This is a genomic window from Dysgonomonas sp. Marseille-P4677 (genome assembly GCF_016652235.1).
In the GTDB taxonomy this organism is placed as follows: Bacteria; Bacteroidota; Bacteroidia; order Bacteroidales; family Dysgonomonadaceae; genus Dysgonomonas.
The window spans coordinates 1-51,682 of sequence record NZ_JAEPKU010000014.1; the positions used below are offsets into that span (position 1 = coordinate 1).

The window sequence follows — 51,682 nt, forward strand, 5'->3', positions numbered from 1 at the left end:
TCTCTAAAATTCTATTTTAGAGAGTTTTTTTATTTTCTACCGGAAATCTGTCTGTTCGTTTCCGAGTTTTCAGTGATCCGAGCGGGAACGCTACTTTATGCTTTAAATGACTAGTTGTCAGTATTTTATTTTTCCTTGATGTGACAATGGTAACGATTTGGCAACTCGTAATTAATACGGCACTTTCATTCGCTCAATAAGCTGTCTAACAAAGAATTATGTACAAATATAATCAATACTTCTGAATAAACACTCTTGTTTTTTATTTTTTATTACTACAGATTTGTTTTTGTTAATATTTTGAGTAAATTTACTTGTAATATTGAGTAAATTAAATATTATGTTTAAAAGGTCACATATAGAAACACTTACCAATCGGGTAAAAGAAGAAAGAAAGTTTATTCAGGTGGTAATGGGACCACGTCAGGTGGGAAAAACGACATTAGTGTCACAGATGCTAGAAAACATATCCATTGAACACCACTTTGAATCCGCTGATGCTATTCCCAATTCAAATGCTACATGGCTGCAACAGATTTGGGAAAGTGTGCGTCTGCGAATGAAAGCAGGTAATATTGCTGAATATCTATTGGTAATAGATGAGATTCAAAAGATAGATAATTGGAGCGAGGTCGTAAAGCAACAATGGGACAGAGATACACGAGAAAAGATAAACATAAAGGTAGTCATACTCGGTTCATCACGTTTGATGATTCAGAGAGGGTTAACAGAATCGCTTGCAGGACGTTTTGAAACCTTATATCTAGGTCATTGGTCGTATGCTGAAATGGAGAGTGCTTTTGGTTGGTCTAAAGAACAATATATCTATTTTGGAGGTTATCCGGGATCTGCATCTTTAATTAAGGATGAGGATCGTTGGAAAAACTATATTAAAGACTCTCTGATTGAAACAAGCATATCCAAAGATATTTTAATGCTCACTCGTGTTGATAAACCTGCTTTACTTAAACGATTGTTTGAGTTGGGCTCACTCTATTCAGGGCAAATCTTATCCTACACCAAGTTGATTGGAGAATTACAGGATGCAGGCAATACAACAACGTTAGCTCACTATCTAAATCTGTTATCTGATTGCGGGCTTTTAGGAGGATTGGAGAAGTATGCAGGAAATGTAATACGAAAACGGTCATCCAGCCCGAAATTTCAGGTATATAACAATGCTTTATTGACATCTCAGGATGATAAGTTATTTGAAGATGTCGTTGTAAATGCTAAAGAATGGGGACGATTGGTTGAATCTGCTGTGGGTACACATCTAATCAATCACTCTATTTCTGAACGCTATAATCTATATTATTGGCGAGAAGGGAATGAAGAAGTTGATTTTATTCTCGAAAGAAATGGTAAAGTGGTGGCTTTGGAGGTTAAGAGTGGACAAAAATCAGATAACACAGGTATGGCTGTATTTGCTAGGAAATTCAATCCTTCACGGATGATGCTTGTTGGTACAGGAGGTATTCCTTATGATGAGTTTTTAAAGATTAATCCAAAAGAATTATTTTGAAATGGTATTATGAAAATTGGTAATCGTTTAATTTAGAATATTTTTAGCTCCATAAAACAAATGAAATACATATATATAACGATATTACTCACACTCATAACTATTTCCTGCAATAAAGGAATAGATATTCTTCCTTTTGACATTGATAAGGCGCAAACACAGATACTACAAAATCCAGATAGCATAGCAAATATCTTGGAAGGACAGATAAACGCGTTTACTTTATCTGGTCAAAATAAAGCTGATTATTGGTTTTTACTCACGAAAACTCACTTGCAACAAGGAAGAAGTCTAATCAATGATTCATTAATACATTTCTCTGCTGAGTATTATAAAACAAATAACTCACCTCATCTATCCACTGCGTATAGATTAGCTGCCTATCAAATAAATTGGCAGGGAAATAAGTATGCAGAGAAAGAGAATCTTTTACTAAAATCATTAGAAGTCGCAAAAAACAACAGAGATACAATTGAGATTGTTAAAACCTATAATGACTTGGCTTATTCTTATTTTAAAGCAAAAGAATATTCAAAAGCAATAAATACTTATGAAAGAATTATAGAACTATCATCCTGTTCGAGAACAATATCCGTATCAACTGCTATGATAGGAGTTGAGTATGCTATGCTTGGACTGAAAGATTCCTGCGTTACTTATTTTGACAAGGCTATTGCACTTGTTAAAAATGAAAATAACCAAGCCTTACTATATGATATGCTTCGCAGCTACGCCGATTGTCTTAACAGTTTTGGAGATAGCAAAAAGGCACTTGATATAATTAACCAAGCCAATCAACTAGATGGGAGTTTCAATAATGAATATTACTCTAATTTTACATCTTTAAATGCCTTCTTAAATCTAAATCAGTTAGATTCCGCAAAGGTTTATCTTGATTACCTGAGAAATAATAATCTCGCTATATCTCCCACCGATGAAAGTTACTTTTATGTCAATGATGTAACCTTAATGTTCCAATCTTTATATAATGAGAAAAAAGGACTACCATTAGAAATACTGAGTATGGCTCATCATGGAGACAATGCAATGAATGTTATTTGGAATAATTCAAGTGCAGATAAGGAACGAATTTTTACACAAAACAAACTCTCTAAGGAAAAAGACAAACTTGAAATAGAAAAAGCACAGCAATTACAGACTTATCTTATAATTATAATTATTCTACTATTCATTATCGGCGTTATAATATTTACCTATCAACGAAAAGTCCTGAATAAAGAAAGACTTATTCAAGAAGCAAAAGAGCGTTTACAAGAGAATACTATCAGGTTATATGAAAATGAAAATCAGATAAAAGAGAACGAGGATCTAATTGGGGATTTGACAAGTCAGATTGAAGAGAATAATAGGACTGAAGAGGACTTAGCCAATATTGAACAGATTGTCGAATCAAATAGAGTATTACAAAAACAGAACAAAATTCTGAATGAGGAAATAGATAAATTCTCTGAGTTATTGAATAAAAAAGGTACTGAGAAGATAAGTAATCAAAATATAGCTTTACAAGAAAGAGAGAAATTTCTTCTTGACCAATTGATTATAAATCATGATGTGTTGAAGAAGCTTAAATATTCTCCTCAGTTTGTTAAAGATGAACAATGGCCTTCAATAATAAATACCATTAATGTTTTGTATAATAACTATGCTGTACGTTTACAAACAGAATATCCAACTCTTACAGAAGAGGATATTCGTTATTGTTGTTTGATAGAATTACGTTTAAGCATATCGATAATCGGTACACTTATGGCGGTGTCTGCAACATCGGTATCCAAACGTAAGCAACGTATAAAAGAGAAAATGACCAAAATAAATAGCAAATTATTCAGCGAGCAATCCCTTGAAAATTACCTTTGGAATTACTAAGGTCATTCTTTGTCCATATTCTAGGATGTATCTTCAATAGCAAACTGCTGTAATATAATCGTTTATCAGTTTCTATTTGTCCATATGATGCCAATACCAAAATAGTCTAATCAATATATGGTTAGTCTAACTTTGTCATGAAATAAAATTATTTTCATGATGAAATCAAATCGACTTCCCACGGCGTTGTTTATATTTAGCTTTTTGCTATTATCTTGTACACTTTGCTATTCTCAGAATTTCAACGTCAAAGGGAGAGTTTTAGACGTAACAGGAAAGCCTATTGAATATATTAATATTGTTTTCCTAAATATGCCTGATAGTTTATATTGCGGTGGGACAGTAACAGATAGTTTGGGCAATTTTAATTTTTCAGCAAAAGAGGCTCACTTTTTAGTAGAATTCTCACTGATAGGCTATAATACTGTCCAACGCTCTTTCTCGTTGGAAAACGATATTGATCTGGGAAATATAACTATCACTGAAAATGTATATGACTTAAGTGAAATTACTGTTACAGCTGTACGACCTCAATTTAGAATGACAAACGGCAATCTTGTTACCAATGTAGATAATACCCTATTAAGTACGGTAGGAACAGCTAATGACATTTTGGAACACATACCGGGAATTTCAACTAAAGGAAGTTCGGGAATTACAGTATTCGGAAAAGGGGTTCCAGTCATATATATAAATAATCGGAAGCTATATAATTCTCAAGAATTAGACCAGTTGCAATCCTCCGACATATTAAGTATAGAACTATTAAACAATCCCGGCTCTAAATATGATTCAGAGAACAAGGCAGTAATTATTATAAAAACAAAGCCCAAATCTTTAGGCTTTTCCGCTAATATTTCCGAAAGAATTAGGGTTGGAAATTATATTGGAAATACAGAAAACATCAATTTAACCTATACGAATAACAAGTTCAGTGCATATTTTTCGTATTATCATCATTATTTGAAGAACAAAACGCAGGAGAAATCATCTTATCAGATTTATACTGATACGCTTTGGGGACAGTATATAAATCAACCATATATTTATATGGATAATACACATGATCTTTCGGCAAGTTTTGACTACTCCTTTACAATGGGGCACATTGCCGGAATGAAATATCAAGGGACATTTTCTTCAAGCAAAAATACACTTAATGGAGATGAAAGTTTCTATGCTAATGACAATCTAGAAGAAAGCATTATTAGTCGCACCTTGCAAACACAAAAACCAAATACACATTTGCTTAATGCTTTTTATGATGGACAGCTTAATGATAAATTCAGACTTCATTTCGATATGGATTATATACAAAAGAAATCTCCATCTAATCAAGTAACCGAAGAGAAATCTAGTATAGCGACAAATAGCAGAAAAGTTACGATAAACAGCGAATCAGATTTCAAATTGATTGCAGGGAAAATGACGGCAGCATATGCTTTCAAGGAAAATTCCCAAATCGAACTTGGCACTGAATACAATATTATTAAAGGCAAAGGTTTCTATACAAATAATGCTGATTTGAGTAAGAGCAACATATACACCAACGATGAAGAAAAAATTGCTGGATTTATTAGCTATAAAACAGTTATAAAAGATTATCAAATCGGTCTTGGATTACGCTATGAATATGCACACGAAAAAGCAACCGAAGATTCTATAAAGATAGTGAGAGTAAATAAACACTATAGTAACATATATCCGAATATAACCTTATCCAAAAACTTTAGGAAGGTAAACATGAGCCTAAATACCAATGGAAGAACAAGGCGACCTACTTTTTCTGAATTAAATAGTAATGACTTATATCTGAATCCATATTTGACCCAAAAGGGGAATCCGTATTTGAAAAAAGAAGATTACTATGAAGTGAACTACAACCTTATGTATAAAATCCTAAACGTCAGTATGGGATATTCGTATGTGAAAAATCCGATAGGAATAGACTTCCTTCAAGATGAAAATTCTTCTGCCAATACGATTCTTACCTATAAGAATTACGACAAATATCAAAACTTTAATATACTCGCTACTATTAATTACTCTTTGGAGTTCTGGCGACCACAATTAACAGTAGGCATGACAAAACCTTTCTTTACAACAATGTATAGGGATGAGAAAAGTGTACGAAATAAAACCAGTTATAATATTGAGTTTTATAACCATTTTGTTCTACCTAAAGATTATACTATTTCAGTTTATTTCACTCATCAGAGCGATTATGATTCATACATGACACGTTGGAATGGTTATACTGAAATGGATTTGAGGATTCGTAAATCTCTTTTCGACAAAACACTCACTTTGAATCTATATATCAATGATATATTTAACCGGAAGAAAGATGTAAACAATACATATATAGGGAAGCATAATCTTACAATAGATAGAAAGAGAGAAAGCCTATATGCTACTTTTTCTATTCAATACATATTTAATAACAGCAAGAAAAGGTATCAAGGGCAGAATGCATCTTCTGATGATATAGATAGATTATAAGAATTTAAATTCGAATTACTATAATCGTAGTATTGACTGTTCATTGGAACAGCTCAGAATTTTAAATAAGAAAGAGAAAAATAGGCATAAAAATTTTTGTATATGTCTATTATTTGGAGATAAATATTTGTTTGTCTACGAATCTATTAAATTGGTCTACATTATACAACTGCAGATGTTTTATCATTATATATTTAGTAGCAATATAGGGATGAATAAGATTAAATCAGTTTAACTCGAAAATAATTTAAAAAGTATAACATTAAAAATAAACAATTATGCAAGCATTAAGAATTTTATTCCTATTTACAATGTGTATTTCATTTTTTAATTGTAGTGATGATGATTTCAAGTTTAGTACAGAATCACTAATTCAAACAAAATGGAAAGGAGATTTAAAGGAGTATCATAAGGGAGAAAACATTCGTAATTCGACAGTAGGAATCATATTTTACAATGAACAAGAGGGAGAGTATGATGTTAAAGCAGAAAATGCTTCTAACCCAACTAATACAGAGTTTAGTTATTCAATAGAAGAGAAAGTCCTCATTATAATGCCTAGTGGCATAACACTTGGAGGTCGATGGATAATTTCTCATTCAGAAAAAAACAAGATGACATTAGAACGAGGAACTGGCTCTGATGATGGATATAATGGAATAATGACTTTGACTAAAGTAAATTGATCAAAATAAGGTCAAATTATATTAAAACGTAAATAAATAATTATGAAATATATACTCATCTTATTTATTACTAGCCTTATCGCTTTTAGTTCCTCTTGTAAGAAAGGCGAAGCTAAATATGAGATGTCAGATTCTATCAAAAAAGAATTAAACTTAATAAATTTCACACCTGATAGTCTACTCAGTGTTGAATTAAGAGATAAAAAGCTGAATCTGCTAAAGATTATTAACGACTGTATTATTGTCAAGAATAATCAGATAATAACTACTGCTACGCCTGAGACATTTAGAGATGTAAATCTTTCTGAAGAATATTATAATCTCCTCTTGAAAAATATTGATGAATTTAACAACTATACGAAAGAGAATAATATTGAAAATGTGGATAAGATGATAGATAAAGCAAAAAATGAGATGTTTCGCTAACTTATAAACTTATAATTATATGGCTAGTATACTTTTACTCCTCAAGTTAGAAATAAACGTTTAGTCCGTTCGTCTACCAATAGCCTACATTTGTCTACATTAAATAATTAGACTTCTCTGATTGCATACATTTACTACTGAAATTAAAATAGGTAATTATGCAATGCAAATCAGTAAAATCAATAATTCAAGTCTTACTGTTACTATTAGTAGGAAGTAATGGGTATGCACAGATATGCCTGAAATCAGAGTATTGAGTAATTAATTCTAAATTAATAGAATTAATTATCTAATTATAAATTATTTACATGTAATTCTAGAGCTGTCGTTAAATTAAAAGGAGACAACTACCTATAGATATCAATGTTATTATGGAGCAATTTATTCAAGATATACGACAAGAATTTAATGAAGAGATTCAGAATATTCAACAATCAGAATATGATATTATAAAAGAATCGACTCAGATTATTTCTGTATTAGAAGAGGTTTTCGAAAAGCTAAAAAAGTTTGTAACCAACCTGACTTTTAAAAATCAATCTGAAGAAATACAGTTTTTTAAAGAGGTAAAACCTCAGATGTTCAGTTTGCTGATTTATTACAATAAGGTTTACAACGTTGAGATGCGAATGCCCAATGGAACTGTAAATGACAAAAAACTATATTTAGAGAATATCCTTGGACGGATAAAATATTTCTTCGAAATGAATTTTGATTTCTATCACTATTATCGTTCAGGAAGTACGCATTTGGACAAATATTATTTTCTCAGGAGTAAGCCTGATATACAATTACTATTAGATAGCTTCTATTTTGAGAGAGATTCTAAATTTTCAACGAGTCATGATTTTAAGGTCTCAAAAATACTAGCTTATGAGATGCTCACAGTGTATCTAAATAATAAGTTGATTCAATTAAACAAAAATGAATTTCCAACTGATACAATCAACTCTATACCAAAGGTAAAACTAACATGGACAGGGAAGAAAGCGGAGCTTGTAGAACTTATATATTCTTGGGATACTGCAAAGTGCTTTAATAACGGAAATACTAATATAAAAGAGTTAGCAGAGTATATTGAATCTGCATTCAATATCAATTTGGGCGATTTTTATCATACATTCCTTGAAATCAGAGAACGTAAAGGTAGTCGGACTCAATTCTTAGACAAGCTTATCAAATTTCTTAATGATAGAATGGATAATTTAGATAATAAATGAATCAGAATAATAAACTATATTTGTATGAATAAAATTGATAATAGCGGAAGTGTCAAGGATACTTCCTGAAATATAACATAACGTTCGCTGAACGTCTCGCTACGAAAACTGGTAATTTTTAGAAGGATGAGACGAGCAGAGTATCGTTCATACTATACGAAAGTATGGTGTGGACGTGCCTGTTTCGTCCTTCGGGTATACCAGTACCTCGTAGCGGAGCGGTGCATGTTCCACACTTCTTTTTTGTATATTGCATTCTAAATACGGAAAACATGAGAAAAATTAAATTATACATTGCATCATCTATTGATGGTTATATTGCTGGCTCAGACGGAAGTTTAGATTGGCTTTCCGGATATCCTATTACTCCCGAACTTAATTATGGATATGACCAGTTCTTTGAGTCTGTAGATACTGTTGTTATGGGAGGAAGGACATATCGTGATATTTTAAATATGGATGTGATATATCCGTATGAAAGTAAAATATCATACATTATAACTAGGAATCAGATAAATCATTCAAACGAGAATATTCATTTTATTACAGATAATATAGTCGAAAGTATTTCGGATTTGAGAAAGGGGCAAGGAAAAGATATTTGGCTTGTTGGAGGTGGAGAACTGATCTCAATACTCCTAAGCCATGATTTGATTGATGAAATGATAATAACATATATTCCAACCTTACTTGGTGATGGAATTCCTCTATTCCCCAAGTCGAAGAAAGAATCTAATTGGAAACTTATTAATAACCAGTCTTACAATAATGGTGTTCTAACTATTGAATATCAACGAATAGTGTAGATAAATACATTTTTAATTTACAATATAAACTCCCAAGCTATCCCCAAGTTTGGGAGTTCTTTTTTCTATATTATTCTTTCAAAATATCTCACTAAACGACCGTTTTATTGAACTTGAATTTCTGAAAAGATCCTTTCCTCTGATTATTTTACTCACACTATAAAAACTACCTCTTACACCTACTAAGCATAAGGCAATTAGGACTTTATTCGAAAATACTTATCCCAACATGGGAGTTTAATCTATCAGTATATCAGACCTTTGTATCAAACGAAATTTGATATGGAAGTTATTACAATAGATTCTGAAGCATATAAAAATATAGTAGAGAAGATAGACACTATTGCTGATTATGTCAAAGGACAGGGAAATCCAAATACTTCTACCAACTTAGACAATGAATGGGTAGACAGTTATGAAGTCTGCACTTTCCTGAAAATAAGCGAACGTACATTACAACGTTTACGCACCAATGGAATAATATCTTATTCTATTATTTCTGGTAAAACTTACTATACTATTGCAGAAATCAAACGTGTACTCAAAGAGCGATTAATAAAATCTACAGATGAGCATCTGCAAGACCTGATAAAAGGTCATCAGGAGTATGCTGAACAAAGGAGGAAGAATAAACCTAAAATGCCATAATTATGCTACGAGTAGATGACGAAATATTTGAAGCAAATATCTCAGCTTTGGCTAAACTCATAAAAAGAGTTGAGGAGAAGATAGATAAATTGATAGTCAGCAGCAATACCGTTATGGATGAGCGTTTACTTGATAATCAGGACTTGTGCCTTTTCTTGAAAGTCACACCTCGTACACTCCAACGGTATCGCAATATGGGATTGCTTCCTTTCAAAACGATCTGTCGTCGGAACTACTATCGGGAATCGGATGTAAAAGAGTTTATAGAAAAGTATTTTGGAGGAAAAGATAATCTTACTGATAAAGATAAATGGGGAAGAAAAAACAAACGTAGAGATGACGATGAAGAGAGTGTACTAGTTTGATTATTTTTTATTGATTTGGATCAGCGAGGGGGGAGAGGAGCCAGAAAAGGCAATGAAGTAGCAAGGTTATATGCCGATAATAAAGTAGATAATATTATGTATGCAAACCATGCATACATAACAGGCACATTATGAGTCTTAAATAATCCTTTGACATTTGCTGCCATCTTTTCATAAACATTTTTTCAAATTGTATACCTTCTAAGACAAAAAGAGAATCTCTAAAATAAAAATAACCATATCCTCTTGATACAAAATCTTTATAATAAGAACGACTAATATAGAAGCTTATCGCATCTGACAGATTCTTTGCCCCTACACTATTTTCTACTCGATATTATTAACACAATATTCATCAATATCACAAGCCCTGCCCAAGAACGTTTAGGCGGGGGCTTATAATATTTGAAGTTTATTTAGAGTAAATCATTTTTTTAGTAACACAAGAGAGACAGAAAAATATAATTGAAATAGTACGTAAGATATCTTTCTCCCATTTTGTGAAAATAACTTCTGATTTTTTAGAATAATATAAAGTTGGTAAGATATTGTCATTAATGTTCTTATAACCCTGTTTCGTCATCCAACTCTTTGGCATTGAAGAGATATGGAGTATTCCACTTGTTGTTACGTTCTTCGATGAACACCTCACCAAACGGAACATACTCGATAAGAAGCTGACTTATTATCTGCTCCTGCATAAGTTCCTGTTGCCGATGCCAGACGATACAAACCATCGTAAGTATAAGTATGCTCCATCTGACCTCCCATACCTGTTGCCGGACGTGATGCTCTAGAGCGAATGATTACTGTTCATCTACCGACAAGCCTGACACAACCCAACAGAAATCGTGCGGTAGTGGAAAAAATAGGGACGACCTAATTATCGTCCCTATCCATTCAAAGGTTTCTTGTAAAAAATATCCAATCACTTATAATAGCAGTACTTAATTCGATGCACTACCACTGTTTAACAATAAATTACTTAATTTTCTTGAGGTACTTTTATCCATTAAATAAGTGAGACCTTCAATACTGAAAAATTCCTTATCTTTATCTATAATTACGGAATTTTGATTCTTTTTTTTAAATATTAAAGTTTCTCTTGAAATAAATACAGCAGGACTTCTTTTTGATAATTTAATCAAATTAATAATGTGATTTATTTTATCCCTATCAGTAATTACGATAGAATCAGTAACTGACGTTTTATAATAAACTTCATCAACCTCAGAAAATAATTCCTTTTCCATCTTTCCATTTGTTGTTATACATCCATACAGAAGACCTAAAAGCGACATCAAATATAAATATTTCATAATCATTTTTCCTTTTCTCCCTTTAATCCCCCTCTAAAAGAATTGTCTATATTACTACCAGGATCGACTAATATCGTACCTGAAATATCCCCATTATCTACTTTTTTAGTAATATCTTTCCATAACTTATTTGGTGTTATGGATCTTATTAAGAATGTAAAGATATTTTCTTTGCCTAATTTTTTCTTAAAGACGGTTTTATGAAGTACCTCGCTAACATATGTCGCACAATTAAAAGATTTTCCTTGATACTTATGCTTATTTGCATTCAAATAACTAGCTTTTTCGTGAGCTTGTTGATCTGTATCATAATCTGTATGCAACTGTAGAACACCTTCTTGCATAATATCTTCTTTAGGAATTCCTGTATCACTTAAAGGGTTATAAGGGTGTAGCTTTGTTAAATTATCACTAGTAAATTCAGATATGTCAGAAATTATAACACCGTCCTTTCCGGCATCATGCGATCTATATCAATCTACAGTCGATAATGCACCTTTTACTCCAGCCAAATTTACTCCTTCTTGAGGCCAATTATCATAGTAGGTAAATGTCCCATTTGGAACCATGACCTCCTTTCCATCTATTGTAGTCTTTTCATAATTAGAAATTGCAACTCCAGCATGACCTACTTGACCATTAGACGTCGTCCATATAATAATAAAAATATCTTTTCCATCTGGATCAATAAACTTGATCGGATTCTGGAAAGTATAAGCATATGTAGATATATTCGGATACTTCTCCTGTAGCGGGTCAGTACTTATCCATAGACTAATTCTTGGATCATAATAGCGTGCTCCATAATAGTATAGTCCTGTTTCTTCATCCAACTCTTTGGCATTGAAGAGATACGGAGTGTTCCAACGGTTATTTCTTTCTTCTATAAAGACTTCTCTAAACGGAACATACTCGATATGCTGAACTACTTCGCCGTCTAAATTAGTAATTAGCGACGAACTATCCAAATGATCGGAGTGATAATAATACTGGAACAGTTCAGGATTGTCATTCTCTTGCGGTACGAATGATTTAGTCATCGGTTTGTCATCACAGCAGAAACCACCTCCATTTTTAAATTCTCATCTTATAAGGCTGTTGCTCCTGCCTATTCTCCTCCGAATCAACTTTTCCAATTAAAATTCTATCCCTATTAGCATCAATAATATCCTTGATGCTCATGGGTTCGCCCGAACGAATAGAATTATCCGTTACACTAACTTTAGGAGTAGAGTCTACAACCTGTGCTTCCTGCACAGGATCATCCTTTGTTTTGAGCGTTTGTAGAATTTGCCTGTCTAAAGTAATAAGTTGTTCTTTTAGGTCTTTCAATTCAGGATCTTTTTTGAATATCGAGTTTATAACCTCTTTGAGTATAGGTAGGTCTTTAGACAAACGCTCGTTATCGGTCTGGTATTTCTCAATCAGTTTCGGAATACGCTCCAAAGCATTGAGAAAATTCATAGATGCCAATTTCGGATCAGTGGCAATATGACCATTATTGTAATTGTATTTGATACCACCTTCTCCCTCAATAAAGAAACGGTTGTCTTTAAAAACAGAGCCTTCTTTTTGACTTTCCTCTGTTTTGACAAGCAACCTAAAGCCATAAAGTTCTCCAATCTTAAAATACTCGCCGTTGGTTCGGGCATTGTCTGAAAGTTGATTCAACTTTTCTCCGACTATTTTAATGTCATTGGAATTAATTCCCTCCAATTGAATTGGATTAAGTTTATTCCCATCTTTATCCACCTGAACACGGGCATTGAAATCATCCCAGTCCTTTTGAATACGGCTAAGCATCTGGGTATTCCCTTCAATAGTGCGTGCACTGTCCTCAAACTTGAAAGTCGCCGAAGATTTACTTTTGATAAAGGCTTTTTTCTCACTCTCCAAAGCGTTGATTTTCTTTTCCAATTTGGCTTTTTCCAACAGATCTGTATTACCCGAAAGAATAGCCACATACTCCGAAAAATTCATACCCGCACTTTCGTCCATACTGCCCTCATCAATGGTACGGCTACCCATGCTGTTGTTCTTTAACTGATTGATAAAGGTCTGTTTGTTCTGCAATAGGTTAAACTTGTAAGAGTCCAAGCTCTTTTCGACTGCATAGATTAATACATCTACCTTGTTATCGGCATATAGTTTGGCTATTTCATTACCTTTTCTGATTGCCCGACCATCACGCTGTTGCAAATCCGAAGGTCGCCACGGCGTATCTAAATGATGAATAGCTATGGCACGTTGTTGTGCGTTTACACCTGTTCCCAACATAGAGGTAGAGCCGAATAAAACACGAATACGTCCCTCATTCATCCCATCTATCATTGCTTTACGAGCCTTGTCCGTTTTAGCCTCCTGAATAAAGCGAACTTCATGGGCAGGAATGTTATGATCTTCCACCAGTTTACGCTTAATCTCCGAATAGGGATTCCATTCATTGGGCTTGTATGTTCCCAAATCAGAAAATACAAATTGTGTCCCTTTATACGAATTGTACTGATTGTAATATTCTGCAATTTTAGCAGCACAATGCGAAGCTTTGTTGTCGATATGATCGCCATAGTGCGGACTAATCATACGCATATCGAGCGACATCTTTCGGGCATAGTCGGTCGCAATCAACATCTTTGCCTTCTCTTCACTATCCGACAATGGGGCTCGTCCGAGTAGGGTGGCATCGCCACTCTTGGCGAACTCCATCAACTTTCCAATAAATATCTCCTGTTGTGGAGTCGGTGGAATATTATACAGAACTTCGTTCTTCTCCGGTCTGTCAATACCAATATCCTTTGCTGTACGAAAATCTGTTATCTCTGCATAAAAATTAGCCAACTCAGGAACTTTGATAAAATACCGGAAGCGTTCTTTCTGCACAATCTGATTGGTAACCGAGAACTCATAATCAGTCGTTTTCTTGGCATAGATTGCTGCCCAAGCATCGAAAGAATTGACACCCTGTTTCTCCAACTCTTTCGGACGTAAATATTTGAAGAGCAAGTAAAGCTCTGTTAAAGAGTTGGAAATAGTTGTACCCGAAAGAAATGTAGCACCTAAGTCTTTGCCTGTACGCTCTTGAATAGTACGCAAAGCAAAAAGCATATTCAAAGCTCGCTGACTGCCTTCAGGATTACCCAATCCCGCCACTCTATCGTGACGAGTGGTAAAGGTCAGATTTTTGAACTGATGCGATTCATCTACAAATAGATGGTCGATGCCCATCATCTTAAAATCGACTACGTCGTCTGTTCGATTTTTAATTTGGTCTGCTAATACACTTAGTTTTACTTCCAGATTATTCTTTCGTATCTCCAAGCCTCTCAGCATACGTTTAGATGCAGCTTTACCCGTCATTGATTGAAGTACCCGAAGGTTCTCCTCTACCGAATCCAATTCTTCTTGGAATATCCGCTGTTGCATTTCAGGTGATTGAGGTATTTTCCCGAACTGGTCGTGTGTTAAAATAATGGCATCCCAAGAATTATTCTTTATCTCGTTAAAAATCTTTACCCGTTTGGATGGTGTAAAGTCTTCTTTGCCGGGATAGAGAATCTTTGCATTCGGATAAGCTGTCTTAAAGGTATGGGCTATTTCGTGTACGTTGGCTTTCAGCCCCAATATCATCGGCTTATTAACCAATCCCAATCGCTTCATTTCATAAGCAGCAACACACATAATAAGTGTTTTTCCTCCACCGACCTCATGGTCTGCAATACCTCCACCCATCAATTTCTGCATCCAAATACAATCCTTTTGACTCGGATAAAGGTCGGGTATTCCCAACCCTTTGAGATCTAAATCAGGAAAGGTTTGATGTGAGCCGTCATACTGTGGACGGACATAACAATTGAACTTCTGATTGTATAAATCAGCTAACTTATTCTGAAAGTCGGACGATTGCTCATTGAGCCAGTTCGTAAAACCATTTCGTATTTCATCTATCTTGGAATTGGCAAGTTGTATGGCTTCCGAGTCGGCAACCTTTACTTTTTTCTGCTCTCCGTTATCATCCAATACCTGAATAGTCTTGGTTATATTCGGAGTAGTGTTCAGTAACGCATTTTTCAATAAATGAATACCCGTGAATAATTGGCTCTCGCTTTGTACGGCAAATTTTTCCCGAATAATCAGATTGTTACTGTTAGTCGATACATTAAAATCATCACGGGATGCGTAATATTCAATGTTTACATCGGCTTCAAATAGCTGTGAGGCATAGTCCCGATAGATTTGCATCGGTATCCATCGTTCCCCAAAGTTAAAATCAAGCTCGGCATACTGTATCGGTTGTGGCATTGCATCCTGTAAAGCTTTAAGTGAGATTTGTGCATGTTTGTCTTCGGGATTATTCAGTACGTATCGCTTTACCTGTGCTTCTTTCTCGACTACATTCCCTGCAATAAACTTATCACGAATCTCATAGTTTTTAATGAGTGGATTGAAATAGATCTGTCCCTCTAAATCTCGGATTATATCATCTCTATTTTGATTGTCCAACAAAGATGACATATAATCCAATCGTATTTCTCCATATTTGTTGAGAGAAGCAACCAAAGCCTCGTGCGAGGTTTCGGCGTGTTTAATTTCATTGGGATTAAAGGCAACAGGTTTGTGAAAAATATCCGCTTTCTGAAATTTCCCATTCACCGAACGTTCCAAAGAAAGTATCTGTACACCTCCTGTATCCATCTTGAAAATATCCAGATTCTTCTTGTCGTTGAGATTTCCGTATCGTTTGATAAAATTATTATAGACGATATTCAGGTTGCTTCGAAGCGAAGCGTGTTCTGTCAGATGTTTGGCTTCGTGATTATATAAAGTGTGATAGATATCCCGAATCTCAATATAACGGCTGATTTTGGCTTTCTGTACAAAATCTATATCCATCGGTTGAAACTTCGCTCCATCCCGATAACGTTCTTTCAAGTAACCGACTTGTCCCAAGTCTTCAACCAGAGAGCCTTGCTTGTGGTATTCTTGTAATTCTCCGCTATAGGATCGAAGCTCCATAGGTAATTTGGGAGCTTCCTCTTTAGGAGAAATTTTCTTTTCTTCTTTGTCTTTGGAAAACAGACTAAGTTGAACAGGCTTTTGATTAGCATTGACTTTTCGTTTCTTACCTCTGCTTGGTTTAATCTGTGTTCGTTCTTCCTGTGAAAAACCGAGCAGATCGTATAAGGACATTGTTGATTGAGAAACATCCAATTCGATAGTTTGCTGTTTTTGGGGGACAGGCTCTAGTTTCGGTACTGAAGGAATACTGATCTTTTGAGCAGCTACAGTATGTGTATTGTACAAATCCAAACTTATATTTTGTTTAAAATCAGCCTGTAACATCTTACTTAAGTCCGTTGCAATTCTCTCTATTCCTCCATCATGTAGAAATACTTGCGCAGGTCTGCCGTAGGGATCTGTATCTATAAGCCCTCTGGTATGGACCACTCGCTCTGTATTATTGAAATAACTATTGGTAGTTACATTTGAAGTAATTTCAGATATTGTCAAAAATTTCTTCTCCGATTCTGTTAATGCCTGTTTGTTTGTGTTCTTTTGAAGAATGATTAAATCGCTACCGACTTCCGTTCCTGCATTATCTACAAACAGATTATTTGGTAAACGAACGGCAGATACAAGGTTGGTATGATCCATCAGCCACTTTCTTACGGTCTGATTATTTGGCGAGTTTAATACCCCTTGCGATGTGATGAATGCCAATACGCCACCATCACGCAAAGTCTCCACTCCTTTGATAAAAAAGTAGTTATGAATAGCTCGTGTAGCATCCCTATGTAGTTTATCGGTTTTCATAAATTCCGCATCAAAGACACTCATTTCTCCAAAGGGGATATTAGAGGTTACGACATCGAAATAGTTGTTGTAGCGACTTTCAATCGTTTCAAAACCTTCAACTAAAACTCTATCATCCGGATTGATACGAGAAAGTATTTTACCTGTGAGCAGATCTTTTTCAAAGTTTGTAATCTCTGCTTTTAAATATCGAGAAGAAAATGCAGAAGAAAATGCTCCCATTCCTGCGGATGGGTCCAATAAACGATTTACTTCGAGTTTGCTTTCTCGAAAAGCATCCGATATGGTTTGTACGACTAAAGGTGGGGTATAAAATGCAGATAGCACAGAATTCTTGATGCTATTAAAATATAGCTTGTATTCCAGTGCTGAATTGGTGTTTTCTCTAATAACCTGATGCAGTTCGGCAACCATCGGGAAAAGGTCCAGTTCCGACTTTGCCCAATGTACTGTGTCTGACAAACTATTTACAGGATTGAGCACACATTTGAGTCCTCCAAAACCTGAATATTGCATCAATACATCCTGTTCATATTCTGTAATAGTCCTTTGTTCTCTTTCAAGGCTAAGGACAATCTTGATAGCATCAATATTGGCTCTAAGATGAGCTTTTTTATTATAGCTCATTTTGTTCCTCCCAAATATCGATTTGACCTGTCAGTTCCGTATAGAGTTGATTGTATTCAGGGGAATTGGCAAACTCATCGTGCAGAGTATATTCGGCAAAGACTTCTTCACAAAAAGGAAGGAGCAACAAGGTCTTTTGATCAACTTCGTTTTCGTGGATATAGGAAAATTCTTCCCAAAGGATATTGCGTATGGTATCAAACTTGGAGAACAGAAGCCCTGTGTACAGACTTTTGGTTGCTATCTCTTCGGCTCGGTCGTGCGAGTATCCATCCTTTTTAGATTTGGAGTAAATTTCTGAGGCGATATCAGCACGTACTTTTATAAACTTGTAGTCGTAAGCTATTTGTGGGTGGCTTTCTTTGAGAAACGAATGGAGCAATAAGCCATAGTAGGATAGCTCCTCTATTTTATTTTTGGATTTCATATTTTAGGAAAATTAGTGGAGGTCTTATCCAGACCGTTTTTTGAAATGGAATTTTGCTTGTTAAAAGCAGAACGGCTCTTGGGTTTTCATCCCAAGAGCCTCCACCAATTCCTCAATTATTACAAGTAACCATTGTACCTCCCGATACCATAGTAACTATAAAGTAATATTGTAGAAATCAGTGGTAAATATACAGAATTATCTCTTAGGAGTTTTCATTTACATTCTTCTTCCTCGTGATTGTTGCTGAGACTCATCCTGCTCTTGTTGGGTGTCCTGCTTTTCTTTCTGCTGCTCAGTCGGAGTTGTCTGTCCCTGCTCTAACGGCTCTTTGACATTCTTGGTGGCTTCGGTGGTTTTCCCTTCGGAATTAACTGCGACCTGTACTTTGTGTCCGTCATCAGGCTTAACAAGTCCCTGTTCCAATGCTTTTTTGTAGTCGGTAGCAAACATAAAGTCTGTTTTACCCTCTTCGGGTTTCCATGTGATATAGCCGTTGTAGTTCTTGCCGTTGCGATCGGTAAGTCCACTCACATAAACAGTTTTTCCTTCCTGTAAGCTGGCTCGCTGATCTTCGGTCAGTTCTTTTTTACGAAAAGTCTTAGGAACTCTGTCTTGCTCCTGCGTTTGTATTTGGCTTTGTCGCTGATTATTTCCAAAGTAGATTTCAAGACCTCTTCGGTCAGCATTGATTTGGATATTGGCACTAAATAAAGTTCCTTTCTTCGATAGCATATCTTTCAAAAACACAGCCTTCCCTTCAGCCAGATCTTTCTTTTGTTCGTCATTTAGCACCACACCTTTAAACTCGGCAGGGAGTTTAATCCGATCGGCACGGAGAGCAACCAATTCATTGGTTAGTTTATCTACTGAAATGAAAGCCTGCATCTTCATACCTTCTCTTGGCTCAATCTCGATCAATCGCCCTGCATTACCTGTTTCACGAAGATTCTTTTTATCTTCATCCGTAAATGTGGCTCCCATAAAAGGATAATTGAGTTCGGGAGCGTTGCGTATGTTATGAATACGCAGTTTCAGATTGCCATCGGCATCCTCCCGAAAGGATAAACGAGCATCAGAATAGATAGATTCGCCTAGTGCATCGGTCTTGATGGTTACCAATACAGGGGATTTTTGCCAATTGAGCATAGGCTCTAAGCTTCCCGACCTTTCCAATTTTTCTTTGGTAATACCCAATTGTCCCAACTGCTCCCAATTGATTCGGGATTCGTCAATAGCCTGATAGGCTTTGGGTGCAAAGGCTTCGGGTAAAACACGATGTTCTCCTAAGAACTTCTCATTGGATGGATTATCCGGATCTTTGAGCATATTTTCCATCACGGAAACCATATTTTCAAAAGCATTGATCGGAACTTTGAAAAAATTGAAGTGTGTAGGATCTTTGTACTGGCTCAGGAAGTTTTTGAAGAAATTCTCCAATACATCTGCATTCTTGTCAATCTTTAAAAAGTCTGGCTCATTTTCTTTGCTAGGCTTGACAGTTTTGGGACTTCCATCTTCATTAATACCACTGACAACATTGAGGTCGTTACTGCCTTCTTCTGTGACCAATAGGATTTCTTGGTCGTTTACTTGTTCATTCATAAATCATAATTTTAGTGATGCATCAATAGTAATGCAGCCTAAAATTAGATTGAGAATAGGTGTATATAGTTGTGTTTTAAATAACTGTCATCTTGTGTCGTGTAAGTGTAGTAGATGTCTAACTAACCAAATTTCACACTACAATATAGAACTAATAATGTTTATCTTTGTAAGGAGGAATTTAATTTAGAATAATATATGGCAACTAATAAACATGCTATGATACGCTATAGAGCACTAGACAAATGCTTTAGTAATTTTGGACGAAAATTTTTCATTAACGACTTGATAGAAGCATGTGATAAAGCTATATATGAATATAGTGGTAGTGATATCGGTATCAGTCGAAGACAAATTTTTGAGGATATAAAATACATGGAAAGTGATGAAGGGTGGAGTATACCTTTGGAAAGATTAAACGAAGGGCGTAAGATATATTATCGATACGAAAATTCCTCCTTTTCAATCAATCAGCAACCATTAAGCCCAATGGAAATGGACCAGCTCAAAGATACAATTTATATGTTAAATCGTTTTAGTGGTATGCCGCACTTCGACTGGATGTACGAGATATTAGCTAGATTCGAAACTTCTTTCAATCTAAAAGGAGACACTTCTAATGTAGTAAGTTTCGAAGAGAATCCGGATTTGAAAGGCTTGTATTTTTTCTCAGACCTATTTAATCATATTATTAATAAACAAGTTATCAGGATTACATATAAACGCTTTTCTAAACCAGCTTATGAAGCTGTATTCCATCCTTATCATCTCAAACAATATAACAATCGTTGGTTCCTTTTTGGTTATAATCCTGAATTTAAAGATAAATATCCAATAACAAGCTTAGCTTTAGACAGAATAGAACAAATAAAAACTATTCAAGAAAAATATATTGAGAATGATAGTATAGACTTTTATGACTACTTCTATGATGTAGTTGGGGTTTCAGTACCTGAGAACCAAGAAAAAGAAAGAATTATACTAAAAGCAAACAACAAAGCTTACCATTATATAGTGACAAAACCTATGCATGCATCTCAAAAAGTCTTAAAATATGATGGAGAGATTGCAACTATTGAACTCAATTTGATTATAAATTACGAATTTGAAACACTGCTACTTGGATATGCAAATGAATTGGAAATTATTGCGCCCTTATATTTACGAGAAAAAATTAGGGAGAGAGCCGACAAAGTAATTTCAAAAAATTCTTAACAATGCAGTTTAGCTGCACAAATAAATCCGATATTTGCACTAGAAATAATTAAAACTAAAATATGACGCCACAAGAATTAGCTCAGATGATATGGAGCATCAAGGAAATAATCAGGGATGACTATAATGATAAAAACGTAGATGAGGTTATCCTTCCCTTTACACTATTACGCAGGCTCGACTGCGTAATGGAAAGCTATGCCGATAAAGTAAAAAAAACTATTGAGCAACTTCCTGAGCAGATGAAGGAAATGAAAGAAACGGATGAGGATAAATACAACTCATTCCTTGCCAGAATACTCAAAACCAAAAATATATCTTTCTATAATATTTCGGGCTTTTCTTTGGCACATATGTTAACTAATCCGAAATCGTTAGGGGATAATTTTAAAACATACCTTGAGGGATTTAGTGAGAATGTGAAAGAAATACTTTACAACTTTACAGGAGGGAAAGAGAAAGGACTAGGTCCAATATACGAAACTCTATTACGAAAAAATCTTCTTTTTAATGTAACTCAAGAATTTGTCACAAAAGCTGACTTACATCCCGAAAAAGTAGATAATCATACGATGGGAACTGTCTTTGAAATTATCATTCGTATGTCGAAAGAGAGTACAAATGAGACCGCAGGTCAGTATTATACCCCACGAGAGATAGTTAACCTATTGGTTAGCCTTGTCTTTACGGGACAAGAAGAATTAATGAAAACCCCTGGGCAACACTTTTCCATCTATGACCCTTGCTGCGGTACGGGTGGTATGCTTACAGTTGCCAAAGAGTATATGCAAAGTCATTCAGGTAGAAATGATGTCAAAGTATTTCAGTATGGTCAAGAAATCAACGAGCAGACTTATGCTATCTGTAAATCAGATATTCTGATGAAAGGGGATGAAGCTGATAACATCAAGCTTGGTAATACAATATCTGACGACAAGTTTCCGGGGAAAACATTCAGTTATATGATTACCAATCCTCCTTTTGGTGTAGATTGGAAAAAAGATAAAGGATATGTAGAAAATGAAGCACAAAACCCAAGGGGTCGATTCTCGGCAGGATTGCCCGATAGCAGTGATGGTTCACTTTTGTTTCTAATGCATATGATAAGTAAAATGGACGAAGGAGGATCACGTATAGGTATCATTCTCAACGGATCGCCTCTTTTCAATGGAGATGCAGGAAGTGGATGGAGTAATATTCGCAAGATGTTGCTTGATAAAGATCTACTTGATACGATTGTTTCACTACCTAAGAATCTATTCTATGGTACTGATATATCTACATACATGTGGATTCTCGATAATAAAAAACCAAAAGACCGAGAAGGTAAAGTATTGCTTATAAATGGGGCTCAATCTCAATATGCGTCCTTGCTTTCCCGTAGTCTCGGTAAAAAACGTTATGAGGTAAATGCTACTGGAATGAAAGAACTTCAACGCTTTTACAGAGAATATAAAGATGCCTATCATGACTTTGGAGATGGAGAATTCATACAAGTAGCCAAACTAATGGATAAAGAAGATTTTCTGTATACCAAAATAACAGTAGATAGACCCCTCAGACTAAAATACGAGAACTTAGAAAATAAGCTTCAAGACTTTTTGGAAAACACAAAAATGTCGGCAACCGAAAAAGATAAAGCAAAACAAATACTTCAACTGGTAAAAAAGGAGAGTCCGAAAACTCCATTGAATGATGAAGAGTTTTTCAATTATTTAGCTAAAAATAAAGTGAAACCAACAGCAGGACTGATCAAGAAACTACGAAGCTCTATTGGCGAAGTAGATGAAACTTTTGCTGAAGTGCTTGAATCTCCATTTGATCAAACATCGCCGTTTATCCCCGATACAGACTTACGAGATACCGAAAGCATACCATACAAACAAGATATAGAGACATACTTTAAGGAAGAAGTATTAAAGTTTGCACCTGATGCTTGGATGGACAGAAGTAAAGATAAAATAGGTTGCGAATTTCCATTTACCAAGCTGTTTTATGTCTATAAACCTTTACGAACTACCCAAGAAATTTGGGAAGAGATAATGACCCTCGAAAAAGATTTGGACAAGTCGCTAATGGATATAATGGAGGGTGAAGTATGAAGCGATATCCTGAATATAAAGACAGTAGTATTGAATGGATCGGAATGATACCGGAACATTGGGAGGTAAGGAAAATAAAAACCTTTAGTCCTGTAAAACGTGGAGCTTCTCCTCGTCCAATAGATAATCCAATATATTTTGATGATAATGGGGAATATGCATGGGTACGTATTGCTGATGTTACAGCAAGTGAAAGATACCTTACAAGTACAACTCAAAATTTATCAGAACTAGGGAGTTCATTAAGTGTAAAAAGAAAGCCTAATGATTTCTTCTTGAGTATTGCAGCAACTGTTGGAAAGCCGATTATAACTAAAATTAAGTGCTGTATCCATGATGGTTTCGTATGGTTTCCTAAATTAAAAATGAACCCAGAGTATTTGTATTATATTTTCACATCGGGGCAACCATATTTAGGGCTAGGAAAGATGGGTACACAGTTGAATCTGAATACTGAAACAGTAGGAGGTATATCAATACCTGTTCCTAATGATGAAGAAGTAAATCAAATTGTCTCTTTCCTCGACAAAGAAACGACCCGAATCGATAATATAATAGCTACACGCAAAAAACAAATCGACCTGCTGAAAGAATTAAAGTCGTCTATCATCAGTCGTGCCGTCACCAAAGGGCTAAACCCCGATGTCGTGATGAAAGACTGCGGTATCGAATGGATTGGAGAAATACCGGAGCATTGGGAAGTGAGAAAAATTAAAAATATTATAACTCTCCTAACGGACTACGATGCTAATGGTTCTTTCTCAGATATAGCAAAAAATACAAATATAAATAATGGAAATCCTTATGCTTGGATGGTTAGGGCTACTGATCTTGTTAATAAAAGGTATGGAATTGTAGAAGGAAATAACTATTGTGATATAGAAACTTATAAATATCTAAAAAAATCATCTTTAAAACCGTTTGACCTTTTAATCGCTAAAAGGGGGGAAATAGGTAATGTTTACTTAGTTCCTGACTATAAATCACCAATGACACTAGCTCCAAATACATATCTATTAAAGCTTAATACATCTATTATATCAAGCTATTATTTGTTTTTTGTTTTAAGTTCTAATATTGGTAAAGAACAATTAAAATTAAACAATAAATCAACAGCTATTGGAGCATTATATAAAGATGACGTAAAGTCAATTTATGTATCTCTTCCATCACTATCCGAACAACAAGAAATAGTCACCTATATCGAAAATAAAACAGCCAAGATAGATACTAGCATTGAAAAATTTCAAAAACAAATAGATTTGTTAACTGAATATCGTTCGTCACTAATTACCGAAGCAGTAACGGGAAAGATAGACGTAAGAAGCTGATAAAAAGTAAAACTTGAAAAATTTAAACTGATATGACTTACACAACCAATAATCTGAATGGGCCTAACGAAGCCTATTTGGAAAACCTTATCACTTCCTATTTAGCAGATAGTCCCTTGTACAATCAGCGTAAGGCGAGCGATTTCGATATTGCTCGCATGTGCGATCTAGACATGTTACAACGCTTTATAGAAAAAGGACAACCCAATGCATGGAATAAATTGATCGGACGCTTTGGCGACAATGCCATGAATGAGGTTGTAAAAGAATATAACAAACGCTTGGATAATGGTATAGGTTTGCTCAAAGTGTTGCGTGAAGGTTTTACCTTGCAAGGCATAAAAATCAAACTTTTGCAATTCAAGCCAGACCAACAAAAGAACCTGCCCTTTGTAGAGTTGTATCAGAAAAACTGTTTCTCAGTAGTTCGCCAGATGCGTTATTCAAATTCAGGGAATGATCGTACCAATGAACTTGATTTAGTAATACTGATCAATGGTATTCCTTTTCTAACTTGCGAGCTTAAAAATGAATTTACAGGACAAAATATTGTGAATGGGATGACTCAGTATCGTACCAGTCGCGATATGAACAATCGATTTTTGCGCAATTGCTTAGTTCATTTTGTGATCGACAACAATCGAGTAATGATGACTACCAAGCTCGCTAATGAAGATACACAGTTCCTACCTTTCAACATCGATACCGAAAATCCTATCGTTGAAGGAGATTATGCGACATCCTATATGTGGAAAGATATATTTCAAGCAGATAGTTTGCTAAATATATTACAAGACTTTATAAAGCAATATATTCCACGTAGCGATCTGAAAAAGCGTGTAGTCACTATTTTTCCTCGTTATCATCAGTTGCGTTGTGTTAGACGTATTATGAGCGATGTTAAAGAAAAAGGCATTGGACACAATTATTTAGTACAGCATAGTGCAGGATCGGGCAAGTCGAAAAGTATTGCATGGCTGGCACATCAGCTTAGCGACTTATTTGACAACGAAGACAAACCTATATTCGACAGTATAATTGTTGTAACAGACCGTATAGTATTAGACAAAGCCATATCTGACGAAATACACGATTTCGAGACCGTTGCCGGAGTAGTGAAATCGGTACAGAAAGGCTCTCAAAAACTAGCTGATGCCTTGGAGAAAGGCTATCGAGTCATTGTGACTACTATCCAAAAATTCGGGAATGCTCGAAAGCACTTAGACGAACTTAGAGGTAGCCGATTTGCTATTATTATTGATGAGGCTCATAGTTCGCAAAATGGAGAAAATGCTAAAGACCTGAAACTTACACTAACAGACAAAGACTTACTCCAATCTATTGTTGATAAAGGTGATCCGGATATTGAGAACGACTTCGATCGTTTGATTAGCGAGATACAAGCAGCACGACAAAATATGCCGCATATTTCTTATTTTGCATTTACAGCAACCCCAAAAGAACAGACACTAAATCTATTCGGACATAATGGCGAGGCATTTGATGTTTACTCTATGAGACAAGCCATTGAAGAAGGTTTCATCATAGATGTTTTAGAAAACTATATCACTTTCAAGTCGTTATTTGAGCTTGTAAATAGAGAACAAGTACCTGACGAAAATCAGGAAGAGTATGATAAGAAAAAAGCTCTTCGTTTGATGATGCAATATGTAAACGATAACCCGTATGTTATTACTTACAAAGCCAATATGATGCTCAATCATTTTATGACTAAGACGATTCATAAAATTGAAGGTAAGGCTAAGGCAATGGTAGTTACCAGTTCCCGTGCCCATGCTGTGCGATACAAGCAAGCTTTGGATCAGCTGATCAATGAAAAATATAATGGACAGATATCTACCTTAGTAGCTTTTTCGGGGACAGTAGAGATCAATGAACATAAATATACTGAAGAAAATATGAATGGTTTCGGTATTAAGGACGCTGCAATTCGTGATAAATTTAAGGAAGACCATTGCAGAATACTTATTGTTGCCAATAAATTTCAAACTGGTTTTGACCAACCCCTTCTGCACACCATGTTCGTAGATAAACAACTCGGAGGTGTTCAGGCTATACAGACATTGAGCCGTTTAAATCGTTGCTATACAGGTAAGAAAGATACGATGGTAATTGATTTTGTGAATGAGCAAGACCAGATACAAAAAGCCTTTCAGCCTTATTATCAAACAACTCGTTTGAGTGAAGAAGCAAATACTCAACAGTTATATGATTATAAATTGGAGATTGATAATTATAAGGTATTTGGGACAAATCAGATTGAAGAGGTCATAGCCGTATTGATGGATAAAAATCGAAATCCGGAAGAACTTTCTCCATTTTTTCGTTCCTTGGTACAAGATCACGTTGAACCGATGGAAAAAGCAGAGCAAGCCATATTTCGTAAGCAAGTTAATCGCTATGTTAGACGTTATGTATTTTTATCGCAATTAATGACATTTATAGATCCTGAACTGGAGAAGTATTATCTATTTTGCAAGCTTTTATATAAATTCTTGCCATATACTAAAGATACACTACCATTGGATGTACTAGAAAGAATTAATCTGGATAAGTTTAAGATAGAAGAACGGGAAAATGGTTCTATTTTATTGGAAGAAGAGGATGGAAAATTGGGTATTAGTGATGCAACTATAACAAAAACAAATGTAGTGGAATTTGCTACGTTACATCAACTACTAGAGGATATTAATGAGCCTTATGCAGGATTTTTAGAAGAGAATGATAAACTAATATATTCTCTATTATTGGAAGTACTTGCTGACAAAGAGATTCAGGAGGCATTTAATGCTCAAAACACAGTTGATATCCTGATAGAATTAATAAAGGATAAATTTACAACAAAGAGCATTGAAAAGATGAGTCAGTATTTTAGCCTGATGGATGTAATGTCTTCCAATCAAGCATTTTCTGAAACATTTTTTAGAAAAGCATTTGAGTTCTTAGCAGCTGCTACCATGAAAGGGAATCGTCCCGATTATGATGAAGAAAAACTCAAACAGCTCATGTATGATAATCTGGTTGAAGAGTTTTCGGAATTAGCTGGAGTCACATATAGAGAGTTAGAAGAAGTTATTGACTGGTTATTCAAAATTTTCAATGCTACTACAGTAGAAAGTTTAGATGGACTAAATGATACATTGAAAGATACTTTCAATAATCTATACAGATCTGAAAACAGAGATTTGGATCTGCAAATTTATTTCCAAACTTTAGTAACAAAATATGAAGCTTTTTTAAGAAAGATATATTATATGCGAGAGCATAAAGAACTAGAATCTGAAAGTCGCACATCTGGGTTAGTCCATGTCGTTCAACAGTTTGCTGATATTCAAAAGTTATATAAGACCACAGATGAAAAACTTTCCAATATGCATGCATATTATAATATGCTATATCAGTGGAGAAATGACCAAGCTCATATGTCTCCGATACTTAAAACTGAAGAGTTAACCCCAGCTCTTCATGCTATAGCTGTCATGTATGTATACGCAGCGATGGTAAACGCTACTGATTTGGAGATTAACGGATATTAATTTATATATACATAAATAGTTCTAAAGAGATTATTCGAAAGAATAGTCTCTTTTTTTTTATCTGTGCAGATAGACTGCATAATAGTGGATCATCTTTGTAATAGAATATTAAACAACAAAAATCAAAGATTATGAAAAATCAATTTTATGCTACATTTTATATTGCCGGATTTACTTACTGGAATGGCTTAGAAGCAATAGAATCTATACGTGTGGGTACAAAGCTTTTACTTGAAGCAGAACCTACAAATGGATTTGACCCCAACGCTGTAAAAATTATGTATGATAATATTATGTTAGGTTACATCCCTAGAGAGGAAAATGAGGAAATATCTAAATTTTTGCAGTTGGGACACAACAACTTATTTCACGTATTTATCAATCGGATAAATCTTGAGGCTCATCCAGAAAAGCAAATCAGTGTTGTTGTACGGATTATTGATAAAAATACAGCTGTAAAGGATAATTAAAGGTTACTTCGATACCTTAAAGAGAAGACAGGGTGATCTTTCCTGGAAAATTTAGGGTCATAACACTTGTTTTTATGAGAGCACCGATAGGTACTACAGCAACTACAGGACAGAAATGCCCTGAGAGTGGAGTGTGGAAAGTTGTAGGAACTCCTACAACGACAGCGCCAATAGCTAAGGGAAACACGATGCCTCCATATGGGGGAAAAGGGGTTACTTGGAAGCTTATCCAGTATGCTTAATTGCATATTTCTAAAGGGATAGTTCATAATGGATTATCCCTTTAGTCTTATTTCTTCACCAACTTCATCAATTCAGGGTCTTTCTTTATCCGTTCCATCTCGATTTTAACAATTTGAGCAACATCTTTTTTGATGATGTAGTAATTATTATCAATAACCTCTTTCATAGGCTTATTGAAAGTCTGCTGAAAGTCCATGATAACAGGTATCTTCTGAAATTTTTTGGTTTCGGCAAAAACTTTGTCCGTATCAACAACAATCTCAGCATGAAACATTTTTTGCTCAATTCGTTCATCAAAATTATCGGAGACAGAGCCAACAAACATCCCTTGAGTGAGAGTTGAAATCTTCGATGCTGGAATTAAAGAATCTAGTTGGGTATTGATGGTCGTCGATTTATCCTGCTTGTTGATGGTCATGGATTGTCGTTTCTGTAAAACCTTTCCAAAACGATCGGAAAGATTTTTGGCTGTGTCGCCAACCACTTGTCCCGAAAAGATATTACCAACGGTATTCATCACAACATCGGCTTCCTCTCTCCCATAATCACGAGTGAGCTGCGATATATCTTGAAATCCCAGACAAACAGCGACCTTGTTACTTCGGGCGGTGGCAATCAGATTATCCAATCCTCGAAAGTAGATAGTCGGTAATTCATCAATGATAACCGAACTTTTGAGTTGACCTTTCTTATTTATCAATTTCACTATGCGAGAGTTATACAAGCCAAGAGCAGCACCATAAATATTTTGTCTATCAGGGTTATTCCCAACACAAAGTATCTTCGGAGCATCAGGATTATTGATATCCAATGTGAAATCGTTACCCGACATTACCCAATACAATTGAGGAGAGATCATTCTTGACAATGGAATCTTCGCACTTGCTATTTGTCCCTGTAATTGCTCTTGGGCATTCCCGTGCCATGCATCCATAAACGGAGATAGGTAATTTTCTAATGCAGGATAAGATGTAAGGATTGGGAATATCTCTTTGTAGGGCTTGTTCAAAAACTCTATTGCATGGGGAAAAGTGCAGTATTTTCCATCATCGTATATTTTCAGATACCAAATAATAGCAGCCAACAGAATGATGGGCGATTCGACAAAGAAGTCGCCTTGTTTTTGTATCCACGTTTTATTCAGATTGAGCATAATGGTATAGGCACTTTCGTAAGCATCCGAAATATCAGTCATAAATGCAGGGGCAATAGGATTACATCGATGGCTACGTTCAGGATCGTCAAAATTAATAACATAGAATTCAGGAGCTACTTCGTATTTATACCCATATTGCAGCATCTTGTTATAAGCAATAGTCGATAAATCGGGGTATTTAAAATCGTAACAGTAAAGGGCAAAACCTTTACTAATTTGTTGGTCTATATAGTTATTGACAACAGCAAAAGACTTCCCGCTACCGGGAGTTCCTAAGACAATCGTTGCTCTGAAAGGATTAACAACATTTATCCATCCTTTATGTTGCTTTTTCAGATATTGGAATCGTGTTGGTAGATTAATAGAGTATTCATTTTCAATTAATCGGGTTTCCTGCATAAAACTTTCATTCTCTGTATTGAATACATCATCCATCAGATTTATTTTCAATAACCGACTCATCCAAAGTCCTGCTATCAGTAAGAGGATATAACCGATTGTCATTGTGAAAATATAAAAGCCTGTATTGGTTACTAAAGGCAAAGGAAGTGCCAATATCCACCAATTTAGAAAGAAGAATATAAAGCCAAAAAATAGAAATACATAGATTTTATTCCAAGTGATTTTTTCTTCTTTCACGCCCTTAGTACCCAAGCAGGATAGGGCTAAAAATACTACTGCGAATATCTTTGTCCATAAAATATTTGAAAATAATCCTGCTGTACGCTGAAAGTTCAGTAATATCTGATCCACAACTCCAATATTTATCCCTGCATCCAAAATAAATTGGTAACAGAACCAATAAATATGAATCACTACAAATAAAATACTAATGGCTCGCATAAACTCCATTACTTTAGCAAGTCCTCTTAAATCATCTTCATTCTGCATAATCTTTATTTTTATGTTTTGGCTCAAAAATATGATCTATTGCAATAGAAGAGTAAGACATCTCTATGCCAATAATGGACAGCTATATTATTTAATCACTAACTTAGGCAATAAAATATTTATGAAGTATGGGGTTATTATTTAGTATATCTGATAAGGAAATGGTAAAAGTGAAAAATCAAATTTTCATAGAGAAAGGACATCCTGCTCTTTTGGAATCTGGATTTGAAAAAGCTCCATTTACTTCATGTTGGAATGGTAGAGATAGCCATCATGGCTTTTCTTATACTTATTGTAGACTAAAAAATCATTTTCTGGAAACAATTGATGTCCATATTATTAAAGGAGATAAATTTATTCAACTTTACTTAAATATATTCGAACTAGATCCTCAGGTAAAATATCTGGAAGAACTAAAAGACTCAAATTATCTAAATTATATTATTCCACCTAACAGACTAAATAGGATGCGATTAAGAAGCGATGACTATGTTTGGATTCCAATTATCACATTGTGTTGCTTTAAAAAGCATAAAATCGGATGTTATAATTCAAGATGGCGACTAAAAAGACAGATTAAAAAACTAGAAAAACTTATAGAAAAAGATATGAGCAACATAGATTCATTTGTTTCTAGATGGCATAAATTACATATTCCTAAGAAAATAGATTGGAATGGAAATATCTTAGAAAGAAAGTAAATCAGAATCCTTTGAATCTCATTCGTCTGCGTTTTTTATCTTCCATTTCCTTCCTTTTGGCAAAAGCTTCCGCTTCATAATCAGTACCATGTTGCTCTAGCAGTGATGGGATTATTGTATAATCCTCTTCCCAATTGTTTTCATACTCTGTTTTTTCTATAGAATCATCTTGCCAAGAAGCATCTTTGTCTGAACTATTTATTGGATCTGGAACTATTTGTTGTTTGGTTTGAGGCTCATCCTTAAATAGTTCATTAAAAATATTAGCCGAAAACTCCTTACCCATCTTAGAGCCATTGAATACACACTTGCTTTGATAGTCAATAAAAGTTGCCCCATAGATACGACCTTCCTGATTCTCTCGAAATACTGTACTTATTCTATTTTGTGCTAAAGTATTCAGGAAACCCTGTCTGTTGGTATAGTTGTCTATGGCTGATTGGATAATTGCTTTGGGAGATTTGAATACTTTATGCTCCTTCATGTATTTGGCTGAATACTCCAAGCGACTTAGCAGGGCATCATAACCGACACTTTTTCCGATAGCCGATGCTTTAATCGGATTGCCGACTTTCTCTCCCTTATTATCCAAAGCAGAATAAACCAATCCACTGTATTTCCTGCCATTCTTCTCTCCCTTGACTTCCTCTACAGATATACCATACAGCGAAAGCAAAGCACGATACTCATTGACCGATTGGAAACGATAAGATTTAATCAAAGCTTTGGTCGTATTGGCTATCTGCTTCTTTACATTTCCCGATTGATAATCCACTCGTCTAAGTTGTGGCAGATCTTCGGATTGCTTCTTTTTATCGGCATGATGCAGATTATAAGTCTTTTCTAATTCGTTGGTGATATCTTTAGAACGCCTCTTCTCAAAAGAATCATCAATCTTTTTCCCATTTTCATCTATATTGACTGTCACGATATGAATATGCTTGCGGTCGAGGTCTTCATGCTTATAAACGATATAAGGTTGGTTCCCATATCCTAGTTTTTGCATATAAGTTTGAGCAATATCACTATACATTTCATCCGACACTATATCGTCAGGATGAGAGTTTAGGGATATATGCGAGATTACTTTTTCTGTGTTTTTATTAGCATCCAAATACGGAGCAAACGACAAACTAGCTAGATACATATTTGACGAACCATCCCGATTTAACATCACATGATTACTAAAAATAACTTTTGCCTGTTGCTCTTTTACCTTCTCCTCATTGTAGGATAAAGCACCGTGAAGCGAGTTCCCTTTACTTATTTTTGCAACCATAAGTGTCCGTATTTCTGCTCAAACTCATCCGTTAGTTGCATCATTTGTTTTTGTAAAGCGACCAATTCGAGTGTCGCTTTTTCCAATTTATAGAGAAATGCCAATGCTTTTTTCTCTGAAAAATTAGACTTTAATGCTTTTACAATCTGGTTATAATTTGTCCCTATGGCTCTGTATTGTCCGAAAAAAGTAGTCATTCGCATATAATAATCCTGTACTCCTTTATCTATTTTGACCACTTTGATGGGCTTATTGAAAATACAAGAGGTAATAAAATGGGCTTTTATAGTCTTTTCGGACTGTTCAAATAAGGAAAGAAAACGAGCATTGTCAGCACTGTTTAAGTAAATGACATAGCGATGTTTTGCAGGATCAGCTTTAGGATGTCTACCACCTTTCCTTTTTTTAGATTCATTGTTTGGCTTCATAAACATAATAAAGATTAGTAAATAAAATCATGACTTCGGAATGATTTTCTCCCCGGTAAGGGGCAAGGGTTTTGAGGCACGGAAATTTATTTCAAGTGCTTCAAAACACACCTTGCTGTATTCTGACGAATACTAAAATCCATCCGCTGATGGATTGCCCAAAAGCTGATTTCGGAACGGAATTAGCCCGTTCAAAAAATGAGAGATTATCATCACGCTACAAAGGTAGAGTCTCTTAATTGAAAGATTATCATTTATTTATCAGACAGAAGATGACGGCAGGGGACACTAGATGACAATTAATCTGAAGATTGTATAAACAGCCCTATTTCTGTGTTTATTTGTGTGAATTAGTTCTTGGATTAGCTCATACATTCTGACAATAATTCATTAAGTATTGATTGCATACAATAGATAGTTCACTACCGAATTACTGTCTTAACTCATTACTTATAGAATGACAGCATACAATAATTCTTGTATGAATGAGTGGCTTAGTGAGTGAATTAACCCATGAATTCATGACATCATGCTTTAACTCACTAAAGAATGTATGAATTATCACATGAAAACAATCACTACTGACTGATTGAATGCTATCACTCACTAATGGGTTAGTTCATGAAGGATTGATTTAACACATGAATGAATTACTTAATTAAAACAATATCGTATGAAAAAAGAAACATTATTTATCGCCGTAGCCACTCAAAAAGGAGGAGTCGGCAAAACTGCTTTGACAGTATTACTATCCAGTTATTTGCATTATCTGAAAGGCTATCGGGTAGCTGTAGTAGATTGTGATTATCCTCAGTATAGCATCAACGGGATGCGGGAACGTGATAAGAAAATGGTTACAGAAGATGCTCACTACAAATCATTGTTCTACAAACAAAGCAAAGCTTTAAGCAAGAAAGCTTATCCGATAGAGGTCAGCCGTACTGCTGAAGCTATTGAAACAGCGAAAACGCTGATCAATGAATCGGAAGTGCCTTTGGACTTTGTATTCTTTGATTTGCCGGGAACAATCAATGCGAAAGGGGTGCTAAGTACCCTTTCCCAGATGGACTATATTTTTACGCCCATCACGGCAGATCGTATGGTTTTGGAAAGTTCGTTGGAATATGCAGCCCTTATCAATGAGCAGATCATCACTACAGGAAAGGGGAAAATCAAAGATCTGTTTCTTTTATGGAATTTGGTCGATGCTCGTGAACACGGGCATCTCTACGAAGTATATGAAGATGTAATTGCCGAACTGGGCTTACAGATTATGAAAACCTCGCTTCCTGATACCAAACGCTTTCGCCACGAGATAACGACAGAACACAGACCTATCTTTCGTTCTACACTTTTGCCTATCGATAAGCGATTGATACGGGGAAGTAATCTGGAGGAATTTGTAGAGGAATTTCTTGAAATCGTAAAAAGTAAATAAGCATGGCAGAAGAAATTGATGAGGACTTCCTATTGGCATCCATTGGAAATAGAAAAGAAGGAAGAATCCCTCCTGAAAAAGAAAAGGAAGTTGAGGTTATAAAGAAAGAAGAGGAAAAGCCAAAAGTGCCTTCCAAACGTGGGCGAAAACGTAATATAGTAGAGAGTAGCGGAGATTATGAAAATGATTTTCTCTGTCGTAACGAGATTAATGACCGTAAAAGCGTGTATGTCAGCACCTATATTCACGAGAAAGTGAAAAAGATTGTTTTGGAGATTGGAGGGCTATCCAATTTGTCCGTGGGTGGATATATTGACAATGTATTAAGGCATCATTTGGAAAAACATAAAGATGAGATCAATACGCTGTATAAGCAAACTAAAGACGATTTATTGGAATAGCTATGGTAGCAGAATTAGTAATAGCAGCTTGTCTGGCGGGAATTGTCTTTCTCCTTTTGTCAGAGTATAAAATTGATATCCGAAAGAAAACCGATTTGTCTAAAAATGATGAAGCAATTCCTAAAAAGAAGGAAAAGAAAGTTGCTAGAGTTGGCAGAAGCATACCTGACACCAGACATATGATGACACAAAATGACAGTTCCTTGAAAGCTAATGATATAGCCGAAAAAGAAAATAATTTTGAGCCGTCATTGAATGAGAGCGAACCTGATCCGAAGGATTTAGTAATAGATGCCGACCCCACAGAAACAGTAATTGATGAAGAGGAAGAAATTGCTGCTTACACGAAGGAAGAAGTCTATACTGCCGGAGGAATGGATTACGATGTAATGATGAAAACTGTTGATGTGATTAACAGCAAGACTGCTTCTAAAGAGGAGGAACAAAAGGCAGGAGGAGTTTTGCATAAAAATCGGAATACGGAGCTGGTTAGTAAAATGAGTTCTACCAAAGGAGCATTAGCTGCCAGAATTTCTTCACTCATAGATCTGCGTATCCAACAACATACGGCTGAACAAATAGAAGGTGTTGATTCAGGTGTCGCTTCTCGTTCAAATGAATACGACGGATTTGATGCGAGTGAATTTTTCTAATATAAAATACGAACAGAAAGGAGGTAGCCTATGAGGAAGTAAGTTGTAGAACAATGGTCCATTGACCACCACCAATTTTCAATTAAAACAAGTTTAACCCGGCTATGGGGAATATCCAACTCCATAGCCATTTTACAATTATCGAATGAATAAAAAAATCGTATTTCTATTTACCCTGTTTTTGATAACAACTGTCAGTGCATTTGCACAGGGTAATGGTATGCAGGGGATAACCGATGCCACCAATATGGTAACTTCCTATTTCGATCCTGCAACCAAACTGATTTATGCTATCGGTGCAGTTGTCGGACTTATCGGGGGCGTAAAGGTTTATAGTAAATTTTCGAGTGGCGACCCTGATACTTCTAAAACGGCAGCTTCATGGTTTGGTGCATGTATCTTCTTGATTGTTGCAGCTACTATTCTTCGTTCATTTTTTCTATAATCTGATGGCTGATGGCAGAATATTCCATAAATAAAGGAATCGGAAAACCTGCGGAATTTAAGGGACTCAAAAGTCAGTACCTATTTATTTTCGCAGGAGGACTATTAGCTGTATTCGTGGTCTTTGTAATTATGTATATGATCGGAATCGACCAAATAGTATGTATCGGTTTTGGTGTTGTTACGGCAGGAATATTAGTCTGGGTAACTTTCTATCTCAATGAGAAATATGGGGAATACGGATTGATGAAATTGCAGGCGACAGCTAATCATCCCAGATACATTATCAACCGCCTGCGGATACAACGGTTGTTCGCTAAGGTTAGAAGAAAGGAGGAGACTCTATGAGAAATACATTAAAAGCAGCGACACTCGAAAGTAAATTCCCATTATTGGCAGTAGAGCATGATTGCATTATCAGCAAAGATGCAGATATAACAATTGCCTATAAAGTGGAACTACCCGAACTCTTTACAGTTACATCTGCTGAATATGAAGCGATGCATGCCTCTTGGCTCAAAGCCATTAAAGTATTGCCGAATTACTCTGTGCTATTGAAACAGGATTGGTTTATTGAAGAAAACTATAAGGGCGAAACGCAAAAAGAAGATATTAGTTTCCTGTCCCGTTCCTTTGAACGACACTTCAATGAACGTCCATTTCTAAATCACACGTGTTATCTATTTCTGACCAAGACAACGAAAGAGCGAGCCAGACAACAAAGCAGTTTTAATGCTTTGACTCGTGGCTTTATTGTCCCTAAAGAAATTCAGGATAAAGAAACGGCACAGAAGTTCTTGGAGGCAGTCGAACAATTTGAGCGAATTATAAATGACAATGGTTTTATCGAACTGACCAAGCTGACGACCGATGAGATAGTAGGAACGGAAAAAGAAGCAGGCATTGTTGAAAAATATTTCTCACTCTCTCAGGAGGATACGACCTGTTTGCAGGATATGTCTTTAGGTGTAGGAGAAATAAAGGTCGGCGATCAGCGAATGTGTCTGCATACACTTTCCGATACGGAAGATATTCCAAGTAAGGTACAAACAGATGTTCGCTATGAACGGCTATCAACCGATAGGAGTGATTGCCGACTGTCCTTTGCTGCTCCCATTGGTGTGTTGTTATCCTGTAATCACATTGTGAATCAGTATATCTTTATAGATGACCATGCGGAAAATCTGAAACGTTTTGAAAGACAGGCTCGAAATATGCACTCTTTATCCCGCTACAGTCGAAGTAACCAAATCAATAAAGCCTGGATCGAAGAATATTTGAATGAGGCACATAGTTTTGGGCTTACTTCGGTGCGTTGTCATGTCAATGTATTGGCATGGAGTGATGATAAAAATGAACTCAAGCGTACAAAGAATGATGTAGGAAGCCAATTAGCTTTGATGGGATGTAAACCCCGCCACAATACGATTGATGTACCTACACTTTATTGGGCAGGTATTCCGGGCAATGCAGGCGATTTTCCGAGCGAAGAGAGTTTTTATACGTTTATTGAACAAGCCTTATGCTTCTTTGTGGCAGAAACGAACTATAAAAACTCACCATCTCCTTTCGGCATCAAGATGGTAGACCGACTGACAGGAAGACCCCTTCATTTGGATATATCCGATTTACCTATGCAAAAAGGGATTATTACCAATCGTAATAAGTTCGTGTTGGGACCTAGTGGTAGTGGAAAATCATTCTTTATGAACCATCTGGTCCGTCAGTATTGGGAACAAGGAACGCATATCATTTTGGTTGATACGGGAAATTCCTATCAGGGATTATGTGAATTAATTCACAATAAAACCAAAGGAGAAGATGGCGTGTATTTTACTTATACGCAAGAGCATCCTATCTCATTTAATCCATTTTATACCGATGATGGGATCTTTGAAGTAGAGAAAAAAGAAAGTTTACAGACACTCTTGCTTACCCTTTGGAAAAGTGAAAACGAAAAGATTACCAAGACTGAATCGGCAGAACTAGGTAGTGCTTTGGAACAATACATTGAACTTATCCAAAAAGATCAAAACATTGTTCCCTGTTTTAATACTTTCTATGAATTTCTGCGAGATGTATATCGAATCGAAATGGAGAGTCGAGAGATTGAAGTTAGCAAATCTGACTTTAATATTTACAACCTTTTGACTACGCTCAGGCAATACTATCGGGGTGGGCGTTATGATTTTCTTTTAAATTCGGAAGATAAAATAGACCTATTATCCAAGCGATTCATAGTCTTCGAAATTGACCAGATTAAGGAAAACAAGGAACTTTTCCCTATAGTCACCATCATCATTATGGAAGCCTTCCTGAACAAGTTGAGACGATTGGAAGGTATTCGGAAACAACTTATTGTGGAAGAGGCTTGGAAGGCATTATCTTCAGAAAATATGGCAGGCTATCTTCAGTATATGTATAAAACTGTTCGGAAATATTTTGGAGAAGCCATTGTTGTTACTCAGGAGGTGGACGATATTATTTCCTCGCCTATTGTGAAAGAAGCCATTATCAACAATACCGATTGTAAAATCCTGCTTGACCAACGAAAGTATATGAACAAGTTCAATGCGATACAGGAAATATTAGGTCTGACTGATAAGGAGAAAGCCCAGATTCTTTCCATCAATATGTCCAATAATCCGAAACGAAAATACAAGGAAGTCTGGATAGGAATGGGAGGAGTGCAATCGGCTGTTTATGCTACCGAAGTCTCTTTGGAGGAATACTATACTTACACTACCGAACAAACTGAAAAGGTAGAATTATTCCGATTGGCAGAGAAGTTAGATGGGAATTTGGAGTTAGCCATTAAACAACTCGCCGAAAGTAAACGTAAGCGATAAATAAACAATTATTTATTCATTAAAAACAAATTCAATATGAGAATAAAATTCTTCATGTTATGCGTGAGCCTTGTGCTTTTCGCTGGCAAAATAAATGCCCAATGGGTAGTTGCAGATCCCTCGAATCTGGCTCAGGGAATAGTCAATACTACTCGCCAGATTGTACAGACATCATCTACTGCAAGCAATATGTTGAACAATTTTAAGGAAGTTCAGAAAGTTTATAATCAGGGAAAAGAATATTACGATGCCTTGAAAGCTGTAAATAACTTAGTCAAAGATGCCAAGAAGGTACAACAAACGATTCTGATGGTCGGAGATATTTCGGATATCTACATCAGTAATTTTGGAAAAATGCTGAGCGATCCGAATTTCTCTGTGGATGAGTTAAATGCCATTGCCGACGGCTATGTGAAACTCTTGGAGCAAAGTAACGATGTATTGAATGAGTTGAAAGGTGTGGTCAATATTTCGACACTCTCACTATCCGATAAGGAGCGTATGGATGTAGTAGATAATACTTATGACAGAATGGTCAACTATCGAAATCTGGTCAAGTATTACACGAATAAAAATATCGGGGTCTCTCTGCTTCGTGCCAAGAAGAAGAACGATACAGACCGTGTGATGTCCTTATATGGTAATCAATCAGAAAGATACTGGTAATGGATTTTGATAATCTACATCAGATACTCCGAGCCTTATATCAGGACATGATGCCACTCTGTGCTGATATGGCAGGGGTAGCCAAAGGGATTGCAGGTTTGGGAGCGTTGTTCTATGTCGCTGCCCGTGTATGGCAATCCTTATCGAGGGCGGAGCCTATTGATGTTTATCCCTTGCTTCGTCCTTTTGCTATCGGTTTGTGTATCATGTTCTTTCCAACGGTTGTATTAGGCACTATCAACAGCATTATGAGTCCTGTGGTACAAGGAACAAACAAGATGTTGGAAACTCAGGCTTTTGACATGAACACTTATCGGGAACAGAAAGACAAGTTGGAATACGAAGCTTTAAGACGAAATCCTGAAACAGCCTATTGGGTCGATAATCAGATTTTTGAGGAACAGTTAGATCAGTTGGGTATAACCGATGCCCCTCAGATAGCAGGGATGTATGTCGAAAGGGGAATGTATTCTTTGAAAAAATCGGTGCAGAACTTCTTTCGGGAATTATTGGAACTACTCTTTCAGGCTGCTGCACTGGTTATTGATGTTATCCGAACCTTCTTTCTAATTGTACTTGCCATATTGGGACCTATTGCTTTTGCTATATCTGTTTGGGATGGCTTCCAATCGACACTTACACAATGGCTGACACGCTATATAAGCGTCTATCTGTGGCTACCCGCATCAGATTTGTTCAGTTGCATTTTAGCTCGTATTCAGGTGCTTATGTTGCAGAATGATATTACTGAATTACAAAATAATCCTGCTTACTCAGTGGACTCATCCAATGCAGTCTATATCGTATTTATGATCATTGGTATTGTGGGTTATTTCACTATTCCCACTGTGGCAGGGTGGATTATTCAGGCAGGAGGTATGGGTAATATGAGTAAGAATGTGAACTCTTCGGCTCAAAAGGCAGGAGCTATTGCAGGAGGTGCTGCGGGTGCAGCAGCAGGAAATGTAGGAGGAAAATTATTAGGTCGTTAATTTTAAAATTATGGAATTTAAATCACTAAAAAATATTGAATCAAGTTTTAAGCAGATACGCATCTTCGGTATTGTGTTCTTGTGCCTATGTGCTGTGGTAGCGGGATATTCTGTTTACAGTTCCTACCAGTTTGCAGAAGCACAACGCCAAAAGATTTATGTGCTTGATGGTGGAAAATCGCTGATGCTGGCTCTGTCGCAGGACTTATCACAAAACAGACCTGTGGAGGCTCGTGAACACGTGAAGCGTTTCCACGAACTCTTCTTTACGCTGTCTCCTGATAAGTCGGCAATAGAAAGTAATATTCAGAGAGCCTTGCTTCTAACAGATAAGTCAGCTTTTAACTATTACAAAGACCTTGCAGAAAAGGGTTATTACAATCGGATAATTTCGGGGAATATTAATCAAACCATACAAGTGGATAGTGTCAATTGCAATTTTGATACCTATCCGTATGATATCTCGGTATATGCCCGAATGATGATTATTCGTGAGAGTAACATCACCGAACGTAGTTTGGTAACCCACTGTAAACTATTGAACTCTGTACGTTCAGACAATAATCCGCATGGCTTTACCATCGAAGGATTCGAGATCAAAGAGAATAGGGATATCCGAGTGTTGAATCGCTAATGGTACTGTCTATGAAAGAAAAAATCAAAGATGCAGGCTATTGGATAGAGGATAAGCTCAAAGACTTGTGCGGAGAAATTACTCCTGACAAGCGACTGACCGTTGTCCTGATCATGCTTTTGCTTTTCACGCTACTCAATCTCTATTTTACATTTACCACAATTGCTAATTGGGGTAGAAAACAGGAGAAACGGGAGCAATTGAAGATAGAGCATATCAAACACTTGGATATTAGAGAGTCTGATAAAAATTATTTTAAAGAAGAAACAGATGAGTGAAACAAATAAAAATGTCGAGCTAAAACAGAAATTTAAAAGATATGGAATTTTTGCCCTGATGGGAGTGCTTTGTTTGGCTTCTATATGGATGATCTTTAGACCATCCGAAGTTGATAAAGCAAAAGAACAGCAGGGAGTCGGTTTCAACACGGATATTCCTGATCCCAATGAGCAGGGTATCATTGGGGACAAGAAAGATGCCTACGAACAGGAGCAAATGAAGCGACAACTGAATGATCGGATGCAATCTTTACAGGGTTATGCGGATATGTTAGAAAATTCCAAAGCAGAAAAGGTAAATCTGAATTTGGGAGATGAACTGAAACAAATAGAAAAACCTGCACCAATAAACAACTCTGTTTCAGCTTATCGGGATATTAATAAGACATTAGGTAATTTCTATGAAAAGCCTAAAGACGATCCTGAAAAAGAAGAGATGAAAAGGAAGTTGGAAGAATTGGAAGCCAAGATGCAAGAAAAGGAGAGTAAACAAAATACCATTGACGAACAGTTAATATTGATGGAAAAATCCTATGAAATGGCATCCAAGTATTTACCACAGGGGCAACATGAACAGAATAATTCATTGAAAAGTAAGATTGAAAACTATCCGAATAATTCTACCAATGGAAAAACAAAAGTCAGCCCTGTTCGTCAAATACAAAAACAGACTGTATCGGCTTTAGGTCAGAATCTAAGTAATGAGGAATTATTCTATTTGTACGACCAACCCCGAAACTTTGGCTTCAACACGATGAATGCCCAAACAGGTGCAAACGAGAAGAATACCATTTCGGCAGTTATCCATGACGATCAGGTAGTGGTAGATGGACAAACAACCCGACTTCGACTAACTGAGCCATTGGTGGCAGGCTCGACTCTGATTCCCGAAAATACTATTCTAACAGGTTTGGCTAAAATACAAGGGGAGAGATTGGATATTCTGATCTCTTCTATTGAGTATCAGGGAACAATTATTCCTGTAGAAATGGTAACCTATGACACCGATGGGCAAAAAGGGATTTACATCCCCGGCTCATTGGAGATGAATGCAGCCAAAGAGATAGTTGCCAATATGGGGAATAGTGTCGGCACAAGTTTTACTATGACACAGAGCACAGGAGCTCAATTAGCATCCGATCTAAGTAAAGGAGCTATTCAGGGCGTATCGGCTTATATGCAAAAGAAGATACGTCAAGTAAAGGTTACGCTCAAATCAGGCTATCGCATTATGCTGATGCCAAAATCAAATTAATCAACTTTTAAATTCAAGAAAATGAAGAAATATATAATTGTACTCACATTGCTTCTAATCACAACTATGAGTATCCATGCACAAACCGAAGAGAATAATAAGGAGCAATATACTGATGAATTGCAGTATCAACTGCAAGATGCTGTAAAGCCATCTAAGGGAGATTATTACGAAGGATTGTCCAAGAAAATCACTTTTGACAGAATGATTCCTCCTTACGGATTGGAGGTTACTTTTGATAAGACCATTCACATCATCTTTCCTGCATCCATTCAGTATGTGGACTTAGGCTCTAACCTGATTGTAGCAGGTAAAGCAGGAACTTCGGAGAATGTGTTACGAATAAAAGCGGCTATCCGAAATTTTGAAACGGAGACCAATATGGCAGTCATTACTGAAGAAGGCAGCTACTATACTTTCAATATCAAATATTCGGATGAACCTGAAAAACTGAATGTTGAGATGAAAGATTTTATGCACGATGGTATTGCAACAAATCGTCCCAATAACTCGATGGATATTTACCTGAAGGAGTTGGGTAGTGAGTCACCTAGAATTGTATATCTGATAAATCGCTCCATCTATAAAAATGATAAACGTCTGGTAAAGCATATCGGTTCAAAACGTTTTGGTATTCAGTATCTTTTAAAAGGAATTTACACACATAATGGACTTCTATATCTGCATACTTCGATTAAGAACTCGTCTAATGTTCCTTTTGATATTGATTTTGTAAGAATGAAGATTGTAGATAAGAAATTGGCTAAACAAACTGCTATTCAAGAAACGGTTATTTATCCACTTCGTGCTTACAACTTTATTTCTACAGTTGGCGGAAATCAAACTGAACGAACTGTATTTACCATTGATAAAATAACTATCCCGAATGATAAACATTTGGTCATAGAACTTTTTGAGAAGAACGGCGGTCGGAACCAGACCTTTATTGTCAAAAACGCTGATTTGTTGAGAGCCGAAGAGATTAATGAGCTAAAAGTAAAATAAGATGAAACGAATAGTATTGTTAATATTGCTGAGTCTTGCCCTGATAGGGCAGACTCAGGCTCAACGCTACTTAGCAGGGCAAAATGGTATTCAGGTATCGGGTTCTTTTGTAGATGGTTTTAAGCTAAAAAATGAGGCCAAACAAGCCTTTGCAGCGGGAATTGCTTTATCGACCTATCTCAAGAATGGTAACCGATGGGTATTCGGTGCTGAATATCTGCAAAAGAAGCATGGGTATAAGGATATACTTATACCTGTGTCGCAAATAACAGCCGAAGGTGGTTACTATTTGAAATTTTTGTCCGACCCTTCGAAAACATTATTCTTCTCAATTGGAGCTTCTGCTATGGCAGGTTACGAAACTGTGAATTGGGGCAAAGAATTACTCTTTGATGGGGCGACAATCACAAGTGAGGATAACTTTCTGTATGGTGGTGCAGTCACGTTTGAGGTAGAAGCTTTCTTGTCGGATCGCTTTGCAGTTTTGCTCCATGCTAGAGAGCGGATACTTTTCGGCTCGTCTATCAATAAGTTCCATACTCAGGTAGGAATAGGTTTTAAATTTATAATAAACTAGGAAAATAGAAAATGAAAAAAATAGCATCATATATAGTATACACGATACTGCTTGCCTGTATCGCCTGTGCTTGTAGTGATAATCTTGATATTAAGCAGGATTATGAGTTCCAAGTTACTCACTTACCAGTCCCGAAGAAATTAAAGAAAGGGGAGGTCGCAGAAATCAGATGCCAGCTAGAGCGTTCAGGCAGATACGAAAATATAAAGTATTTCTTTCGCTACTTTCAGCCTGATGGTATTGGAGAGTTGAAAATAGATAATGGAACAATATTTCTCCCGAATGATTACTATGACTTAGATCGGGAAACGTTTCGCTTATACTACACTTCTCAATCCGAAGAGCAACAAGTGATTGATATTTATTTCTTCGACTCCTTTGGAAATAGCTTTACTCTTTCATTCAGCTTTAATAACGATAATTCAAAAGAGGAGGAAGAATAACTATGATGACGATGATGGTTATCTCGTACATTATCACATGGATAAATATAATTTATTCATTATTGACTGCTCCGAGTGATGTGGAATTGTGGGGCGAGGAAGTGGAATAGATTGTCGCTATTTGGTTTTGGAGTAAACGCTTGAATTTTTCTTTCAAGCGTTTACTTGTATATTGAGAAATTTATGTTGAGAAAGTCTTACCTTTATGGAATATAGTAAGATAACTTATCTAATCTAGTAGAACATATATTAAAACTAAAATATATGGTAAAGTTTTTTATATTTAAATTTAGTTTTGCTATGAAACGAATAATAATATTGGCTATATGTCTACTGGTAGTACATTCTACTGGTATTTGTCAAAATAATGAAATAGAATACTATACCTACAAAACAGAAACTTCTACAAATAATTATGATTTAGAATACTCTCGGATCGCAGCGAAGGATCATTCTTCTTGGGGTTTCATAAATAAAGCAGGGAAAATCGTTATTTCTTTGGGTAAGTACAAGTTCTTGAATCCAATAGATGAGAAAGGAATGATTTTGGCAAAAAAAGGAGATAAAGAGGGGTTTATAGATATTAATGAAAATATACTTATCTCTTTTATTTATGATGATGTAGGAGTCTTTTCTGGATCTGTAGACTTAGCCCCTGTTATAAAGGATAAAAAACAAGGTTTCGTAAATCGTAAGGGAGAAATTGTCATTCCCTTGGAATACGATGCTTTTTCATATGTCACTTATTTTTATGCTCCCGGACTTGCTATATTATTGAAAAATGGGAGATATGGAGTAATCGATTCAGTAAATAAAATTATTATACCATTCGAATATGATAAAATAAAGTGGTCAGATACAAAAGACTTTTTTGTTGTTACAAAAGATAAAGAATTGGCGAATTTTTCATTTGAAGGTAAAAAACTAACAGACTGTAGAGATTATCAGATAGTTACAGGTTCTCCACTTGGATATCTTCCCACTAACGACAAAAATCTTCCAATATTGGTTAAATCCAGAGGTAACCAAAAGCTTTCAAGTGAAATAAAGAATAATATCGATTATATGAATGGAAGCGAAAGAGTTAAGGATTCAATGCTTTTACAAACAAACGAAAAGTTCGCCTATATTGACAAAGAGGGGAATTTTATTGTTCCATTTGGCAAATATGGTACTGCTAAACCTTTTGGACTAGGGAGAAAAGCTATAGTCGCGAATAAAGGAATATATGGAATTATTGATGAATACGGTAAGCAAGTATTACCTCTCGAATACGAATTTGTAGAACGTCCTTCTCAGTATTCTAATTATGCTGATATTTTTGTGGCTACTAAAGGTAAGGAAATTACGATTCTTGACGAAAATATAAATGTTATACCTGTAAAAGGTATAGCTTCTTATATCGATTGGAATGGTAATTTGGTCGTTTCAGATATAAACGATAAAAAGGGTGTTGTTAATTATTCGGGGCAACAAACCATACCATTTGAATACGATACATTATTTCAGCGCAGTTCTTCTGGATATATTGCAAAGAAGGGGGATATGTATGGATATATCACTCACAAAAATAAAATCATCAAACCCTTTAATTATAAATACATCTATGAAATTAAAGATGGACTAGTTTATGTGAATCAGGAAGGCAAGGTTGGAATGTATGATGAAAAAGGTAGAATAAAAATCCCATTTGAGTACGATGCTATCTACGATACATGGTATAATAACTCTGATTCCGAAAAGACTCGATTTATTGTTGTTCAAAATGGGAAAGTTGGCACAATAGATGAAGATAACAATATTGTTATTCCAATTATATATGGAGCTTTATCAGGATGGGTAGAGTATGGACCCGAAGCTCATTTTGCGAGAAAAGATGGTAAATATGGACTTATATCTCATGAAGGGAATATTATTATTCCAATAGAGTACGAATATATAGGAATTCCTTCAGGAGGTATCATCAAAGTTCGTAAAAATGGGAAGTATGGTGCTGTATCATGGGAACATAAAGAAATCTTACCTTGTAAATATGAAAAGCTTGTTTTGGATATTCCTTTTTTTATATTTGATGACAAGCAAGAATCTAAGCTAGTGGCATTGGATGACGGTGTATGGAAGTATTTTAATACAGATGGAAAGCTTTTGCGAGATAATATAGCTGAGGGCGAGATAATGAAAAATTATGACTATATTTTTAAATGGGGAGAGCCATCCAACGAAGGATATGATTTTCATATGCAACAATATTCAATTATGGACTTATTAGAAGACAAAGTAAATTAGGCTATTTCAATTTCTAAAAAAAACACACATAAACAACTTATTACTAGATCAATATATTGAAAAGTGATAACTGAACTGCTTTTCTTCCTGTAAGCTCATCAAATAGTTCTTTAGCTTGCATTAGAACCTTTGTTGTATATTTATCAGAGACGGAAGAATCCCTTTTCAAGCCTTTCATCATTTCTTCCAATGCTGTAACTAGACATTCTTTTCGGGAATCAAAGATTTTTCCCCAAGCATTTAGCCCATAACCTGATCCTCCAGTAGAATGAGAATAGGACATTCCATAGGACCACTTTCCATTTATACCTCTGCCAATGGTTATATGATTGCTCACTGCCCATCCATCCCGATGTGGAAATTCAAAATGCTCTTTCTCCAAAAACTCTGATCTCTCTAACCATCCATATTTATTAAATTCTTTTTTCGTAAAGCCGAATAGTAGATGACGGTCGTAATCTCTTTTGTTCATAATGATTTGTCGGGGAGAATCCCCAAAACTCTCATAATAATCAATTACATCCGTTTCGTTTTTCCAAAGAGCCTTCAAGTATTTTGCAGCTTCATGCCTTTCAACCCTGCAATAATTAACTTCTTGCATTAGCTCTAACTTTTGATATTTATCTAGTGATTTATAGTTGTCCATAGCTGTGTTTTTAAAAGAAGAACATTAGGAATAAGGAGGTAAGAATGATAAGGGACAGGAGAGAGAAAATAACCTTTATCAGAAACCTGACAATTTTGAAAAGTAAACATATCATCAGATAGGTACTGACGAGGCTTACTACCATAAGGATATTGATACTCACTTGACTGATTAGCCATAAGCCAAGAGCCACTACTGCTGCCCACAACCCCAATTTTATGATGATTCCAGAGCGGAGGGAGTTTTGTTTCATTGTTTTTGTTTCGTTTCTCATAATTGCGACATTTTTTTGCGTCATCCGTCGGTCGGTCGTTTTATGTTTCAAGGGCAATAATGAGGTATAGGTATTTTAGCGAGGCATATTTTTTCGGAATAAATACGCTCACCTGAAAGGAACGAGGAAGATTTGTTTCGAAAATCCGAAGGACTAGAATATGTACTACTAAAATCCGTACATACCTTTGCCTATTGAACTAACGACCGACCTATGGATAACTCCGTTGAAACGTGGAGTAATTATAACAGGAGAAATGAAAAAGAAAATTCGTTAGATTATTAAAATAGGCTATCCATCCGGATAGCCCATCTATATAAGTTATGTGTATCAATTCACTCCTTCGGTTTCTTTTTTACTGTATGCTTGACTTTCAACACAGAAAAATTTAACTCGATTGTAGTTTCTGTTCCTACAGTTTGAAAATCACTACTCAAGACATCTGAAATCAGTTCTCCACTTCGTTGCATCAGTGATTTTTGCATCTCCTTATCGGCAGTTTCTGAAATCTCAGCCATACTTCGAGATAATTCACGAACCTTTGCAAATGTTTCAATAATGGCGATGGTCGTTTCGGTTGCTTTAGGAGATTTGAGTATTGTTGCAACCATATACAAACCTTTTTCAGAAAAAGCTTTTGGACTAATTCTAGCCATATTTAATCTTGTGGTCGAAAATTTCGACCGCAAATTTTCAAACTCTTCTTCGGTTAGGGAGATAATATACTCATCAGGAAATTTATCAGGATTATTCTTCACTGCTTCATTGATACGTTTGGTCTTAACACCATAAAGTTCAGCTACATCACTATCCAAAATAACTTGTTTATCTTGAATCAAAATTATCTTTTCTTCTATTTTTTGCAGTTCCATATTAATTCAAATTAAATGACGAATACTCTTTGATAATTAAGTTACAGTCGATAAACTCGCTGTTCGATTTGCGTAATGAAGAAAATACCCATTCCCTAAACACTTTTGTACAAAGCGTTTCTATCCTAAAACTTAAAAAGATAATTACCTCCAAATTGTAATATATCCGAATACACTCGCCGTGCTTCGGGCAAGTGTAACGATGCTCTTTGGTAACCTCATTTTCTTTCAAAAGATTATCTTTAAATATCCTTCTCTGTTGGTTATTTATTGCGGGAATATTCACTCCGAATAAATCAGCAATCTCATTTATAGTCATCCAAACTGTCCCATCTACTAATTTCACTTCGATGGTATTCGTTTCTGAAAATTTGATATATCCTGTTTTCATAGGTCGTATTATTTAGCGGTTTTTCTTGTTTTGTAGACTCTAGCTAGGCTATCCATATCCGAACTTAATTTCTTATCTACAATGCGGGCATAGATTTGAGTTGTTCTTACATCTGTATGTCCGAGCATTTTTGAAACTGTTTCAATAGGCACTCCATTAGCGAGCGTAACCGTACTTCCGAACGTATGCCGGGCAACGTGGCAGGTGATAGGCTTCGTTATCCCACAGATTGTAGCAATTTCCTTCAAGTATTCATTCATCTTCTGATTGGAACAAACAGGAAATAACTTCCCATCTTTTTGCTTACCTCTATAACGCTCTACAATTTCCAAAGGAATTTCAAGTAAACGGATATTGGATGGTACATTCGTCTTTTGACGCTTGGTCATTACCCACTGATGCCCATCAAAAGCAGTCTTGATATTATCTTCGGTCAATTGAGCTACATCAATATAACTAAGTCCGCTGTAACACATAAAAATGAAAACATCACGAATCTGGCAAAGTCGTTCAGTCAGAAACTCTTTCTTGTAGATTATATCAATTTCTTCTTGTGTAAGAACTTCACGAACGACTTTAGTCGTTTTAAATTTAAAACTAGCAAAAGGGTCCGCTTTAATATCTGCACCCGTACTCTTGATATAATTGAATACTGCTCTGAAACGTTGTATAAATTTTAACGCCGTATTGTTACTACAATCGTGTTCATTCTGCAAGAACAAAAAGAATTTTTCAATAAAGAGGGGAGTAAGTTCTATAATCGGAATATCCGACAACTTGTTTTCTTTCTTGATAAACTCTTGCAGTCGTTGTCTGGTCAGTTCGTAACGCATATGTGTCGTATGCGATGTGTGGTTTCCGATTTTGAGTTTATAGAATTCATTATGCTCTGTAAAATATTCCAGAAGCATTTTTCTTTTATCGGTATCAATACCTAATAAGATGTTTTTGATTTTTTCAGGCAGTACATAGCCTTGTTCGTGCAGATACTTGTGATACAGATCCGTTGCTCTAACCCGCATAGCATCCAATAATCTGTTTAGTTGTATAATTTCAGACGAGCGTCCGATTCCTCGTCCCATTTTTTGTTCCCATTGGTCGGGATCAATTTGTAACTTAGTACTGAATTGAGTCATCTCTCCATTAATAGTGATGCGAGCCATCACAGGCACTTGACCATTCTCATTTTTTCTGTTTTTCCTTAAATAAAACAGGATGGTGAAAGTTGATTTCATAATCTTCTCTTTTTTGTTGGTAAAACTATTATTTAACTCCAACTCTTTGGAAGATATTTCACTGCCAATATTCGACAAATGAGAAACTTATGATCTAAATCGTTACCTTAGTTTGATTTTTCAGAATGGTAACGAATTGGGTAACGATTAACTGTCTTTTAGTTGCTTTTTCGTGGCTATCGTTGTCATAGGGGGAAATAAAAAAAGACTCCTAAATGTGTCATTTAGAAGCCTTTGTCTTGTTTTTGCGTTTTGTTGTCTCCAACTTTCCGACCTTTTAGTGATCCGAGCGGGATTCGAACCCACGACCCACAGCTTAGAAGGCTGTTGCTCTATCCAGCTGAGCTACCGGACCTCACCTTTTGCTTTTAAGCGAATGCAAAGGTAATAGATTTTTGCTTTAATGCAAAAGTTTTTTTGAAAGTTTGTAAGATATTTTAGGAAGGAATTTGGGGTGATAGAATTAAGGAGGAGATACTATAAATATTCAATAAAAAGCAGAATTGTTCCGTCCTGCAAAAGGAACTTGCATCACCTTATTTTTTTAATAAGTATGCATTTATATAACACAACTAAATAAATATAAGAGGAATAAGTGATGTTCTTGTCGGATTTGGGTGGCCAAATTCAAAGTTTTAATCTCAAAAAATGATCTATTATGGTAAGTGTTTGTGAAATCAGATACCATATTTTAGATAAACTAAGAAAAGAAAAGTGTAGAAACGATAGGGGATGAATGTATATTTGTAAAACCTGATAGGAAATCATTATCAATTAGTTTGACTATTTGATAGAACAATAGAGGCAGAATAATACTTTTCTTTTAAAAATATATATGTAAGAATATAAGTTGTTAAACTTAAAGTGATGATTTTCTAGGAATACTATAATGTCAACAAGTTTTAGAGATATTGCTGATCACCTTTGCATAATTAAGGACTCGAAGTTTATTGTGAATGTCTGATTGTGTATAAGTTAGTGATAATATTTAGTGTAATTGGTTGAAACATGTCTATATTTTAGAAGTTTATATAGGCTAGAATTTCTTCTTTTAATAGTTATCTGTAAATCATATATTTACAGATAACTATATATAGTTATCTGTAAATATATGAT

General features: G+C 35.7%; 46 protein-coding genes, 1 tRNA gene and 1 pseudogene. 31 read left to right on the forward strand and 17 right to left on the reverse strand.

Annotation, left to right across the window (positions count from 1 at the left end):
* Nucleotides 1-340 precede the first annotated feature (340 nt).
* The 9 genes from JGH11_RS04755 to JGH11_RS04795 all read left to right on the forward strand — a co-directional run bounded on the left by JGH11_RS04755 (nucleotide 341) and on the right by JGH11_RS04795 (nucleotide 10,065).
* Nucleotides 341-1,525: an ATP-binding protein gene (locus tag JGH11_RS04755; RefSeq protein ID WP_201110425.1), complete on the forward strand. Its 1,185-nt coding sequence runs from the start codon at nucleotides 341-343 to the stop codon at nucleotides 1,523-1,525.
* Nucleotides 1,526-1,585: 60 nt separating this feature from the next.
* Nucleotides 1,586-3,412 carry a tetratricopeptide repeat protein gene (locus JGH11_RS04760; RefSeq protein WP_201110426.1) on the forward strand — a complete coding sequence of 609 codons (1,827 nt, stop codon included), beginning with the start codon at nucleotides 1,586-1,588 and terminating at the stop codon, nucleotides 3,410-3,412.
* Between the two features lie 156 nt (nucleotides 3,413-3,568).
* The gene (locus tag JGH11_RS04765) at nucleotides 3,569-5,914 is read left to right on the forward strand and encodes an outer membrane beta-barrel family protein (protein ID WP_201110427.1); all 2,346 of its coding nucleotides are present in this window, start codon (nucleotides 3,569-3,571) and stop codon (nucleotides 5,912-5,914) included.
* A 278-nt stretch (nucleotides 5,915-6,192) separates the two neighbouring features.
* Complete coding sequence (locus JGH11_RS04770; protein WP_201110428.1) at nucleotides 6,193-6,600, forward strand: hypothetical protein; 408 nt, start codon at nucleotides 6,193-6,195, stop codon at nucleotides 6,598-6,600.
* 42 nt (nucleotides 6,601-6,642) lie between these two features.
* Entirely contained in the window at nucleotides 6,643-7,026 is a 384-nt protein-coding gene (locus JGH11_RS04775) for a hypothetical protein (protein WP_201110429.1), read from the forward strand.
* Nucleotides 7,027-7,397: 371 nt separating this feature from the next.
* Complete coding sequence (locus JGH11_RS04780) at nucleotides 7,398-8,246, forward strand: RteC domain-containing protein (protein ID WP_201110430.1); 849 nt, start codon at nucleotides 7,398-7,400, stop codon at nucleotides 8,244-8,246.
* Between the two features lie 272 nt (nucleotides 8,247-8,518).
* Nucleotides 8,519-9,052, forward strand: a complete 534-nt coding sequence (locus JGH11_RS04785) for a dihydrofolate reductase family protein (RefSeq protein ID WP_201110431.1) — start codon at nucleotides 8,519-8,521, stop codon at nucleotides 9,050-9,052.
* A 282-nt stretch (nucleotides 9,053-9,334) separates the two neighbouring features.
* A complete protein-coding gene (locus JGH11_RS04790; protein WP_201110432.1) occupies nucleotides 9,335-9,700 on the forward strand; it encodes a helix-turn-helix domain-containing protein in 366 nt (121 codons plus the stop codon).
* Nucleotides 9,701-9,702: 2 nt separating this feature from the next.
* On the forward strand, nucleotides 9,703-10,065 hold the full coding sequence (locus JGH11_RS04795) for a helix-turn-helix domain-containing protein (protein ID WP_201110433.1): 363 nt from the start codon (nucleotides 9,703-9,705) through the stop codon (nucleotides 10,063-10,065).
* Nucleotides 10,066-10,085: 20 nt separating this feature from the next.
* On the opposite strand, the gene JGH11_RS04800 is transcribed toward JGH11_RS04795, so the two are convergent.
* From JGH11_RS04800 to JGH11_RS04835, 8 genes and pseudogenes are all read right to left on the reverse strand, one after another.
* Nucleotides 10,086-10,232, reverse strand: a complete 147-nt coding sequence (locus JGH11_RS04800; protein WP_201110434.1) for a hypothetical protein — start codon at nucleotides 10,230-10,232, stop codon at nucleotides 10,086-10,088.
* Nucleotides 10,233-10,628: 396 nt separating this feature from the next.
* Entirely contained in the window at nucleotides 10,629-10,802 is a 174-nt protein-coding gene (locus JGH11_RS04805) for a hypothetical protein (RefSeq protein WP_201110470.1), read from the reverse strand.
* Between the two features lie 210 nt (nucleotides 10,803-11,012).
* Nucleotides 11,013-11,384 (reverse strand): hypothetical protein, encoded by a 372-nt coding sequence (locus tag JGH11_RS04810; RefSeq protein ID WP_201110435.1) that lies wholly within the window; start codon nucleotides 11,382-11,384, stop codon nucleotides 11,013-11,015.
* Between the two features lie 2 nt (nucleotides 11,385-11,386).
* Nucleotides 11,387-11,728: a hypothetical protein gene (locus tag JGH11_RS04815; RefSeq protein WP_201110436.1), complete on the reverse strand. Its 342-nt coding sequence runs from the start codon at nucleotides 11,726-11,728 to the stop codon at nucleotides 11,387-11,389.
* 330 nt (nucleotides 11,729-12,058) lie between these two features.
* Nucleotides 12,059-12,397, reverse strand: a pseudogene (locus JGH11_RS04820) (RHS repeat domain-containing protein); the annotation flags it as partial.
* A gap of 61 nt (nucleotides 12,398-12,458) precedes the next feature.
* Entirely contained in the window at nucleotides 12,459-17,822 is a 5,364-nt protein-coding gene (locus JGH11_RS04825) for a helicase-related protein (protein WP_201110437.1), read from the reverse strand.
* The gene (locus JGH11_RS04830) at nucleotides 17,812-18,249 is read right to left on the reverse strand and encodes a DUF1896 family protein (RefSeq protein ID WP_201110438.1); all 438 of its coding nucleotides are present in this window, start codon (nucleotides 18,247-18,249) and stop codon (nucleotides 17,812-17,814) included. Before JGH11_RS04830 ends, JGH11_RS04825 begins: the two co-directional genes overlap by 11 nt.
* 219 nt (nucleotides 18,250-18,468) lie before the next feature.
* Entirely contained in the window at nucleotides 18,469-19,854 is a 1,386-nt protein-coding gene (locus JGH11_RS04835; protein ID WP_201110439.1) for a DUF3945 domain-containing protein, read from the reverse strand.
* A 198-nt stretch (nucleotides 19,855-20,052) separates the two neighbouring features.
* Here JGH11_RS04835 and JGH11_RS04840 point away from each other — a divergent pair, with 198 nt between their 5' ends.
* The 6 genes from JGH11_RS04840 to JGH11_RS04865 all read left to right on the forward strand — a co-directional run bounded on the left by JGH11_RS04840 (nucleotide 20,053) and on the right by JGH11_RS04865 (nucleotide 28,771).
* Nucleotides 20,053-21,069, forward strand: coding sequence for a YafY family protein (locus JGH11_RS04840; protein WP_201110440.1), 1,017 nt, complete (start codon nucleotides 20,053-20,055; stop codon nucleotides 21,067-21,069).
* A gap of 62 nt (nucleotides 21,070-21,131) precedes the next feature.
* On the forward strand, nucleotides 21,132-23,171 hold the full coding sequence (locus JGH11_RS04845) for a type I restriction-modification system subunit M (protein WP_201110441.1): 2,040 nt from the start codon (nucleotides 21,132-21,134) through the stop codon (nucleotides 23,169-23,171).
* Nucleotides 23,168-24,502: a restriction endonuclease subunit S gene (locus tag JGH11_RS04850; protein ID WP_201110442.1), complete on the forward strand. Its 1,335-nt coding sequence runs from the start codon at nucleotides 23,168-23,170 to the stop codon at nucleotides 24,500-24,502. The genes JGH11_RS04845 and JGH11_RS04850 overlap by 4 nt, the downstream gene beginning before the upstream one ends.
* A 32-nt stretch (nucleotides 24,503-24,534) precedes the next feature.
* Nucleotides 24,535-28,059 carry a type I restriction endonuclease subunit R gene (locus JGH11_RS04855; RefSeq protein ID WP_201110443.1) on the forward strand — a complete coding sequence of 1,175 codons (3,525 nt, stop codon included), beginning with the start codon at nucleotides 24,535-24,537 and terminating at the stop codon, nucleotides 28,057-28,059.
* Nucleotides 28,060-28,190: 131 nt separating this feature from the next.
* Nucleotides 28,191-28,529: an HIRAN domain-containing protein gene (locus JGH11_RS04860; protein ID WP_201110444.1), complete on the forward strand. Its 339-nt coding sequence runs from the start codon at nucleotides 28,191-28,193 to the stop codon at nucleotides 28,527-28,529.
* A 74-nt stretch (nucleotides 28,530-28,603) separates the two neighbouring features.
* The gene (locus tag JGH11_RS04865) at nucleotides 28,604-28,771 is read left to right on the forward strand and encodes a hypothetical protein (protein WP_201110445.1); all 168 of its coding nucleotides are present in this window, start codon (nucleotides 28,604-28,606) and stop codon (nucleotides 28,769-28,771) included.
* Nucleotides 28,772-28,818: 47 nt separating this feature from the next.
* Here JGH11_RS04865 and mobC read toward each other — a convergent pair whose 3' ends face one another.
* Nucleotides 28,819-30,819 carry a conjugal transfer protein MobC gene (mobC, locus tag JGH11_RS04870; protein WP_201110446.1) on the reverse strand — a complete coding sequence of 667 codons (2,001 nt, stop codon included), beginning with the start codon at nucleotides 30,817-30,819 and terminating at the stop codon, nucleotides 28,819-28,821.
* Nucleotides 30,820-30,947: 128 nt separating this feature from the next.
* On the opposite strand from mobC, the gene JGH11_RS04875 reads away from it, so the two are divergent.
* Nucleotides 30,948-31,520, forward strand: a complete 573-nt coding sequence (locus JGH11_RS04875) for a hypothetical protein (protein ID WP_201110447.1) — start codon at nucleotides 30,948-30,950, stop codon at nucleotides 31,518-31,520.
* 1 nt (nucleotide 31,521) lies between these two features.
* On the opposite strand, the gene mobB is transcribed toward JGH11_RS04875, so the two are convergent.
* Nucleotides 31,522-32,799, reverse strand: coding sequence for a conjugal transfer protein MobB (gene mobB, locus JGH11_RS04880; protein ID WP_201110448.1), 1,278 nt, complete (start codon nucleotides 32,797-32,799; stop codon nucleotides 31,522-31,524).
* Entirely contained in the window at nucleotides 32,784-33,227 is a 444-nt protein-coding gene (mobA, locus tag JGH11_RS04885) for a conjugal transfer protein MobA (protein ID WP_201110449.1), read from the reverse strand. Before mobA ends, mobB begins: the two co-directional genes overlap by 16 nt.
* Before the next feature lie 673 nt (nucleotides 33,228-33,900).
* On the opposite strand from mobA, the gene JGH11_RS04890 reads away from it, so the two are divergent.
* The 15 genes from JGH11_RS04890 (at nucleotide 33,901) to JGH11_RS04960 (ending at nucleotide 47,148) form a co-directional block, all read left to right on the forward strand.
* A complete protein-coding gene (locus tag JGH11_RS04890) occupies nucleotides 33,901-34,665 on the forward strand; it encodes a ParA family protein (protein WP_201110450.1) in 765 nt (254 codons plus the stop codon).
* Nucleotides 34,666-34,667: 2 nt separating this feature from the next.
* Nucleotides 34,668-35,066: a DUF3408 domain-containing protein gene (locus JGH11_RS04895; RefSeq protein WP_201110451.1), complete on the forward strand. Its 399-nt coding sequence runs from the start codon at nucleotides 34,668-34,670 to the stop codon at nucleotides 35,064-35,066.
* A gap of 2 nt (nucleotides 35,067-35,068) precedes the next feature.
* The gene (locus JGH11_RS04900) at nucleotides 35,069-35,719 is read left to right on the forward strand and encodes a hypothetical protein (RefSeq protein ID WP_201110452.1); all 651 of its coding nucleotides are present in this window, start codon (nucleotides 35,069-35,071) and stop codon (nucleotides 35,717-35,719) included.
* Between the two features lie 145 nt (nucleotides 35,720-35,864).
* On the forward strand, nucleotides 35,865-36,164 hold the full coding sequence (locus tag JGH11_RS04905; protein ID WP_201110453.1) for a DUF4134 domain-containing protein: 300 nt from the start codon (nucleotides 35,865-35,867) through the stop codon (nucleotides 36,162-36,164).
* Nucleotides 36,165-36,175: 11 nt separating this feature from the next.
* Nucleotides 36,176-36,511, forward strand: coding sequence for a DUF4133 domain-containing protein (locus tag JGH11_RS04910; RefSeq protein WP_201110454.1), 336 nt, complete (start codon nucleotides 36,176-36,178; stop codon nucleotides 36,509-36,511).
* Nucleotides 36,508-39,012 (forward strand): TraG family conjugative transposon ATPase, encoded by a 2,505-nt coding sequence (locus tag JGH11_RS04915; RefSeq protein WP_201110455.1) that lies wholly within the window; start codon nucleotides 36,508-36,510, stop codon nucleotides 39,010-39,012. Before JGH11_RS04910 ends, JGH11_RS04915 begins: the two co-directional genes overlap by 4 nt.
* Before the next feature lie 36 nt (nucleotides 39,013-39,048).
* Nucleotides 39,049-39,678 carry a DUF4141 domain-containing protein gene (locus JGH11_RS04920; RefSeq protein ID WP_201110456.1) on the forward strand — a complete coding sequence of 210 codons (630 nt, stop codon included), beginning with the start codon at nucleotides 39,049-39,051 and terminating at the stop codon, nucleotides 39,676-39,678.
* Nucleotides 39,678-40,670, forward strand: coding sequence for a conjugative transposon protein TraJ (gene traJ / locus JGH11_RS04925; RefSeq protein ID WP_201110457.1), 993 nt, complete (start codon nucleotides 39,678-39,680; stop codon nucleotides 40,668-40,670). Before JGH11_RS04920 ends, traJ begins: the two co-directional genes overlap by 1 nt.
* 10 nt (nucleotides 40,671-40,680) lie before the next feature.
* Nucleotides 40,681-41,304, forward strand: coding sequence for a conjugative transposon protein TraK (gene traK / locus JGH11_RS04930; RefSeq protein WP_201110458.1), 624 nt, complete (start codon nucleotides 40,681-40,683; stop codon nucleotides 41,302-41,304).
* Nucleotides 41,305-41,315: 11 nt separating this feature from the next.
* Nucleotides 41,316-41,582, forward strand: coding sequence for a TraL conjugative transposon family protein (locus JGH11_RS04935; RefSeq protein WP_201110459.1), 267 nt, complete (start codon nucleotides 41,316-41,318; stop codon nucleotides 41,580-41,582).
* Complete coding sequence (gene traM / locus JGH11_RS04940) at nucleotides 41,575-42,837, forward strand: conjugative transposon protein TraM (RefSeq protein ID WP_201110460.1); 1,263 nt, start codon at nucleotides 41,575-41,577, stop codon at nucleotides 42,835-42,837. Before JGH11_RS04935 ends, traM begins: the two co-directional genes overlap by 8 nt.
* 21 nt (nucleotides 42,838-42,858) lie before the next feature.
* The gene (gene traN / locus JGH11_RS04945; RefSeq protein ID WP_201110461.1) at nucleotides 42,859-43,842 is read left to right on the forward strand and encodes a conjugative transposon protein TraN; all 984 of its coding nucleotides are present in this window, start codon (nucleotides 42,859-42,861) and stop codon (nucleotides 43,840-43,842) included.
* Nucleotide 43,843: 1 nt separating this feature from the next.
* Nucleotides 43,844-44,419 (forward strand): conjugal transfer protein TraO, encoded by a 576-nt coding sequence (locus JGH11_RS04950; RefSeq protein ID WP_201110462.1) that lies wholly within the window; start codon nucleotides 43,844-43,846, stop codon nucleotides 44,417-44,419.
* A gap of 11 nt (nucleotides 44,420-44,430) precedes the next feature.
* A complete protein-coding gene (locus JGH11_RS04955; RefSeq protein ID WP_201110463.1) occupies nucleotides 44,431-44,862 on the forward strand; it encodes a DUF3872 domain-containing protein in 432 nt (143 codons plus the stop codon).
* A 300-nt stretch (nucleotides 44,863-45,162) separates the two neighbouring features.
* Nucleotides 45,163-47,148: a WG repeat-containing protein gene (locus JGH11_RS04960; RefSeq protein WP_201110464.1), complete on the forward strand. Its 1,986-nt coding sequence runs from the start codon at nucleotides 45,163-45,165 to the stop codon at nucleotides 47,146-47,148.
* A 43-nt stretch (nucleotides 47,149-47,191) separates the two neighbouring features.
* Here the strand turns inward: JGH11_RS04960 and JGH11_RS04965 are convergent, their stop codons facing one another.
* The 6 genes from JGH11_RS04965 to JGH11_RS04990 form a co-directional block, all read right to left on the reverse strand.
* Complete coding sequence (locus JGH11_RS04965) at nucleotides 47,192-47,794, reverse strand: hypothetical protein (RefSeq protein WP_201110465.1); 603 nt, start codon at nucleotides 47,792-47,794, stop codon at nucleotides 47,192-47,194.
* A gap of 10 nt (nucleotides 47,795-47,804) precedes the next feature.
* Nucleotides 47,805-48,068: a hypothetical protein gene (locus tag JGH11_RS04970; protein WP_201110466.1), complete on the reverse strand. Its 264-nt coding sequence runs from the start codon at nucleotides 48,066-48,068 to the stop codon at nucleotides 47,805-47,807.
* Between the two features lie 335 nt (nucleotides 48,069-48,403).
* On the reverse strand, nucleotides 48,404-48,940 hold the full coding sequence (locus JGH11_RS04975; RefSeq protein WP_201110467.1) for an ORF6N domain-containing protein: 537 nt from the start codon (nucleotides 48,938-48,940) through the stop codon (nucleotides 48,404-48,406).
* A 1-nt stretch (nucleotide 48,941) separates the two neighbouring features.
* A complete protein-coding gene (locus JGH11_RS04980) occupies nucleotides 48,942-49,331 on the reverse strand; it encodes a hypothetical protein (RefSeq protein WP_201110468.1) in 390 nt (129 codons plus the stop codon).
* Between the two features lie 8 nt (nucleotides 49,332-49,339).
* A complete protein-coding gene (locus JGH11_RS04985; protein ID WP_201110469.1) occupies nucleotides 49,340-50,566 on the reverse strand; it encodes a site-specific integrase in 1,227 nt (408 codons plus the stop codon).
* Between the two features lie 281 nt (nucleotides 50,567-50,847).
* Nucleotides 50,848-50,921, reverse strand: a tRNA-Arg gene (locus JGH11_RS04990).
* Nucleotides 50,922-51,682: the final 761 nt, after the last annotated feature.

Bases quoted from the DNA above. Each gene is read 5' to 3' on its own strand.
- JGH11_RS04955 (WP_201110463.1), top strand. From the start codon at position 44,431: ATGAAAAAAATAGCATCATATATAGTATACACGATACTGCTTGCCTGT.
- JGH11_RS04780 (WP_201110430.1), top strand. From the start codon at position 7,398: ATGGAGCAATTTATTCAAGATATACGACAAGAATTTAATGAAGAGATT.
- JGH11_RS04905 (WP_201110453.1), top strand. From the start codon at position 35,865: ATGAATAAAAAAATCGTATTTCTATTTACCCTGTTTTTGATAACAACT.
- traK (WP_201110458.1), top strand. From the start codon at position 40,681: ATGGAATTTAAATCACTAAAAAATATTGAATCAAGTTTTAAGCAGATA.
- JGH11_RS04845 (WP_201110441.1), top strand. From the start codon at position 21,132: ATGACGCCACAAGAATTAGCTCAGATGATATGGAGCATCAAGGAAATA.
- JGH11_RS04975 (WP_201110467.1), bottom strand. From the start codon at position 48,940: ATGGAACTGCAAAAAATAGAAGAAAAGATAATTTTGATTCAAGATAAA.
- JGH11_RS04970 (WP_201110466.1), bottom strand. From the start codon at position 48,068: ATGAGAAACGAAACAAAAACAATGAAACAAAACTCCCTCCGCTCTGGA.
- JGH11_RS04935 (WP_201110459.1), top strand. From the start codon at position 41,316: ATGAAAGAAAAAATCAAAGATGCAGGCTATTGGATAGAGGATAAGCTC.
- JGH11_RS04805 (WP_201110470.1), bottom strand. From the start codon at position 10,802: ATGGTTTGTATCGTCTGGCATCGGCAACAGGAACTTATGCAGGAGCAG.
- JGH11_RS04895 (WP_201110451.1), top strand. From the start codon at position 34,668: ATGGCAGAAGAAATTGATGAGGACTTCCTATTGGCATCCATTGGAAAT.
- JGH11_RS04840 (WP_201110440.1), top strand. From the start codon at position 20,053: ATGGCAACTAATAAACATGCTATGATACGCTATAGAGCACTAGACAAA.
- JGH11_RS04950 (WP_201110462.1), top strand. From the start codon at position 43,844: ATGAAACGAATAGTATTGTTAATATTGCTGAGTCTTGCCCTGATAGGG.
- JGH11_RS04815 (WP_201110436.1), bottom strand. From the start codon at position 11,728: ATGCAAGAAGGTGTTCTACAGTTGCATACAGATTATGATACAGATCAA.
- JGH11_RS04920 (WP_201110456.1), top strand. From the start codon at position 39,049: ATGAGAATAAAATTCTTCATGTTATGCGTGAGCCTTGTGCTTTTCGCT.
- JGH11_RS04790 (WP_201110432.1), top strand. From the start codon at position 9,335: ATGGAAGTTATTACAATAGATTCTGAAGCATATAAAAATATAGTAGAG.
- JGH11_RS04965 (WP_201110465.1), bottom strand. From the start codon at position 47,794: ATGGACAACTATAAATCACTAGATAAATATCAAAAGTTAGAGCTAATG.
- JGH11_RS04760 (WP_201110426.1), top strand. From the start codon at position 1,586: ATGAAATACATATATATAACGATATTACTCACACTCATAACTATTTCC.
- JGH11_RS04910 (WP_201110454.1), top strand. From the start codon at position 36,176: ATGGCAGAATATTCCATAAATAAAGGAATCGGAAAACCTGCGGAATTT.
- JGH11_RS04795 (WP_201110433.1), top strand. From the start codon at position 9,703: ATGCTACGAGTAGATGACGAAATATTTGAAGCAAATATCTCAGCTTTG.
- JGH11_RS04775 (WP_201110429.1), top strand. From the start codon at position 6,643: ATGAAATATATACTCATCTTATTTATTACTAGCCTTATCGCTTTTAGT.
- traM (WP_201110460.1), top strand. From the start codon at position 41,575: ATGAGTGAAACAAATAAAAATGTCGAGCTAAAACAGAAATTTAAAAGA.
- JGH11_RS04865 (WP_201110445.1), top strand. From the start codon at position 28,604: ATGAGAGCACCGATAGGTACTACAGCAACTACAGGACAGAAATGCCCT.
- traN (WP_201110461.1), top strand. From the start codon at position 42,859: ATGAAGAAATATATAATTGTACTCACATTGCTTCTAATCACAACTATG.
- JGH11_RS04855 (WP_201110443.1), top strand. From the start codon at position 24,535: ATGACTTACACAACCAATAATCTGAATGGGCCTAACGAAGCCTATTTG.
- JGH11_RS04980 (WP_201110468.1), bottom strand. From the start codon at position 49,331: ATGAAAACAGGATATATCAAATTTTCAGAAACGAATACCATCGAAGTG.
- JGH11_RS04875 (WP_201110447.1), top strand. From the start codon at position 30,948: ATGGGGTTATTATTTAGTATATCTGATAAGGAAATGGTAAAAGTGAAA.
- JGH11_RS04985 (WP_201110469.1), bottom strand. From the start codon at position 50,566: ATGAAATCAACTTTCACCATCCTGTTTTATTTAAGGAAAAACAGAAAA.
- JGH11_RS04830 (WP_201110438.1), bottom strand. From the start codon at position 18,249: ATGAAATCCAAAAATAAAATAGAGGAGCTATCCTACTATGGCTTATTG.
- JGH11_RS04960 (WP_201110464.1), top strand. From the start codon at position 45,163: ATGAAACGAATAATAATATTGGCTATATGTCTACTGGTAGTACATTCT.
- JGH11_RS04785 (WP_201110431.1), top strand. From the start codon at position 8,519: ATGAGAAAAATTAAATTATACATTGCATCATCTATTGATGGTTATATT.
- mobA (WP_201110449.1), bottom strand. From the start codon at position 33,227: ATGAAGCCAAACAATGAATCTAAAAAAAGGAAAGGTGGTAGACATCCT.
- traJ (WP_201110457.1), top strand. From the start codon at position 39,678: ATGGATTTTGATAATCTACATCAGATACTCCGAGCCTTATATCAGGAC.
- JGH11_RS04915 (WP_201110455.1), top strand. From the start codon at position 36,508: ATGAGAAATACATTAAAAGCAGCGACACTCGAAAGTAAATTCCCATTA.
- JGH11_RS04825 (WP_201110437.1), bottom strand. From the start codon at position 17,822: ATGAGCTATAATAAAAAAGCTCATCTTAGAGCCAATATTGATGCTATC.
- JGH11_RS04770 (WP_201110428.1), top strand. From the start codon at position 6,193: ATGCAAGCATTAAGAATTTTATTCCTATTTACAATGTGTATTTCATTT.
- JGH11_RS04835 (WP_201110439.1), bottom strand. From the start codon at position 19,854: ATGAATGAACAAGTAAACGACCAAGAAATCCTATTGGTCACAGAAGAA.
- JGH11_RS04765 (WP_201110427.1), top strand. From the start codon at position 3,569: ATGATGAAATCAAATCGACTTCCCACGGCGTTGTTTATATTTAGCTTT.
- JGH11_RS04850 (WP_201110442.1), top strand. From the start codon at position 23,168: ATGAAGCGATATCCTGAATATAAAGACAGTAGTATTGAATGGATCGGA.
- mobC (WP_201110446.1), bottom strand. From the start codon at position 30,819: ATGCAGAATGAAGATGATTTAAGAGGACTTGCTAAAGTAATGGAGTTT.
- JGH11_RS04800 (WP_201110434.1), bottom strand. From the start codon at position 10,232: ATGGCAGCAAATGTCAAAGGATTATTTAAGACTCATAATGTGCCTGTT.
- mobB (WP_201110448.1), bottom strand. From the start codon at position 32,799: ATGGTTGCAAAAATAAGTAAAGGGAACTCGCTTCACGGTGCTTTATCC.
- JGH11_RS04810 (WP_201110435.1), bottom strand. From the start codon at position 11,384: ATGAAATATTTATATTTGATGTCGCTTTTAGGTCTTCTGTATGGATGT.
- JGH11_RS04900 (WP_201110452.1), top strand. From the start codon at position 35,069: ATGGTAGCAGAATTAGTAATAGCAGCTTGTCTGGCGGGAATTGTCTTT.
- JGH11_RS04890 (WP_201110450.1), top strand. From the start codon at position 33,901: ATGAAAAAAGAAACATTATTTATCGCCGTAGCCACTCAAAAAGGAGGA.
- JGH11_RS04755 (WP_201110425.1), top strand. From the start codon at position 341: ATGTTTAAAAGGTCACATATAGAAACACTTACCAATCGGGTAAAAGAA.
- JGH11_RS04860 (WP_201110444.1), top strand. From the start codon at position 28,191: ATGAAAAATCAATTTTATGCTACATTTTATATTGCCGGATTTACTTAC.